The 49,529-nt window shown below is 45.1% G+C and carries 38 protein-coding genes, 1 tRNA gene and 1 pseudogene; 23 read left to right on the top strand and 17 right to left on the bottom strand.

Annotation, left to right across the window (positions count from 1 at the left end; all coding sequences use genetic code 11):
* Positions 1-101: 101 nt before the first annotated feature.
* Both AB1K89_RS16940 and AB1K89_RS16935 read right to left on the bottom strand, forming a co-directional pair.
* Complete coding sequence (locus AB1K89_RS16940; protein ID WP_413055878.1) at positions 102-1,502, bottom strand: purine-cytosine permease family protein; 1,401 nt, start codon at positions 1,500-1,502, stop codon at positions 102-104.
* A gap of 215 nt (positions 1,503-1,717) precedes the next feature.
* The gene (locus AB1K89_RS16935; RefSeq protein ID WP_413055873.1) at positions 1,718-2,206 is read right to left on the bottom strand and encodes a DUF1648 domain-containing protein; all 489 of its coding nucleotides are present in this window, start codon (positions 2,204-2,206) and stop codon (positions 1,718-1,720) included.
* A 165-nt stretch (positions 2,207-2,371) separates the two neighbouring features.
* Here AB1K89_RS16935 and AB1K89_RS16930 point away from each other — a divergent pair, with 165 nt between their 5' ends.
* Positions 2,372-2,683 carry a DUF378 domain-containing protein gene (locus AB1K89_RS16930; RefSeq protein ID WP_413055872.1) on the top strand — a complete coding sequence of 104 codons (312 nt, stop codon included), beginning with the start codon at positions 2,372-2,374 and terminating at the stop codon, positions 2,681-2,683.
* Positions 2,684-2,701: 18 nt separating this feature from the next.
* On the opposite strand, the gene AB1K89_RS16925 is transcribed toward AB1K89_RS16930, so the two are convergent.
* On the bottom strand, positions 2,702-3,298 hold the full coding sequence (locus AB1K89_RS16925) for a hypothetical protein (protein ID WP_413055871.1): 597 nt from the start codon (positions 3,296-3,298) through the stop codon (positions 2,702-2,704).
* Between the two features lie 280 nt (positions 3,299-3,578).
* Between AB1K89_RS16925 and AB1K89_RS16920 the strand changes: the two genes are divergently transcribed.
* Complete coding sequence (locus AB1K89_RS16920) at positions 3,579-4,526, top strand: Gfo/Idh/MocA family protein (RefSeq protein WP_413055870.1); 948 nt, start codon at positions 3,579-3,581, stop codon at positions 4,524-4,526.
* A gap of 111 nt (positions 4,527-4,637) precedes the next feature.
* Here the strand turns inward: AB1K89_RS16920 and AB1K89_RS16915 are convergent, their stop codons facing one another.
* The 3 genes from AB1K89_RS16915 to AB1K89_RS16905 form a co-directional block, all read right to left on the bottom strand.
* Positions 4,638-6,062 (bottom strand): S-layer homology domain-containing protein, encoded by a 1,425-nt coding sequence (locus AB1K89_RS16915; protein WP_413055869.1) that lies wholly within the window; start codon positions 6,060-6,062, stop codon positions 4,638-4,640.
* A gap of 119 nt (positions 6,063-6,181) precedes the next feature.
* Positions 6,182-7,204: a DUF4179 domain-containing protein gene (locus tag AB1K89_RS16910; protein ID WP_413055868.1), complete on the bottom strand. Its 1,023-nt coding sequence runs from the start codon at positions 7,202-7,204 to the stop codon at positions 6,182-6,184.
* Positions 7,179-7,727: a sigma-70 family RNA polymerase sigma factor gene (locus AB1K89_RS16905; protein WP_413055867.1), complete on the bottom strand. Its 549-nt coding sequence runs from the start codon at positions 7,725-7,727 to the stop codon at positions 7,179-7,181. Before AB1K89_RS16905 ends, AB1K89_RS16910 begins: the two co-directional genes overlap by 26 nt.
* 432 nt (positions 7,728-8,159) lie before the next feature.
* Between AB1K89_RS16905 and AB1K89_RS16900 the strand changes: the two genes are divergently transcribed.
* Positions 8,160-8,804 (top strand): HAD family hydrolase, encoded by a 645-nt coding sequence (locus AB1K89_RS16900; protein WP_413055866.1) that lies wholly within the window; start codon positions 8,160-8,162, stop codon positions 8,802-8,804.
* Positions 8,805-8,873: 69 nt separating this feature from the next.
* Here AB1K89_RS16900 and AB1K89_RS16895 read toward each other — a convergent pair whose 3' ends face one another.
* Complete coding sequence (locus tag AB1K89_RS16895) at positions 8,874-10,067, bottom strand: coenzyme F420-0:L-glutamate ligase (protein ID WP_413055865.1); 1,194 nt, start codon at positions 10,065-10,067, stop codon at positions 8,874-8,876.
* A gap of 112 nt (positions 10,068-10,179) precedes the next feature.
* Here AB1K89_RS16895 and AB1K89_RS16890 point away from each other — a divergent pair, with 112 nt between their 5' ends.
* From AB1K89_RS16890 to AB1K89_RS16875, 4 genes are all read left to right on the top strand, one after another.
* Complete coding sequence (locus tag AB1K89_RS16890) at positions 10,180-11,064, top strand: LysR family transcriptional regulator (RefSeq protein WP_413055864.1); 885 nt, start codon at positions 10,180-10,182, stop codon at positions 11,062-11,064.
* A gap of 191 nt (positions 11,065-11,255) precedes the next feature.
* On the top strand, positions 11,256-11,804 hold the full coding sequence (locus AB1K89_RS16885; protein WP_413055863.1) for a GNAT family N-acetyltransferase: 549 nt from the start codon (positions 11,256-11,258) through the stop codon (positions 11,802-11,804).
* A 193-nt stretch (positions 11,805-11,997) separates the two neighbouring features.
* Positions 11,998-12,330 carry a hypothetical protein gene (locus AB1K89_RS16880; RefSeq protein WP_413055862.1) on the top strand — a complete coding sequence of 111 codons (333 nt, stop codon included), beginning with the start codon at positions 11,998-12,000 and terminating at the stop codon, positions 12,328-12,330.
* Between the two features lie 92 nt (positions 12,331-12,422).
* Positions 12,423-14,948, top strand: a complete 2,526-nt coding sequence (locus tag AB1K89_RS16875; RefSeq protein ID WP_413055877.1) for an ABC transporter permease subunit — start codon at positions 12,423-12,425, stop codon at positions 14,946-14,948.
* A 42-nt stretch (positions 14,949-14,990) separates the two neighbouring features.
* On the opposite strand, the gene AB1K89_RS16870 is transcribed toward AB1K89_RS16875, so the two are convergent.
* The 3 genes from AB1K89_RS16870 to AB1K89_RS16860 form a co-directional block, all read right to left on the bottom strand.
* Entirely contained in the window at positions 14,991-16,598 is a 1,608-nt protein-coding gene (locus AB1K89_RS16870; RefSeq protein ID WP_413055876.1) for a ribonuclease J, read from the bottom strand.
* A gap of 127 nt (positions 16,599-16,725) precedes the next feature.
* A tRNA-Asn gene (locus tag AB1K89_RS16865) sits at positions 16,726-16,797 on the bottom strand.
* A gap of 132 nt (positions 16,798-16,929) precedes the next feature.
* Complete coding sequence (locus tag AB1K89_RS16860; protein ID WP_413055861.1) at positions 16,930-18,594, bottom strand: ABC1 kinase family protein; 1,665 nt, start codon at positions 18,592-18,594, stop codon at positions 16,930-16,932.
* 281 nt (positions 18,595-18,875) lie between these two features.
* Here AB1K89_RS16860 and AB1K89_RS16855 point away from each other — a divergent pair, with 281 nt between their 5' ends.
* Positions 18,876-19,586: a sulfite exporter TauE/SafE family protein gene (locus AB1K89_RS16855; RefSeq protein WP_413055860.1), complete on the top strand. Its 711-nt coding sequence runs from the start codon at positions 18,876-18,878 to the stop codon at positions 19,584-19,586.
* Positions 19,587-19,809: 223 nt separating this feature from the next.
* Here the strand turns inward: AB1K89_RS16855 and guaC are convergent, their stop codons facing one another.
* Positions 19,810-20,793, bottom strand: coding sequence for a GMP reductase (gene guaC / locus AB1K89_RS16850; RefSeq protein ID WP_413055859.1), 984 nt, complete (start codon positions 20,791-20,793; stop codon positions 19,810-19,812).
* A 200-nt stretch (positions 20,794-20,993) separates the two neighbouring features.
* Here guaC and AB1K89_RS16845 point away from each other — a divergent pair, with 200 nt between their 5' ends.
* From AB1K89_RS16845 to AB1K89_RS16825, 5 genes are all read left to right on the top strand, one after another.
* Positions 20,994-22,541 carry a sensor domain-containing diguanylate cyclase gene (locus AB1K89_RS16845; protein ID WP_413055858.1) on the top strand — a complete coding sequence of 516 codons (1,548 nt, stop codon included), beginning with the start codon at positions 20,994-20,996 and terminating at the stop codon, positions 22,539-22,541.
* A 21-nt stretch (positions 22,542-22,562) separates the two neighbouring features.
* Entirely contained in the window at positions 22,563-22,739 is a 177-nt protein-coding gene (locus AB1K89_RS16840; protein ID WP_413055857.1) for a hypothetical protein, read from the top strand.
* A 185-nt stretch (positions 22,740-22,924) separates the two neighbouring features.
* A complete protein-coding gene (locus AB1K89_RS16835; RefSeq protein ID WP_413055856.1) occupies positions 22,925-23,110 on the top strand; it encodes a hypothetical protein in 186 nt (61 codons plus the stop codon).
* Between the two features lie 252 nt (positions 23,111-23,362).
* Positions 23,363-26,503, top strand: a complete 3,141-nt coding sequence (locus AB1K89_RS16830; protein WP_413055855.1) for a DEAD/DEAH box helicase — start codon at positions 23,363-23,365, stop codon at positions 26,501-26,503.
* 53 nt (positions 26,504-26,556) lie between these two features.
* Entirely contained in the window at positions 26,557-26,982 is a 426-nt protein-coding gene (locus AB1K89_RS16825) for a hypothetical protein (RefSeq protein WP_413055854.1), read from the top strand.
* Positions 26,983-27,144: 162 nt separating this feature from the next.
* On the opposite strand, the gene AB1K89_RS16820 is transcribed toward AB1K89_RS16825, so the two are convergent.
* Together AB1K89_RS16820 and AB1K89_RS16815 are read right to left on the bottom strand one after the other, a co-directional pair.
* Entirely contained in the window at positions 27,145-28,134 is a 990-nt protein-coding gene (locus AB1K89_RS16820) for a nuclease-related domain-containing protein (protein ID WP_413055875.1), read from the bottom strand.
* A gap of 276 nt (positions 28,135-28,410) precedes the next feature.
* Positions 28,411-28,674, bottom strand: coding sequence for a DUF2188 domain-containing protein (locus tag AB1K89_RS16815; RefSeq protein WP_413055853.1), 264 nt, complete (start codon positions 28,672-28,674; stop codon positions 28,411-28,413).
* Between the two features lie 143 nt (positions 28,675-28,817).
* On the opposite strand from AB1K89_RS16815, the gene AB1K89_RS16810 reads away from it, so the two are divergent.
* The 4 genes from AB1K89_RS16810 (at position 28,818) to AB1K89_RS16795 (ending at position 33,236) form a co-directional block, all read left to right on the top strand.
* Positions 28,818-29,615: an ABC transporter ATP-binding protein gene (locus AB1K89_RS16810; RefSeq protein WP_413055852.1), complete on the top strand. Its 798-nt coding sequence runs from the start codon at positions 28,818-28,820 to the stop codon at positions 29,613-29,615.
* The gene (locus AB1K89_RS16805) at positions 29,608-31,248 is read left to right on the top strand and encodes a hypothetical protein (RefSeq protein ID WP_413055851.1); all 1,641 of its coding nucleotides are present in this window, start codon (positions 29,608-29,610) and stop codon (positions 31,246-31,248) included. The genes AB1K89_RS16810 and AB1K89_RS16805 overlap by 8 nt, the downstream gene beginning before the upstream one ends.
* 404 nt (positions 31,249-31,652) lie before the next feature.
* A complete protein-coding gene (locus AB1K89_RS16800) occupies positions 31,653-32,021 on the top strand; it encodes a MarR family winged helix-turn-helix transcriptional regulator (protein WP_413055850.1) in 369 nt (122 codons plus the stop codon).
* A 12-nt stretch (positions 32,022-32,033) separates the two neighbouring features.
* On the top strand, positions 32,034-33,236 hold the full coding sequence (locus AB1K89_RS16795; protein ID WP_413055849.1) for an MFS transporter: 1,203 nt from the start codon (positions 32,034-32,036) through the stop codon (positions 33,234-33,236).
* 539 nt (positions 33,237-33,775) lie between these two features.
* On the opposite strand, the gene AB1K89_RS16790 is transcribed toward AB1K89_RS16795, so the two are convergent.
* Positions 33,776-34,150 carry a VOC family protein gene (locus AB1K89_RS16790; protein WP_413055848.1) on the bottom strand — a complete coding sequence of 125 codons (375 nt, stop codon included), beginning with the start codon at positions 34,148-34,150 and terminating at the stop codon, positions 33,776-33,778.
* Positions 34,151-34,348: 198 nt separating this feature from the next.
* Between AB1K89_RS16790 and AB1K89_RS16785 the strand changes: the two genes are divergently transcribed.
* Together AB1K89_RS16785 and AB1K89_RS16780 are read left to right on the top strand one after the other, a co-directional pair.
* Complete coding sequence (locus AB1K89_RS16785) at positions 34,349-37,393, top strand: efflux RND transporter permease subunit (protein ID WP_413055847.1); 3,045 nt, start codon at positions 34,349-34,351, stop codon at positions 37,391-37,393.
* A gap of 112 nt (positions 37,394-37,505) precedes the next feature.
* Positions 37,506-38,114, top strand: a complete 609-nt coding sequence (locus AB1K89_RS16780; RefSeq protein ID WP_413055846.1) for a class I SAM-dependent methyltransferase — start codon at positions 37,506-37,508, stop codon at positions 38,112-38,114.
* 250 nt (positions 38,115-38,364) lie between these two features.
* On the opposite strand, the gene AB1K89_RS16775 is transcribed toward AB1K89_RS16780, so the two are convergent.
* Entirely contained in the window at positions 38,365-40,302 is a 1,938-nt protein-coding gene (locus tag AB1K89_RS16775; protein WP_413055845.1) for a GTP-binding protein, read from the bottom strand.
* Between the two features lie 120 nt (positions 40,303-40,422).
* Complete coding sequence (locus AB1K89_RS16770; RefSeq protein ID WP_413055874.1) at positions 40,423-42,807, bottom strand: sensor domain-containing protein; 2,385 nt, start codon at positions 42,805-42,807, stop codon at positions 40,423-40,425.
* Between the two features lie 357 nt (positions 42,808-43,164).
* On the opposite strand from AB1K89_RS16770, the gene AB1K89_RS16765 reads away from it, so the two are divergent.
* Both AB1K89_RS16765 and AB1K89_RS16760 read left to right on the top strand, forming a co-directional pair.
* On the top strand, positions 43,165-44,790 hold the full coding sequence (locus AB1K89_RS16765) for a M20/M25/M40 family metallo-hydrolase (RefSeq protein WP_413055844.1): 1,626 nt from the start codon (positions 43,165-43,167) through the stop codon (positions 44,788-44,790).
* Between the two features lie 138 nt (positions 44,791-44,928).
* Positions 44,929-46,191, top strand: coding sequence for an MFS transporter (locus AB1K89_RS16760; protein WP_413055843.1), 1,263 nt, complete (start codon positions 44,929-44,931; stop codon positions 46,189-46,191).
* A 55-nt stretch (positions 46,192-46,246) separates the two neighbouring features.
* Here the strand turns inward: AB1K89_RS16760 and AB1K89_RS16755 are convergent, their stop codons facing one another.
* Positions 46,247-46,876: a CBS domain-containing protein gene (locus AB1K89_RS16755; RefSeq protein ID WP_413055842.1), complete on the bottom strand. Its 630-nt coding sequence runs from the start codon at positions 46,874-46,876 to the stop codon at positions 46,247-46,249.
* A gap of 140 nt (positions 46,877-47,016) precedes the next feature.
* Between AB1K89_RS16755 and AB1K89_RS16750 the strand changes: the two genes are divergently transcribed.
* Together AB1K89_RS16750 and scpC are read left to right on the top strand one after the other, a co-directional pair.
* On the top strand, positions 47,017-47,655 hold the full coding sequence (locus AB1K89_RS16750) for a LytTR family DNA-binding domain-containing protein (protein ID WP_413055841.1): 639 nt from the start codon (positions 47,017-47,019) through the stop codon (positions 47,653-47,655).
* A 132-nt stretch (positions 47,656-47,787) separates the two neighbouring features.
* Positions 47,788-49,302, top strand: a pseudogene (scpC, locus tag AB1K89_RS16745) (succinyl-CoA:acetate CoA-transferase ScpC).
* The last annotated feature ends 227 nt before the right edge of the window (positions 49,303-49,529 follow it).

Genomic DNA, 49,529 nt, shown 5'->3' with positions numbered 1-49,529 from the left:
TTGTTGTATTAAGGGTCAATACCCGTTTTTCAACGTAAGGTGTTTTTATTTGTCTCAATTTCTTATGTCAGTGCCACTCAAGCGGGCATGGCTTCTATCGTTCATCGTTTCAGTTTGTCCTCTTCAACAATGTGAGGTGGTTCGCTTACCAAATAATACTGGCCTTTCGTTATGATGGCAATGATGACCGTCAAAATAGCGGCGAGCACTGCGGCGAAAAACGCAGCTGTCGATTGGAGGAACAATCCCATATAACCAAGTGCGGCAACTGTGCCGAGTATACTGGAAATAAGAAGGGAAACAACGCCGACAGGATTCCACTTATATAAATATTCTTGTGTCGCAACATAATAGTTCGGTCCAATTTTCAACCATTTTTTTACGACTAGCGCATCCGTCACCAAGATGGACGCCCATGCAAATAGGAAGACGCCTTGGAATGTCATGACCGTAGCGAGGTGGTCTACAATACCGCCGAGCATTAAAGCAATCGCCGTCAATGCGGAGACAACGACCCAAAATCGCCGGCCGGGGGTGAAACGGAAGATATTTTCAAAGAAGTTTGACAAGGAGAGTGAACTACTATAAATATTTGTGACATTAATACGTAATTGCGTCAACATGGTAAATAACGCACCGCCGATTCCTAGCAGCAGTACAATATAAACGCCTGGATCTGACTCTAAATAACGGACGCCGAACCAGATGCCTAATCCTCCCATAACGCCATAACAAAAGATTTGAGGAATGAACCCGATTGCTAAAGATCCGACTTTAATATCTTTAGGGCGTAAAAAGCGGGCATAATCAGAAGCGAGAAGAGCGGTTAAGCCCATAATCCCATTATGCATACCGATACAGAACAGCAGCGCAGTTCCGCCGAGCTGGACTCCTTCTGGCATGTAAGAGAAAACAGGACCTGTGTAAATAGCAGGTTTGATAAAAGAAACGACAATTGCAGTGATCAAAAAGAGGATGAAAATAGGCAATGACCATTTTTGCAGCTTGTCCAGTTGTTGAATTCCAAACCAGTTAAGAGGAATAACAATGAGTCCAAATACGAGGATTAAGATCCATTTCGGAAAGGAAGGTAGGAAATGATGTACAGCCGATATGAGAATCAGACCTTCAAAAGCACAATACATAATAAAATTCGATGCGTAAATGAGTGATGTCAACGATGCTCCAATATAGCCGAAGCCGCCACCCCTAGACAGGAGGTTCACATTCATGCCGGTTTTCGCCGATAAATACACAATGACTGTACCGAGTATTCCTGCCACGATAATCGCGTAGCCAGCGGATAGAAGAGCATTGGGAGCCCCGAATTGCAGAGCCATCACACTTCCCATCTGAAAGTAAAAAATCGCTGTAGCGATACCAAACGTAATGTTCGTAATGCTAAGCCAGCCAGACTTTCGTTCCTCACGAGGGACACGGTCCAAGGAATAATCCCGGACAACCTCTTCCTTCGTTTCATCTTGCAAATTAGTTTGTTCTATTGACAATACATTTCAGCTCCTTAGTTGTAAAGCACCTACTCCTTCTGCCTCAAGGCAAATTATAGTCAAACTTCTTTTATTAATGCGCACCCCTCCATTTTATCAAAAAGTAATAGAAAAACCAAGTGTTTCGATGGGTAAAAGTCTTTGTTAATGTGAAAAAATCAATTGGAAAATGACATGGGCTTTGCTAAAAAACTATAAAAACAAAACAATTATCTAAATGAACGGATGATGAAGAAAGCCATCGACCCAAAAATGAAGACGAGAAAAACAGGCAAGAAGGCGACACTGAGGGAGTCAATTCTTCCTAAAGCCACTTGCTCAGTTTTATACGTGAGAAAAACAAAGAGCAGGACACATTCATTTTTCAGGACATTCATGAGCAACCGCGAATTCTTATATTGGAACTCGATATTGCTGTCATTCAATCTCCTGTAATTATGCAATTCCGGATGCCTCTCCAAAAACGTCATAAAAACAGCTAAAAAGGCGGCGATGACCGGCAATAGGATGAGCTCCCATTTCGATCCCCAACGATTCACTTCACCAAGCGCGTTGTAATGGGCAGGCACTTGGTCGGGAAGTTGGCTCCAAATGACGAATGTGTAGATGATGCCAGCTAAATAAACGATTGCCGTTACGATATCCAGCGATTTTTCAAACAATGTTTTCGGGATGTCCAATATAGGCTTATTGTTCATTTTTCACACTCCTTTATACTTGCATCTACGGTTATTCCGACTAAAAGTTTCAACGATGAAATAGAGCATAAGGATGATTGGTTATTTTTGGAGTCAATTCCCATGTATGAAAAACCTCATTTAGCAAAAGATAATCATAATTGTTTATATGAGGAGGAATATGAAATGGGAGCGCTTCGACGTATTGCATTGGCCTTAGTTATTATTGGAGCATTGAATTGGGGACTAATCGCTTTTTTCCAATTTGACTTGGTCGCATCAATATTTGGTGGGCAGGACGCATTTTTGGCAAGGGTGGTTTATGCACTTGTAGCAATTAGCGGTTTGATTTGCTTAGGACTTTTATTCAAACCGGATGAGGACAGGGAAGTGGTAACAAACCGGCGACGTAATTCCAACCCAGCATTAAATACTGAGTTCGGAGAGGAACCGGATTTCTCGAAGGAACGAAAACTATCTGACAAAGACGAACAATGAAATGAAGTGACAGTCAACCTACGAACGTGGGTGACTGTCACTCTTTTTTTCATCCTCTATAATTTCTTCGATTTTTTCCATTTGCTCCTGAACTTCTTCTTCAACGTCTGTCGTGGCGGGAATGAAAGGTTCATCATTATAATCGGTTCGTTTTCCATAGCGCAACATTTCGTATAAGACCATCCCGTTGTTTGGTTTTCCGTTCACGGTGAACATCGGGACGGAATCCAGAAGTACAAAGTAAAACACATAAAAAATAAAGCGTTCCCAGAAAGTCCTGTAATTTTCCAAAAAACCGTTTGCCAGTAAAACATTTATCGTAAGTGCAAAAACAAGATTTATGAGGATTGGGCCTGCATAAATGCATATATATGCAAACCTGTTTTCTTTTTTTAATGAATCAAAAGAAAACCAACTATACATATGATAATATTTTCGGATGTCAAAAATGCCGATTTTTTTAAATCTCGGACCTGATCCAATCGTCAGCCTTGGATTTTTGACCCCGAACAAGGCACTTATGATGAGGTAGCCGGATTCCCTCAGGAATGAGACAACTGGCAAAATGATAAAGGCGGAGATAATCAGCGAAACTAAATCAGCAAGTCCAAACATAGTAGTCCTTTCTTATAACATTAAATTTGCTCCTCTACTCAACGTACCCGAAGGATGGGGAGTTGAATCTATGAAAAGTAGAAGGAATCTATGTATGTCTTGGCGAAACTTCATAAAGTTGGTAACAGGAGAGAGTGTGAGAGTGATTTTTTTAATAGGATTGAGGAGGAAATGGTTATTGGAAGAGGGCTTTTTGCGCCAAGGTCCATTCTTCATTCAAGCAATGAACAAATGACAGCATGCATCACCTAATGTACGATAGGGAAAAGGGGGAATTTTCATGATACATATCGGAATTATCGGCTTGGGAGCCATTGGTCAACGGTTGATCAAACAGTTCACGGAGCACGAAGGAGCCGCCATCGTTGCTGTTTGTGATCAGCTGGAAACACTTGCAAAGGAAACAGCTGAAAAACTTGGCGGCTTAAAAGCCTACACAGACTATAAGCAGTTGCTAGCTAACGACGAAGTGGATCTCGTTTACGTGGCGGTGCCGCCGAAATTCCATCATTCGATTGTCATGGATGCCATTCGGGCAAATAAGCATGTCTTATGCGAGAAGCCTTTAGCAAATTCATTGGAAGAGGCGAAAGAAATGGCGGACGCCGCGAAGGAAGCAGGAATTGTTCACGCCATGAACTTCCCGCTGAATTATGGCCAGGCAGCAACGAAGTTCGCCAAGTTAATCGACGAAAACTACATAGGAAAATTGAGACGTCTGCAACTGGCGATGCACTTCCCGGAATGGCCGCGTTCTTGGCAGAGAAATGAGTGGGTCAGCGGGCGAGAGCAGGGCGGCTTTGTCCTCGAAGTCGGTGTCCATTTCATCCAACAGACGCTGAAGCTATTTGGCGATATCCATAATATCCAAACCCGGTTGGAATTTCCTGATGATTCGGTGCTATGCGAGACCGGCATTGTCGCCACGGCAGAGCTGGCAGATGGCACGCCTGTATTAATTGAAGGAATAAGCGGGCTTGCTGGCAAAGAGCATATCGGATTTACCGCATACGGATCGGAAGGCGTCCTGACGCTAGAAAACTGGGGCGGTTTAAGAGGAGGGAAAACAGGCGACGATCTGAAACCGATTTCCCTTGAAGAGGTGGCTCCACCGAGGCTTATTGATGAACTGCTAAAAGCAGTAGATGGAGAAGAAGTTGAGCTTTATGATTTTGAAGTTGGCTATCAAGCCCAGAAGGTGTTGGAGGAATTAAGAAAAGAAAGGTAGAGGAATTGCTCCCTCTACCATTTTGTCACTTCTCTATTTCAAACCCTTCACTAAGGAATTTGATAAACCGGAATACCCCTTAACCGGTTTGCATCGGTTAAGGGGTCCCTATTACTGGTATTTATCCGAAGGGATAGCGATTACATAAATAATGGAACCTATTTTGCGGACAAGTATGGTTAATTCCTCAATCGCGCCTTTGCTATCAGGGAATTTATAGTTGACCTTGCCTTCCGAAACCCCTTTAATATGGAACTTGTTGGAGTCCTTCGCTCGTGTCACAATGGCAATCTTTTCGCTGCCTTCGGTAAGGACGTGTTTGCCGAGTTCAGCTGCCGATCCACCGAGGTCGATTGTCAATTCCGGTTGTTCTTCAATCGTTTGAACGTCTAGATAGAAAGAAGTTTTATTAACCGAAGCCGAAATGCCATAGCGAACAACTTTTCCGTTTTCAAAATGTACAGTAGCAATGTATTCACCTGGCTCATCAATGGAGAAGCAGGAGGAAACGGGTTGCGTAACGGTGTAGTTACAAGGATTGAGCTTCACTTCTTCCTCGAGTATTACCCCTTCCATTGTGGCGAGTGAAATTTTCTTTATCTGCCCTGTAAGAAGTGATACTTCAGCCGGAAGAATGTCCTCCGATTGTTCTAATGTTAGTTTCAACTGTTCGTCCTCTTTCGTTACATGGACATAATACTTGCGATAGTTGTTAGATGAACCCTGGTCCCTCGGCCTCTCGATCAGAGAGAGTGTAGCAGTTCCTTCCCGCATTGGGACGAGTTGAATTTGCTTCCAAGTAAATTGGGTACTTCGAACAGCATGAATGATGTCGTCCGGTTCTTCATATGGAGTAAAGGTAAAGGTGTCCCAACCGAAGTCAGCTGCTTTAATAGTAATAATCGTCGCTTTTACTTTCTCAGTCTTGCTAATGAGCACAGCAGCCTGCGCTCTTGAAATCGGGGCATTCGGGCTGAATGTACTCGAAGAAGTCCCCGATGTGATACCCATTTTGTATAGAATGTTGATGTTCGTTTGGTGACTGCCAAGCCGTAGCGTATCCGTAAATGGATTTTCACTGCTGGTGTAAGTGTAGTGCGGAAGTTCAAAAGCTTTTACGAGAATAGAAGCCATCTGTGCCCGCGTTATGGAGTCATTCGGTCCAAACCGGCCATCTCCGTATCCATTGATGACACCTGCATTGGCGAGTGCGGCAATGGCGCCATAACTCCATTGGGACTGCTGCACATCCTTGAATCCAGGGTCCTTCACATTCTTCGTATCAAGGTTCCGCAACTTTGCAATAATGGCAGCAGCTTGTCCACGTGTGATGGAAGCAGCTGGCTTGAACGTCCCGTCTTCATACCCGCTAATAATATTCCGCTCCGCAAGCTCATAAACGGCATTCGCATAAGGCTTTGTCGTCGGTACATCCGTAAAGCTTCGCATACTCGCCGCATTGACCTGCTGGGAAACTAGCAAACTTCCCGCGATGGCAAACGCGCCTATGGACAATTTCAATTTTCGAATGAACATGAGATGCCTCCTTAGAATAGTTATAGAATTGCAAATATAATAACATAGAATGGTAGAAAATTACCAAGTTAACGGTGAAAAGACTGTCGCCCATATGGAGGGGCGACAGCCTATGCTTTTTACAAATCAATTTCAATATCTTCGAAGTAAATTATTTTTGCCCCGTCAATTGTGCTCACTGTCGCAAATGGATGGAAAATGAGTTTTGTCGCCAGCGGATCAATGTTATGGATGGTCGCACTCCATTGCAGATCCTCCCGAGTCCTTGCGCCCCCCTCAGTAAACCCGCCGTTATAAGGAACTTCGTATTCATTCCCTAGGTCATCCGTCGCTTTCAGCTCTGCTTCAACGGCCGTCCAATCATCCAGCAATGCAGGGTCGACCAATTGCTGATAATAAATATTGAAGGTTAACGGTGTCTTTCTCACTTCCTTGAATAGGATAGCAACTCCATCTTTTTCAACTTGCTTATTCAAAGTCACCACTTCGGGTTCGATTAAAGGCAGGGAGAAGTTCAACTTCCAGTCGCCTTTCACCTCTTTTTTATCGCCAAGCAACTTTTTCGGCTCCCAGATGACATCCACCTTGTCGGGAGTGTCTGAAAACCAGGGAGTGATCGTCATAATGCCTACGTAGCCCAATCCTTTCACTTTCTCAAAGGAGGCGCCGGCATTTCCAGCGGACTCGCCCTCAACGGAAGGCCAGCCGTCAAAAAATATGGTTGAGCCATAATTTTTATTTGTTTGTATCGTCACTGCCAAAGTGATGGTCGTCCCATCGAACACTCCTTGGTCGATATTGATTAAAACGCCTTTATCTTCCGCAGTCCGGCCGACGTCGGTCGCAAGCTGTCCAAACTCTTTATAGGCCGGTTTACTCGTTGAACCGAAATAGTCGAATACATTCCCGATGACCGGCAGTTGGCTTATCATATTCGCCATCGCTGGATTCAACATTAACGTCCCGCCTAAAATGCTAATTGCCAGAGTGGCGGCAAGTACATATCCGGCTCGCCTTTTGCCAGTCCTCTTACGGGGCGGTGCATCCCCTTTGAATGAATTCTCAATGATTGAATCCAGCTTCTCACTTGGTACAGGTATGGCTTCCATCGTGTCTTCAATAATTTTCGTTTCGTCTTTCATCCATATAAACTCCCTTCATTTTTGTTTTCAACAGGGCGAGACCCCTATGTAAGTTCGTTTTGACAGTTCCCTCAGGACATTCAAGTACATCAGCAATCTGCTTGATCGTGAAATCATGATAAAAGCGTAAAACGATAACAGATTTGTACTTCTCATCCAATTCATAGAGGACATTGGTCAAATCCAGCTTCTCTTCAATCGAACTGCTGACCTCTTCAATAACGTCGGGATATGAATAGTCCTCTAGTGTAACGACCTTTTTATTTTTGCGAATCTCCTTCAAGGCGGCATTGATGCAAATCCGTATCGCCCATGTGCTGAAATATGATGGATTCCTCAGTTGATGTATGGATTCTATGACTTCCAATACGGTTTGCTGAAATACTTCCACTGCATCATGTTCATTTTTCATGTAAATGAATGCTATTTTATAGAGTTTGTCTTTCTCTTCTTTCAGAAGCAGTTGCAATGCGTTCTGATTACCTTTAATTGCTTGCTTTACAAGTCTTTCCTTTTTCGGCATGGAATCACCACCTTCTATAGATTAGGTGAATGGGATGGATGAAACGTTTCAAGTTTTTGCGAGGAATGATTTATGGAGTAAGTGAAAAAAGATCAAAATAACAAAAAAGACCCACTAAGGAGTTCGCAGAAGGATAGTGGAAACACGATATATTAGATTCCTCTTCGACTCTATGAATTTCTACTGTCTGCTCCTCTACGGTGCAAAAGATTGCGTGGTATTTGACGGGAAATAGTCTTTATATTTATACCCTAATTTCACATCTTATCATAATTATGATAAGCAGTTCCGTACAGATTTTTCGGCTGTAAAAGACCGGATGATAGTAGGAGGACTACCTTGCTCAAAGTGACTGGCTAAACAATAAAAGGGTTATTCACACGCAATGTCGAACTCGTTTAATAGGGAAGAATAGGAAAGGGGTGTTTACATATGAAAGCAATTATTTTTGATTTTGATGGAACATTGGCGAATACATTACCGATTTGTGATTATGCTTTTCAAAGTGTTTTTAAGGAGTTTGACAACAAAGACCTGTCATCGGGGGAAATCAGAGCCATGTTCGGCCCTTGTGAAGTTGGAATTATAAATGGAAATCTTCTGCATGCAAATAAGGAGCAGGCAATTGAGTTGTATTACGAAAAATATTTGGAAAAGCATAATGACCTAGTTGCAGCAAATCAGGAGATTCATGATTTATTGATTGAATTGAAACGGAAGGGCCTAAAATTAGCGATTGTAACCGGGAAGGCTAAGAGAAGTTTGGATATCTCGATGAAAGCCCTCCAAATGCACAACTACTTTGACGTAATCATAACCGGAGATGATGTAGTTCAGCCAAAGCCTCATCCAGAAGGGCTATTGAAGGCGTTATCACAGTTACATGTGGAGCCTCATGAGGCGATGTATGTGGGCGATAGTGATGCGGACATTCAAGCAGGTATGGGAGCTGGTATATATACTGTGGGCGTCCATTGGCTCCCCGATATCCAAACGATGGAGTTTTCAGTAGGGCCTCATGCACTTTACAAGGAAGTGCATGAGTTTATTAATTCATTGTCGGTAAGCCTATCATAGTGAAAGGGAAGCGGGCAATTAGAGTTCATAAAAAATCAGCCCTTAATCAAAATGATTAAGGGCCGCATCTTATTTCGTATAGTTATCAAAATATCCTTGAATGAACACAATCGGAGTACCTTTATCGCCGCTGCCTGACGTCAAATCGGACAAGGAGCCGATCAAGTCAGTAAGTTTCCGCGGCGTTGTCCCTTGGGACTCCATCGAGCCGACGAGGTCATCCTCTTTGTTTTCGATGAATTCATTGATCGCCTTTTTCAGTTCTTCGCCTCGTAGATCAGCGAAGTTGTTGTCTGCAAGGTATTTCAATTTGATTTCATTCGGTGTGCCGTCGAGGCCTGCTGTGTAGGCAGGGGATACGACTGGATCTGCAAGCTCCCAGATTTTGCCTACTGGGTCTTTAAACGCTCCGTCGCCATATACCATGACTTCAACCGTTTTTCCGGTCTTTTCCTTCAGCGAAGCTTGAATCGTATCGACGACTGGCTGGCAATTGCGAGGGAACAGCTTCACGCTGTCTTCCGTCGCCTTGTTGGAGCCGAGCAGTCCGTACGCTTCATTAAAACCGCTGCCATCGACGGATTCGGCAAGGATGTTATCAAGGCTGTAAATCTTCTCGCCGCCGTTCGCTTTCAAAATTCGTTTCGTTCTTTCACGGGAATGGATATCACAAGTGAGAACGTCTTTCGTGTAATCAAGAATCGTCTTTGCATTGTTCGAGAAGATGACTTCGCATTCAACGCCATATTCTTCAACGATTGATTTATAATATTCGATATAATCGATACCAGTAAATGTATGTTTATTGTAGCCGAAATGGCCACGGAATTGTTCTTCAGTCAACACGTCCGTCCATGGATTGACGCCTTTTTCATCTAGCATGTCAATATCTACAAGGTGATTGCCGACTTCATCGGATGGATAGCTGAGCATCAAAACGATTTTCTTCGCAGCACCTTTCGCAATTCCACGGAGACAGATGGCAAATCGGTTGCGGCTTAGAATCGGGAAAATGACGCCGATCGTGCTGTCGCCGAATTTCGCTTTAACGTCTTTCGCAATATGGTCGACTGTCGCGTAATTGTCTTGGGCGCGAGCTACGATGGATTCCGTGATCGTGACAATATCTCTGTCATTGATGGTGAACCCTTCGACTTCTGAGGCTTTCAATACGCTATCGACGACGATTTCTTCGATATTGTCCCCTTTATTGATAATCGGGCAACGAAGACCTCTGACAACCGTTCCTACTACTCTTTCCAATGTTATCGCTCCTTATCGGTATAACTTAACTGACGATCTACTTGTACTATACTACCGATCAGTGATATAAGTAAAATTAATACTTCTAATGATGGGTATAAGGGGTGGTTATATGGTTAGCAAATTAGATTTATACCGTGTTTTTTGTATCGTTGGTAAAAATAAAAGCTTTTCTGGGGCAGCAAAAGAACTTTTCATGACCCAACCCGCGGTCAGTCAATCCATCATGCAATTGGAGCAGGAGCTCGATACGCGTCTTTTCAACCGGACGCCTAAAGGGGTCACGCTGACGAATGAAGGAAGCCTTCTTTTGGAGTATGCTAATTCCGCCATCAATTTAATCGAAATCGGGGAAGAAAAGATTGCCGAGTTCAAAAACCTGACGACCGGCGAATTAAGGATCGGAGTTGGAGATACGATTTCTAAGTATTTTCTCCTCCCCCAATTGGAGGCCTTCCGTGCTCGATACCCGAACATCAAATTAAAAATCGAGAATGGTACGACGGACGAGCTCATTTCATTCCTGAAATCGGGTGAAGTCGATATTGTCGTCTGCAATTTGCCTGTCACAGATCCTTCATTGAATGTGACGCCGTGCATGGATATTCAAGATACGTTCATTTATGGCGATAAATATCGGAAACTGCTCGCAAGACCGGTCGGCTTTCGGGAGCTTGCTAAGCTGCCTCTCATCTTCCTTGAGCCGAGTTCGAACTCGAGGAAATACGTCGAGGACCACTTCTTATCAAAAGGAGTGAAAATCGCCCCCGAATTCGAATTGGGCTCACATGATCTCGTCGTTGAATTTGCGAGGATGAACATGGGGATTGCCTGTGTGACAAGGGAATTCACGAAGGACTATTTGGAAAGCGGTGCACTTCATGAAGTCCAGCTGACCGAGCAGATTCCACATAGAAGCATAGGGGTTTGTTCATTGAAAAGTGTACCTCTTTCACCGGCTTCGACGAGGTTTTGGGAGCTGTTGGTAGGGGAGTGATATGGAAGTATTGAACTCGCCGCTGACTTATGCGCAATTATTTCCGTTTTTGCGCGTTTTGCGAGATTTATGAGTATTTATTTCCATTTATGCGTTTTTCGACAGGATTATGCGTATATAATTGGATTTATGCGTGTTTGTATAAATTTATGCGTTTCTGGCACGGGTGGATCAAAGGGGGAGTCAGTAGAATGTTTGCTTATAAAATTGACGAAAATATCGAGTTGCGTTTATTGGAGCTAAGACATGCCGAGCAACTATTTCAGTTGACCGACCAATCAAGGGAAAGCCTTCGAGAATGGCTGCCGTGGCTCGATTTCACAAAGACGGTCGCCGATTCGAGGAATTTCATCGGTGGGACGTTGCAGCAATTCAGCCGGAATGACGGTTTCCAGGTAGGCATTTGGTATAAAGGGGAACTTGCCGGTGTAATCGGCTTGCATGGTATTAATTGGTCAAATAAATCGACATCAATCGGCTATTGGCTAGGTACTGGCTTCGAAGGCAAGGGCTTGATGACAAAGGCTTGCAAGGTGGTTGTCGATTATTGTTTCAATGAATTAGAACTGAACAGGATTGAGATCCGTACAGCAACTGGAAATGTAAAAAGCGCGGCAATTCCACAACGACTCGGCTTCAAACAGGAAGGTCGTTTGGAACAAGCGGAGTGGCTATATGATAAATTTGTTGATCATTATGTGTATGGATTGGTAAGATCGGTTTGTAATAGTTGGAATTGAAATGATAACTTTTCAACCCAAATATACAAAGTTTGAATAAAGGTGATTTTTTGTACAATAGATCATGTGTAAAATATTGGGTTTGTAAATAGTTGACATTCCATTCTATTAATTGTATGTTTGTTTTAGACTATTCAATAATTACAGAATGTTGTGCGAATAGTCAAATTGATAATATGCGAGAGGTGAGACAATGAAGAAGTTTGGGTCATCTATACTTTCAATAATGGCTGCAATCTTGATTTCACTGACTTTTACTTCAAATATCGCAAGCGCAAATCAAGAGAATGGCGTTGAAATCCAACAAAGTACTAAGTGGATTCCTGAACATGTAGTGTCAACTGGATCAAATATTCCACCTGCTTACTATTATTACTCTGCAGGAGGATACCATGGTTGGTTAAGCCGACAATACGTCGGGGGAACAAAAGGTGACTACTATGGGGTATATGCAGGCACTGTGTATATAAATGATGGAACACCGATTCCAACTCCGTTCAGTGCACCGGATGAAGACGCGGAATGATGAATAAATTACGTTAAAACTTGCTTTCTATGGATAAAAGGCAAGTTTTATATATCTAATGTATTACTACTCAGAAAAAGGAGATGCGCTAACTGAGTATCATCCGTTTTGAAATCAAAAAGTTCCTACGTCAAAAGAAACTGTTCGCACTATTCGTCATAACCCTACTCATGACCGCAGGCCTGTACATCCAAAACGTTAATGAACCATCCAAATTTCAGGAACGAGCGCTTGAGAAAATCGAACCTTATATTGAAGAAGCGGATAACTTGTATCAAATCCTGAACAATATAAACAGGACAGTTGGTTTCGATGAGAAGCAAGAGAAGCAGTTTGAGCATGTGAACTTGATGGCGACAGCCCTTTTTCATTGGGAGAGTGCGATCTATAATGAAAAATGGGAGGCTATTCCATCAATTGAACAGGACTTTCTAATGCATATGCATCTGTTTGAAAGCTATGAGAACAGTTTCGTATCTTTACGTGATACTGAACGAGAGATTACGATGCAGAGGAATGAATGGATGCTTACCCGAAATCTCGCTTACGAGGATGAAGACTTCCCGGTCACTCCGGCTTTGTTTTTAAAGGAGAGCGCGACAGTATTATTTGGCGTTGTTGGAATAGGCCTTGTCATCCTTCTTTTCGGAAATATTGTTGTGACTGAAAAGGAACATCAAACTTGGCTGACCGTCAGGACGCAACCGATTGCGAAATTTCGTTTGATTGCAGGAAAGTATATAAGTGTATGTTTAATGACCATCTTGTTCATCGTCATTGGTATTTCAGCAAGTCTTATCATCTCGATTATCCATAGTGGCCTTCCCGTTCTATTTGAATATCCGACGGTAGTAACACTAGATAATACTGTTTCAATTCTATCAACAGGGCAGTACATTACTAGGACAATCTTATTATTCGTTCTCGCAAGCATATTCGCCCTGAGCCTTACCTTTTTCATGGGAGTATTCGTGAGAAATTCATTCACCCTTTACATGTTAACGGGTTTTGTTTTGCTTATCGGGTCATTTGCCACTTTCAATTACAATATCCTTAATGGAGCGTGGAACCCGCTCCGTCTGCTTCTTTTTTCTCAGTTCCTAGAGAAAATCCCGGAGCCTTCCGATTGGTGGACGCTTCTTTTTGTTGTAGGCTGGAGCCTTCTGTTGTTGGTCGGAGCGATCTTTATGCCTGAAAGAGTATTTACTTTGTTGCAAACCTCCGAAAATAAAAGCCCCTTCGCTTACGGAAATATTAAAATGAGGCTACCTTCTGTGTTGCGAGTGAGTTTGTTTGAGTGGCGGAAGATGAGACGTAATCCGCTATTCACTTCCGTAGCGACTGTGTTGGTACTTCTATTAACCGTGGACTATATTTTTATTACACATCAGACAGGGCTGAAGGAAAAAGAGTATTTGCAGGACAAACAAGAAGTGATAGATGATTTGGAGTTATTTACTGGAAGTTATTTACAGTATCAGGTAGAATCTTTTGAAGATGATAAGAAAAAGGCCGAGGAAAAAGGGGATGAAACTTTGATCGGCTATTATAATGATCCGAAGTCGCTGGAGTTCTTGGAGGGGCGCTTAGAAGATATCCGGAATGAAGTAGCAACTCATGTAGAAGCAATGGCCGATTATCAACAAAAGGAATGGGTCCCGTTCTATAAATACCAGCTTGCCCTCAATGAAAAGTGGCGTGATCGAGGGATTGTCTCCGATTATTTCAGCCCTTTTACATATGCAGTCAGCATAGCGGAAAAGAAATGGCTGTTGGAGCGCAATCTTCGTCCCGTTTTGTCCGCAGAATTTACACCGACGATCTTTGATAATTATGGAGACAAGGAATTCGAAAAATATATTCATGACAAACATAAGAAAGTGGAAAACAGTGGACTGTTTTCACTTTACCTAAACTTTACAGACAAGTTTTATATCATTCCCGGTATTGTCCTTCTCTTTCTAGTAGGGATGGGCTTTGCGAGTGAGAGAGGGAAAAGGCCAACGTTACAATTACTTCTAACACAGCCTGTTAGGAAACGAGACCTTTTTCTAGGGAAGGTGTTCACGAATTCGATTATAGGAATCGTTGGTTGTGTCGCTTTGTTCGGGTTACTAGCACTCATCGGCACGTTGGTAAATCGGTTCGGCGACTGGGCTTACCCTGTCTTACACTACGACCGGAAGTGGAGAGACGACTCCCTTTCCATATTTAAGGAAGACTCGTCTGTCATTGATGGGTTCCACTTTATACCACTTGGAAATTATCTTCTAGAAACGATGGGACTCTTGTTGCTTGTCTTATGGTTTTCCATCGTGTTATCCATCTTCCTCTCCCAATTCATTCGAAGTAAGGCGGGCGTCATCGGTGCCGTGGTTGTAATCGGAGTAGTTGGTTATGTAGGCAGCCATAAGTTGCTTGGTAATTTGCTTCATCTATCGCCTTTCACGTATTTTGACGTAGCTCGCATTACGAACGGGGAGATTGCGGTGCTGGCGGAAAATTATCAAATTACCGGGATGACCGGGAGTCTTGTGCTTTTGGTGTCCATTGCCTTTCTGATCGGTATCGGATGGTTGATTGCGAGTAGAAGAGATCGAACAACAATGGGGTGGTAGTAAATATAAAAAAGCGGAGGACTGATGTCCTCCGCTCCAATCTTATATTTCGATAATGATAGGAAGGATCATCGGCCTTCTTTTCGTTCGGGTATAAAGCAGCTTTTCAACCGCCTTCCGGATGGCATGTTTCAAGTCGTTTCGCCGATATCTCGTGGATGGTTTTGCTTCCTTGATTGTTGAGATGACCAAGTCATTCACTTCTTTGTAAAGGTCTTCCGCATCTCGTTCGTAGACGAACCCCCGTGAAATTGTGTCCGGATCTGAAATGATTCGGCCATCCGATTTGCTCATCGAAACGACGATGATCAGCATCCCTTCTTCTGAAAGCAGCTTGCGGTCGCGTAAGACGACCCTTCCGACATCCCCAATTCCAAGCCCGTCCACAAAGACATTCCCGGCTTCTACATTTCTCGTTTGGCGAGCGACCCCATTTTGGATATCCACTACATCGCCGTTGTTCAAGATGAAAATATTTTCACTTTCCACACCGACTGATTCCGCCATTGAGCGATGCAGCTGCAGCATGCGATATTCTCCGTGGATTGGGATAAAATAGGTCGGTTTCATTAACGTAAGCATCAGCTTCAACTCTTCGCGATACGCATGTCCGGAAACATGCATACCAGTTGCGCCGCCTGTTCCATAAATGACGTTAGCTCCTAGGCGGTATAGGTTGTCGATAATGCGCGACACACTTTTTTCATTCCCCGGTATCGGACTGGAGGCGAAAATGACTGTATCTCCCGGCAAGACGGATACTTGGCGGTAATTATTGCTCGAGAGACGCGACAATGCCGCCATTGGTTCACCTTGACTGCCTGTACAAATGATGACGACATGTTCAGGTTTCATCCGATCGACATCCTGCGGCTCAATCAACATTCCTTCAGGTACATTCAAATAGCCGAGGTCTGCGGCGACCGATACGACATTCACCATGCTTCTACCGAGCAAGGCGATCTTCCGATTCGTCATTTGTGCAGCTTCAATGATTTGCTGAACACGATGGACATTTGAAGCGAACGTCGAAATGAAGATCTTTTGGTCGGCTTCACGGAAGGCGTCCACGATATGCTTGCCGACAACCCGCTCAGATTGCGAAAATCCTAGACGTTCTGCATTCGTGCTTTCAGATAATAAAAGCAGGACACCCTTTTTCCCGATTTCGGCCATCTTATGAAGGTCTGCGTATTCATCATTCACAGGCGTCAGGTCAAACTTGAAATCGCCCGTATGCACGACCGTCCCTTCAGGCGTTTCAAAGGCGATTCCTAGACAATCCGGAATGCTGTGATTCGTTTTGAAGAAGGTGGCGGACATCGAGCCGAGATCGACAGTCGAATCGCCATCGATTAACACAAGCTTAGTGTCCCGGAGAAGTCCATGCTCTTTTAATCGTAATTCGATCAGTCCGAGTGTCAGCCTTGTCGCATAGACAGGCACATTCATCTGTTTCAGGAAATAAGGAATGCCGCCAATATGATCCTCATGCCCGTGGGTGACGATGAGTGCCCGGACATTTTCCCGGTGTTCCTTCAAGTAGGAAATGTCCTGGATGATCAAATCAACGCCTAATAAATTCTCGTCTGGAAATTTAGAGCCGCAATCGATTACAACGATATCGTCCGCGTATTGGATGACGTACATATTTTTCCCGATTTCATTGATGCCGCCTAAAGCGAAAACCGCTAATTTTGTGTCCACATCGATGTCCTCCCAAATTGGTAATGAAAAAGGGCTGTCTCGTCAGTCGTTACGACAGAGACAGCCTTTACTCCGAAAGTAGGATTCGAACCTACGGCCTATCGGTTAACAGCCGATTGCTCCACCGCTGAGCTATTTCGGAAGGATATTATTAAGTACTCCTATAATGTGCAGAATGCGGGGAATTATTCATGTTGAATATAAAAAAAGGATGGCGGCGACTGCGTTTATTATGGAACGCAAATACACCTCCAGTTGTTTGGAGGTGCACTCTTCACATCCGTCCAGATCGGATAATTGTGTAGATCATGAACAGAAACATTAGCGAGGCAATGATGGAACCGGCTTCGATGATAGGGAACTGCCAAAGCACATTCCTCTGCCCGGCAATTGCCGAGCCGATGATCAAGCCGACCATGAGGATGCTGAAAGACAGCAGGATGATGCTGAATGAAAGACGGTTGCTGATCCGGTCAAGCCTGCTAAGAAATACTTGCACTTGCTGGACATTGATGTCGAGCTGTAATTTCCCTTTTCGGATGGTCGTTGCAACAGCTTTCAAGTCTTTCGGCAGATTCGTCAGGATTTCGATGTTTTCAACAAAGTCCTTCCATGAATTTTCTATTAAATTCTTTGGATGATAGCGTTCCCGCATCATTTTCCTTCCGAAAGGTTCGACGGCTTCCATGATGCTTAACTCGGGATCCAGCTTTGCAATGAGCCCTTCCAGCGTAAGGATCGTTTTGCCTAGGATCGAAATTTCCGAAGGAACGATAATATGGTGGCGGTAGGCAACTTGGAACAGCTCGACAAAAATGGCACCAAGGCTCACCTCATTCAGTGAAACATCGTAATACTTCGTTTGCAGATCATCCACATCTCTCGCAAATGCCCGCATGTCTGTCTCTTCCGATAGGATGCCCATGTCGGCAAATATCTCAATCATCCCTTCCGTGTCGCCTTCACGTAAATTGAGGATAAGCGACGCGAAATGGTATTTCAGTTCATTATCAAGCCGCCCGACCATCCCGAAATCCAAATAGGAGATGACGTTATCGGGCAGGATATAAATATTCCCCGGATGCGGGTCGCCGTGGAAAAAGCCTTCATCGAGAATTTGATGGAACATCGAATCGACAATCCGTCGGGCAATCAGCTTTCGGTCATACCCGCTGGCGTCCAATTTCTTCAAATCATTCGCTTTGACACCGTGGAACATTTCCATCGTCAAAACTTTATCGGTAGACAGATCCCAATAGATTTTCGGAATATGGACGTACAGAATCTCTTCAAATTGTTTCGCGATGCGCTCCCCATTTCGGCCTTCGACACGATAATCGAGCTCATCGAGCAATGACCTCGAGAATTCAGCAATCATATCGCGAAGGTGATAGGTCCTCGCCCAAGCCGTATTCTCTTCGAGGAAACGGGCCAAGTCACTTAATATTGAGAGGTCCGTTTCCACATTAGGCCTGATGTCGGGCCTCTGGACTTTGACAGCCACTTCTTCTCCGCTTGGCAAGTGGGCGATATGGACTTGGCCAATCGAGGCTGTCGCTAATGGCTTTTCGTCAAATCGGCTGAAAAAGCTTTCGAGATGCCCCTCGAGTTCAAACTCGACGATTTCACGGATACGATCGAACGGCACCGGCGTAACGTGATCCTGCAGTTTTTCGAGCTCCAATGCGATTTCCAGCGGAACAAGATCCCGACGCGAACTCGCAATCTGCCCAAGTTTAATGAACGTCGGTCCCAACTCCTGCAGCGCATGACGAAGCTTGACCCCGACATCCTGCATCTTCATTTCGTTTCCGCTGTCATTGGACGAACCGCGATCGGTCAGGCCCAACCGGAAAAGAAAATGACTGAATCCATTACGTAAAAAAGCATTAGTGATCTCTTGAAATCGTTTTGTATGCCGGATGCGTATCTTCAACAAGTTAATTCCTCCAAATCTATCGCAGCAGTTTACCTTTTCATATACCCCGTTAGAGCTGAGGTTAGCCATGGGATTCCTACTGTTGAAGTGGGGGTCAAAAGTACCGAAGTGAGCATAACTGACGGAGATTGCGCCATAACTACCGCAAACTCGCGCAAAACACATCCTCCAATAGACGCGGCTCCGCAATTAAGGGCAGACTCTCTCAAACGTCGCGATTCCAAAGAAAGCAAGACTCAATCCGTGTTACACTTAACAAAAACCAAAAGAGGGTCATTCAATTGGACATTCTTTTATTCATCGCAATCATACTGCTGGCATCCATCCTCCAGACGGGGACGGGGTTCGGCTTCTCCATCGTCGCGACGCCGTTTCTTCTGCTACTATTCGATGCGCGGGATGCCATCCAAATCAATTTGCTCCTCTCATTAGTCATTTCCTTGGCGATGTATCGCAAAGTGAGGACGGATATTGATAGGGGAGTGATGAAGCGGTTCATAATGGGCAGTTTCATAGGGTTGCCGCTTGGCATCATCGTATTCCTTCTCGTTGATATTCCGAAATTGAAGCTTGTCATCGGGATCGTAATCCTTCTATTAACAGTCCTCTTGTTACTTAAGTTGAGGATGAAGCAATCAACGAACAGGGATGTTGCCATCGGTGGGCTTTCTGGTTCGTTGACGACGAGCATCGGTATGCCAGGGCCTCCATTGCTGCTTTATTTTTCAGGGGCGGACACGGCAAAAGAGACGCTACGCGGAACGACGCTCGTTTATTATTTGTTCATCTATTCCTTCAGCCTGCTCATCCAGATTGTCTTCGCGGGCACTAGCACAACAGTATGGAAATCGAGCCTGTTCGCGTTGCCGCTCGTTTGGCTTGGCCTATACGCAGGGGAGTATTTATTCCTGAAGGTCAATCAAGCAGGTTTCCGTATTTTCATGTATGTCATTTTGTTTTTTACCGGGATTTATTTACTGGTGAGCAGCTAGAAGGAGAGGGGAAGGCTGAATGATTAGGCGGTTTGTACATGTTTATAGGCGGATAGCACGCAATATCAGGCGGTTTCCGCATACTAACAGGCGGTCTTTGTTTAACTTCAGGCGGTTGTAGCACGATTCCAGGCGGTTCGTGTGTTTTATCAGGCGGTCTGATACCGATGCCGAACTCCAAGCAATTAAAAAAGGGCTGGCATATTGCCAACCCTTCCGCTTATTAATAAACCTTATCCCCATTGAAAATGGAGTTCTTCACAATTACATAATCGACTGTCCGGATGGCATCCAGCTTCGTTCCGCCTGCATAGGAGATGGACGACTGGAGATCCTGTTGCATTTCATTCAACGTATCTTGCAAATTGCCTTTGTATTCCACATGCATTTTTTTGCCTTCGACATTTTTCTTCTCGCCTTTTTGGTATTCCGAAGCAGATCCGAAATACTCTTTGTACAGCTTGCCGTCAATTTCGATTGTCTTGCCTGGCGATTCTTCGTGCCCCGCGAAAAGCGAACCAATCATGACCATGGACGCGCCAAATCGAACCGATTTCGCGATATCTCCGTGTGTACGGATGCCGCCGTCAGCAATGATTGGCTTTGAAGCAGCTTTTGCGCACCAGCGAAGTGCGGCTAACTGCCACCCACCCGTTCCGAAACCAGTTTTAATCTTTGTGATGCAAACTTTCCCTGGTCCGATGCCTACTTTTGTCGCATCTGCTCCTGCATTTTCAAGCTCGCGCACCGCTTCCGGTGTACCAACATTTCCTGCGATGACGAATGTTTCAGGAAGGTGCTTTTTCAGGTGTTTGATCATGCTGATAACTGCATTGGAATGACCATGTGCAATATCAATCGTCACGTAATCAGGAATGAGCTGGTCCGCAGCCAATTGCTCGACAAAGCCGTACTCTTCCTCTTTGACACCGACGCTGATTGAAGCAATCAAACCACGGGTATGCATATCTTTAATGAATTCGGCACGTGTCTCTGGATTGAAACGGTGCATGATGTAGAAATAACCGCCTTCAGCCAATTGAATGGCAACCTTTTCATCAATGATTGTCTGCATATTGGCAGGGACGACCGGCAATTTAAATTTATGTTTACCTAACGTGACGGACGTGTCACATTCTGAGCGACTATTCACAATACATTTAGCGGGAATCAATTGAATATCTTCATAATCGAATACTGTATCCATACATTACACTCCTAAAGGCGAATGATATTTTTTATTTAGATATAAACGTTCGTACTTTTGTAATTTACATTATTTTTCCCCATTCGTCAATTACTATTCACACTTTTACTTAAAAGGTATTCCAAAATAAGGGTGTTCAAAGGAAATCTAGATGATATGATGGATTAAGGTTTGAAAATCTACAGAGGAGATCGGTCGCTATGAGACTATCTTTAAAGTATTTAATAGGGATGGTTGTGTTCTTATCGATTATGCTGACGTTGGCGGCCAGCATCATTTCGGGTTATCGGGTGGAACAGCAATCGTTAATTGGGAGTGCTTTGGAAACAAACCGTGCATACGCGGTGAAAATGGCGCAGTCGACAGAGTCGTATCTATCGATGACACTGCAATCCATGGAGACAAGTGCTCATTATATTGCACCGTATTTCGGTCAAGAGAACGCTGAAGAAACATTACTTTCTGAAGCAGATCGGATGAGGAAACAGACAAATACATTCAATTCATTTACAATTGTCGATAAAAATGGGGAAATATTAGCCGTCTCCCCAGAGACATTGGGTCTAAAAGGGAAAAAGCTGAACTCGGAAGGCGGTCGCGAGGCGCTAAAGAAGCGCGAAGCTTTCATATCACAACCTTATATCGGATTAACTGGCCGCTTGATCATTTTCCTGTCCTACCCGATTTTCGACAGTGAAGGCGATTATCTCGGCCTTGTCGGGGGAACGGTTTATTTGAAGGAGGAAAACATTCTTCAGGAAGTATTGGGTGAGCATTTTTACGAGGACGGCTCCTATGTCTTCGTTGTCGATAATAGCGGACGCGTCATCTACCATCAAAACCCATGGCGAGTGAATGATATTGTGCTGGAAAACCCAGTTGTCCAACAATTGATAGCCGGGAAGAGCGGTGCAATGGAAGTTGTGAATACGGAGGGAGTCGAAATGTTGGCGGGCTATGCGACGATTCCGACCGCTGACTGGGGAGTCGTGACCCAAAGGCCGAAGGATGTCGCCTTAGCACCGTCCGTCACGATGATAAAAGAAATGATTTTGAAAACGGCTCCCATCCTACTCATCTCCTTCCTCGTCATTTTATTATTGTCTAATAAAATTGCTCAGCCTTTGACAACGCTCGCAACATATGCTGAATCCAGTACTGAAAACAATCAAGGCGGAAAAATAAATGATGTACATGCTTGGTATTACGAAGCGATTCAATTGAAAAAGGCATTGAATTACAGCCTGAATTTCTTTATTCAACAATCAACAGTCGATCCGTTGACAAAGCTGATGAATCGCCGAATCATGGATGCCCATTTGGAACAGTGGACAAAGCAGGAGCGCCCTTTTGCATTACTTATCTTTGACATCGATAAATTCAAGCGGGTCAATGACACATATGGACATGCTATGGGTGATGATGTGCTGAAATATTTGGCGGCGGCAATGCTTGAAGTCGCTCGGAAAGATGATGTGTGCTGCCGTTTCGGCGGGGAGGAGTTTGTCATGCTGTTGCCTGAGACGGACCGGCATGTTGCATTTCAAGTAGCGGAACGGTTGCGCAAGAAGTTGGAGAGCACAATCAGTCCATGCGGGGAGATCGTGACGATTTCGATAGGAATTGCAATGCATCCCGAAGATCGTAAGGACTCGACGGAACTGTTGGAGTTGGCGGACCAATGCCTCTACGAAGCGAAGCGGTCAGGACGTAACCGGACGATTGATTATGCTACACTGAAAATATGAAAGTACAAGGAGGACACAATCATGCAATATTCGAAAACGAAAATGGAACTGCTCGTGAAAAACAATGCGGAATTGACGCAGCGGTTGAAGCAGATCATGAAGGAACATGAATTGGAAAAGAGTTTTGCATTGAAGGCACTGTATCACTCCGAAGTGAAAGAAAGCGGCAGGTTCATGAAGGATTATCAAGAACTTTGAACCTTGGAATACCCGATTAAGTAACAGGTACACGTATCGACGTGTACCTGTTTTTTCTGTTCATAGTAAGATTGGTTTCATTGATTAATAAGAACATTTGTTTTATATTGTTGGAAGGAGGTGGAAAGAGAGATAACTGTTTAGAAGAAAAAGGAGATATCCTATAGTTGAAAGGAGGGAGTCAAATGCAAAATTGGAAAGAGGAATTGGAGGAGGCGCGCTTGAAAGGGTTAAATCAAGGCATCCGACAAGAGAAGGTTTCCACAGTGCTGACAATGCATGGCTTGGCTTTCTCCACTGAAAAAATCGCCTTGGTGACGAGGCTTACTACGGAAGAGATTGAAGCCATTATTTTGGAAAACTGGAATTGAAGGCTTTGGCTTATAAATAGTTATTCAAGTATAGAACTGCTGCAGTCAAACGCGACTGCAGCGGTTCTGTTATTCAGGCCAAAAAAGGGGCCACACGATATATCGACCATTCCCCAAGACTTATCATTATTTTGGCACCATTGAAGGCATCAAATAGCCATAATAAACACGAAAATACCACCTCTGAGTGATAAGATAGTATATGCAAAGCGCCTGTACAGGTGAGTGATCCCCGAAAGGAGACAAACAGATTTGAGCAACCATTTAACACAAAATATGATCATGGATCTGTGCGGCTCCGTTTCATTCAAACGGGGCGAAATGTTTTACCGTGCAGGGAAATTGACGATTGAACAATATAGCGATACGTATTGCGATGCGATTGTGGAAGGGAAGGAAAACTTCCGCGTCATAATCGATCTCTCTGATAAGGAGCTTCGGTCGGAGTGCAGCTGTCCGATCCTCCCTTTCTATAAATATAAGTGCCAGCATGTCGCGGCTGTTTTGATTGAGATGATGGAGAGAAGGAGTGGCGAGGAGCCAAATTTGACTGAGGGACTGCTTTCCCTTTTCAACGAAAAACCTAGATCGAGCGGGCACCAGCTTCATTTCGAAAACAGGGAAGTGCTGGATCTGCAATTTACGTTGAAGCCCGTTGCTACTGGAAAAAAGCATATGCTCGGCATAGAAGTAGCGGTCTCAGGGATTCGTGTGGAGGACATCCGACAGTTTTTGAAGGATGTCAATGAAGGACAGGCGAGTCCGCTTACATCCACATTCTCCTTTGATTCTCAACTGCAATGCTTCAAACGGGAAGCCGATGCAGTTCTACAGCAGCTGATCGGCATTAATAATGAAGATAGGGCATTCCGCCACGGTTCCATCAGCCCGGATACATTACTCATCCCGCCTTCCTCGTGGGAAAGACTTTTGCCGCTTTTGAAAGATACACGCAGTGTGAATTTGGAATTTAGGGGAAAGTTGACGGGCTTTCACATATCAGAAGCGACATTGCCCGTTCAGTTTTATTTCGAAAAAAAGCCGGAAACGGGGCACGTCCTTACAATTGACGGATTGAATCATTTGCACGTATTGGAGGATTACGAGCTCATCCTTTGCGATGGGCAAATATTTCAGCTGAGCAATGAGGATAGTAAGCGGCTTGCTGATCTGCAACGAATGATTGAAGCGTCAGGCACTCGACATCTGCCGATTTCTAATGAGCAAATCGGCTTTTTTATCGAAAAAGTAGTTCCCGGCTTACGGAGGATCGGCGAAGTCCAACTCGATGAAACGGTGATGGATCAGCTCGTGAAATCTCCGTTGAAGGCAAAGCTTTACATCGACCGGGTGAACAATCGATTGCTGGCGAGCCTTGAGTTTCAATATGACCAGATTGTCATGAATCCTGTGACGGAGAGGGACTTGCCTGCAGGTTCCTTACTAGTCCGCGACTTGGAAAAGGAAGAGACTATCCTCCGGTTAATGGAGGAAAGTTCCTTCGCCACAACGGACGAGGGGTATTTATTGCACAATGAAGAATTGGAATATGAATTTCTCCACCATATCCTCCCGAAGCTTCAAAAACTTGTCCAAGTGTATGCGACGACAGCAATTCGAAACCGGATTTTCAGGGGGCATGCCAAACCGCGCATCCGTGTGAAAGCTCATGAGGACCGGACGAATTGGCTTGAATTCAAATTCGAAATGGATGGCATACCCGATAAGCAAATACGTGAAATTCTTGAAGCGTTGGAGGAAAAACGGAAGTATTACCGGTTGCAGAGCGGCGCCCTTCTTTCATTGGAAACGAAGGAATTTGAAGAAATCCAACGGTTTCTGAATGAAATTCCGGAAGATCTCGAGACCCTCGAAAAGGGATTGAACGTTCCGATGGTTCGCGGGATGCGCTTTCTGGACGCGGTCGGTGACGATGGAATGTTTTCCGTCGAGGAATCAGCTCGCCAGTTTTTTGAACGTCTGTTGCATCCCGGCAATTCCGCGGAAGTGCCACCGTCATTGGGAACGGTATTGCGCGATTATCAAAAAACAGGTTTCCAATGGATGAAAACAATCGCTGAATTCGGAGTCGGAGGGGTGCTTGCAGACGATATGGGACTCGGAAAAACATTGCAGAGCATTGCGTTCATCTTGTCCGTGCTTCCCGAAATCCGAGAGAAAAAACGCCAAGTGTTAATCGTCTGCCCCTCCTCTTTAACATATAACTGGCTTAGTGAATTTCGGAAATTTGCGCCTGACGTTAAGGCGGTCGTCATGGATGGGTCAAAAAAGGAGAGGGTGGAGCGGCAAAGTAACGTGGAGGGAATGGATGTGTTAATAACGTCGTATCCGTTGATCCGCCGGGATATCCAATGGTTTGAGAAGCAAAACTTCCTGACGATCTTTTTCGACGAGGCGCAAGCATTCAAAAATCCGTTTACGCAAACGGCACGGGCGGTGAATAGATTGCAGGCCGACACCCGTTTCGCGCTCACCGGAACGCCAATCGAAAATTCAGAGGAGGAACTTTGGTCAATCTTTCACGTCGTATTTCCTGAGCTGTTCATGGGGCTGCGGGAATATAGTGAACTTGCTCCAAAAGCGATCTCCCGTCGCATCCGCCCATTTTTGCTGAGACGAATGAAAGAGGACGTCCTCGGAGAGTTGCCTGCAAAAATCGAAACGATGGAATCCGCGGAGCTGCTACCCGAACAGAAAAAGCTGTATGCAGCCTATTTGGCAAAGTTGCGCCACGATACATTAAAGCATTTGGATAAGAACACGATCCGAAAAAATAAAATCAGAATCCTCGCTGGACTGACCCGGCTGCGGCAAATCTGTTGCCATCCGGCATTGTTCGTCGACGGCTACAAAGGCGGTTCAGCGAAATTTGAGCAGTTGAAGCAACTGATTGAAGAATCGAAGCTGGCGGGGAGAAGAGTGTTGATCTTTTCGCAGTTTACGAAGATGCTTGGCATCATCGGCAAGGAGCTTGCAATGAACGGGACACCATTCTTCTATTTGGACGGCCAAACGCCTTCCGAAGAACGGCTGGAACTGTGCAATCGTTTTAATGATGGAGAGCGTGACGTGTTCCTCATTTCCTTGAAAGCGGGCGGAGCTGGCCTCAATTTGACCGGGGCTGACACGGTCATCTTGTATGATCTTTGGTGGAATCCTGCGGTGGAGGAGCAAGCCGCGGATCGCGCCCACCGCATCGGTCAACAGCAAACCGTCCACGTCATCAAACTCGTCGCGCGCGGCACGATTGAGGATAAAATGAATGAATTGCAGGAGAAGAAAAGGAATCTGATCGAAGAGATCATTGATTCAAAGGATGCGGCAAACACAACACTCACCGAGGATGATATCCGGGAGCTGTTGGAAATATAGGAGTATAGCTGTTGCAAGGGCAGTGGATACTAAATGGAAAAGGAGCGGATCAATTGAGAGCAATAAAGATACTTCTCAGTGTTGCCATCGTCATTGCCATTATCGGCTTCGGTGTGTACCATTTCGGAACAAAATTCATCGCCGACGAAGTGATGGGCCAAGTGGCGTCGGAACTTGAGTCGAGCGGGCAGATGGATGCGATTCGACAGGAAGTCCAAAATGACCCTGAACTACGTGCGTTCATTGAAGAAGGTAAAAATGTCGACAGCTCGAAGCTGCCTTTCCAAACGAAAGAGGAAGCAACCCGAGTCTTGATGAAAAAGTTTGATCTTAATGAGCTCAACGAACTGCAAATTCAAGCACGACAAGGCATGTCCGCCCAAGAACAGCAAGCGCTTTTCAATAAAATCCAAAGCAGGCTGACGGAAGAAGAGATGTTAGCATTGAAAGCTTTGGCTTATAAAGAGTTGTTCAAGTGAGAAACCGCTTCAGTCAGGTGTGACTGGAGCGGTTTTTTAGGTTCTAGAAACTTATCGATCATTTCCCGGCGGATATCGAACATTTCCCAAGTTATATCAGTCAATTGGGAGATAAAATGGATTATTTCCCGCATTATATCGATCATTTCCCTAAATATATGGTCATTTTGTTACCTTTGACCTAGTTAATTCGTGAAGCTTCCGGATTAACTTCAAATCCGCCACATAGAATCTGCCCTTATTTTCTCCTTCGGAGGGAACTCCCAGCTGCATTAATATCCGTTTTACCTTCTGCCGGCATTCTAGCCGTAAAAATTGCCTACATTCTTTATTAGAAATACGTTTGCCTATTAACATAAAATAATCCAACACAGTTTGGATATGGGCTTTCGCCTCGACATTTCCACATTGCGGGCAACCCCATCCGTTGTAGATCGACTGCATACCAAATCGGCCGCATTGATTGCAGCGTACGCCGGTTGACAACTCGGACGGATGAATCCCGTATGTAGCCGTAAGTGGAAACGGATCGTACTCACGATGAGCATTCGTTAATTTATTTGCAATGTCTGTTAGTTGAGGTACTTCAATCATAGGGGGAAATGAACTCATTCTACGGAGGAAAATAGGAATTTCAAGAGGAAAGACCAGGGTCAGATCCTTACGCAAGTTTTCGAATTGCTGATGCGGTCTGGGGAAAACCGCTGCCTGATAAATGGGGATAGGCATGTGGTGTGCATGAAACCAATCATCCAACAGCATTTTATTCCGCTCGAGTTGGACAGAGGGACATTCAAATGCATCAACTTGTCCGTTCTCAAGGGTTCGGGTGAGTTGATTTTGTGTTTCAGGGAAACTGATTTTGCCGGCGATGTTTTTCATTTCGAAGATCACCGCTCCTTGTTGAAAAAGAAAAAGTGTATCGATTTGGAACTTGCCGGTGGATTGTAAGTTCAAATCATGGAAAATGTAATGCTTGAAAGGGAACTCGTATTGCTGAAAGACATTCGCCAGTATTCTTTCACCATTTTCACCAGCCCGAGTCTTTCTCAACTCGTTCTCGATGTCCGCATAGCGCGGATGATTCTCCGGCAACCTTCGCAGCAACGCCTCCAGTCCAATTGCCTTTAGAGAAATCGATTTTTCCTTCATGATCAATGAAACATCGCCTCCAATAGAATATTTTTGCTTTTATTCTACCATAAAAGTCTGATAACTTGGCAAGGTTTTAGTCGGGGAGAAGATATCGATCATTTTCTATGAGTTATCGGTCAAATGCGTTATGTTATCGGTCATTTCTTGGGAATTATCGGTCACTTGCCGCGAGTTATCGGTCACTTACTGAAAGTTATCGTCATTTCAGGACTTTTAACCTATCTGATGCGTATTGAAAAACGGCAACGCGCATTGCATTGCCGTCGGTCGTTTCTATTTATCTCCATACTCCAACTGCTCCTCAATTTTTCCATCGTCTCCATGAATATAAACCATCGTCCCGGCTTCCTCCGCCAACCGTTTAGCTTCATCGACTGCGTCATTACGGGAGTCAGCCGTATAAGCCGGTTCATCGTCGCCTTCCTTTTTTACGGCCCAGCCTTCTTCATCATGGGGAACGACGTGGAATCTCGCATCGTCTGTTCCTGCACGATCCTCGAAATATTCGTCCTGGTCCCTTTTCTTGTCATTTGCCATACAATAACCTCCTTCATTGTAAGCTGTAAATCTTGTACCCTTCCATTACCCGGTTGGGTGGAATCAAAACAGCGGAAAATCATAGAATGGTATGCCTTCTCTGGTTAAAAAATGGTAAACTTAAACAAACGGGGGTGTTTGATATGGAGTCATCCAATAAAGTGCTATCTTTGCGGAACGTCACGATGACCTACGGAAATCATCGCGTGTTGAATGGCATAAATTTGGAAGTGGAACGGGGGCAGATCATCGGGTATATCGGTCCGAATGGAGCGGGGAAGAGCACGACTGTGAAAATCATGCTCGGCTTGATTCAAAATTATGAGGGGCAGGTTGTAATCTTCGGCGAGGACATCGCTTCGGGAGACCCGTCCTATAAGAAGAGAATCGGTTATGTGCCGGAACAAGCGGAGCTGTACGATAACTTGACGGCGATGGAATATTTGGCGTTCACGGGGGAATTGTATGGGCTTGACCGTGCATTTGCAGAAGAAAAAGCGCAGAAGCTATTGAAGGAATTTGAACTTGGCGACGTCATGCACACGCGACTTTCTTCATTCTCAAAAGGGATGAGGCAAAAAGTGCTCATTATTTCGAGCTTGCTGCATAATCCGGATTTGTTATTTTTCGATGAACCGCTAAGCGGTTTAGACGCAAATAGCATGATGGTCATCCGCGAAATGCTCGCGCAACTGGCGGCGCAAGGAAAAACGATTTTTTATTCCTCGCATATTATGGATGTCGTCGAAAAGATCAGCAACCGGATTGTGTTACTCGTCAAAGGGACCGTTGTAGCGGATGGCAGTTTTGAAGAGTTGCAGGAACTGAGTGAAGAGGGGTCGCTTTCGGGAATTTTCAACCAGCTGACTGGATTCACAGACCATGCAAGTCGGGCGGAGAGGTTCATCTCGATTGTAGAGGATGGGACTGCCAATGCATGAATTCAGGACACTGGCGCTCCTCTCTAAATTCAAGCGACTTTTTATAAAAGCAGGAATCGATTACGACGCAATGGAGACGATTTTGCGCATGAAATTGACGATGGATGGCAGACGAACGCCGACCATTTTCAATGCGCAGAAGAAAAAAGAAGGGAATCAGTTCCTGAAGTCCTTGTGGATCTATGGATTGTATGGGCTCATGGTTATCCCGTTCCTTCTCTTTGGGGATGGCCATTACATCTTTCAAATGAGCATCGTCTTCGGCATTATCATGTTCATTTTGACGACGACGATGGTGTCCGATTTCTCTTCGGTCTTATTGGATGTGAGGGATAAAACGATTCTGCAGACGAAACCGATGAGCAGTAAGACGCTTGGCACTGCGAAAACAATCCACATTCTGATCTATATGTTTTTCATAGCAGGAGCCTTCATTGCGATACCGCTCGTCGTCGGTCTGTTTGCTAAAGGAATTATGTTCACATTGGTTTTTCTTGTCGCACTAATGCTCACGATGCTTTTTATTGTTGTTGTCACGTCACTCGTGTATTTTGCTGTCCTACGGTTCTTTGATGGCGAGAAACTGAAGGACATTATTAATTATGTGCAAATCCTGCTGTCCGTCGGAGTCATCGTTGGTTATCAGATTGTCATCCGCGCCTTCGATTTTGTCGATATAAATTTAACGTACACATTCAGTTGGTGGCACGTGTTTTTGCCGCCGATTTGGTTCGGCTCCGCATTCGAGATATTGTTGAATCAAGACTTTTCAAATGTACTGATCCTGTTGTCCGCACTCGCCTTGCTCGTTCCGATCGTCTCCATGTATGTCTACGTTAGGCTTATGCCTTCGTTTGAACGCAATATGGATAAGTTGATGAGCGAGTCTAAAAACAAGAGGAAGAAGTCCAATTGGTGGGTGGATTTATGGGCAAAGCTTTGCTGCAGGAGCAGGGATGAGAAGGCGTTCTTCCGTTTTGGAGCCTTGATGATGCAACAGGAACGGGAATTCAAGCTTAAAGTCTATCCTGCACTTGGCTTTTCACTCGTATTTCCTTTCATTTTCATTTTTACGGAACTGCAAATGAGGACGTTAGCGGATATCTCCACAGGAAAAATGTTTCTGCTTATCTATTTCGGTAATATGATGATCCCGAGCATTATTCATACGATGCAGTTTTCCATAAATCATAAAGGGAGTTGGCTTTTCAAGGCAGCGCCGATCCAGCAGCCCGGCGCTGCATACAGTGGGACGCTGAAGGCATTTTTGGTGAAGTTGTATTTGCCGATCTTCGTATTGCTGTCGATTGCGTTCATCGCGATTTTTTCGTGGCGCATTGTGCCCGATCTCTTTGCTGTGTTATTAGGGGCTATCCTTCATACATTGCTTACGTATAAATGGCTTAATTCAGGCGCATTTCCGTTCACCCAATCCTTCGAGTTTGCACAAGCGGAAGGCTCGGCTAAAATGTTTTTGCTCACTTTCTCGGCAGGAATTTTTGTCATTGGCCATCTGATTGCAAGTGCGATAACGGGTGGAGTTTACGCATATATCGCTGTGCTGCTCATTGCGATATTCATCGGCTGGCGCAAGGTGTTTCCGATGAAGGGGGACGTGCCAGTTTGGGGATGAATTGGGTGTAACTTGCATTTATTCGTGCTTCGGTGAAATAAAGAATACTCCTTCATGTCTAATACGGCAGAAGGAGTATTTTATTTGCATACGGCTTCTCATTGCCGATTTTTTATGCCTGCCAAGCACCTCTAGGAAATTTATCGATCATTTCCCGAGGGATATGGTTCATTTCCCAACATATATCAATCAATTCGAAGGATATATCAATCATTTCCCAACTCATTTGGTCATTCTGGGACTTTAGCCTCAATAAAACTCACCCCGGCACTTTACAAATTCCCATTTATATGTCATAATAATATAGTTAATTAACCTAACTAACTATTATTCGCAAGGGGGCGGGACCCATCGAATCCATACAACAAGACTTCTTCGGGCATTATTACAAACTTTATCGCCCGTTGCTTAATCAAATCAATGCAAAGCTGGCCCATTACGGGTTGTTTAGTTCACAATGGCAAATCATGAAGATTCTCATGCAGGAAGGTGCGATGACGCCAGCGGAAATTGCACAGCGGCAGCAAGTGGAAAAGCCGAGCATCACGAAGATTCTCCAGCGTCTTGGGGAAATGGAGTATGTGGAATCCACGCCAGGACAAGATAAGAGAGAAAAATGGATTCGGCTCACAAGTTCAGGGGAGGCTGTTTGCCGAGACGTCATGGAGCAACTTGCATCCCTTTACGAAGACCTTCTGAAAGGTTCATCGAAAGAAGAAGTAGAAATGGCCATAAGCGTATTGGCGCGCGCCCACCAAAATCTAACATCATGAAAGAGTGAAAATATGCAAGAGCAAAAGCTATGGACAAAGGACTTCATTACGATATCAATTATCAATTTCATCCTCATGCTTGCGATGTATTTGTTGTTAGTCACCATTGCGCCGTTCGCGGTTGAACAATATGGGGCTTCGCCGAGCATGGCCGGACTTGTTTCGGGAATATTCATCATCGGAACGCTCATTGCACGGATTTTTTCAGGAAGCTTGATTGGAAAAGTCGGTGGCAAGAAGATGCTGTTCATCGGTCTTCTCGTTTCCACAATTGCGACCGCCTTTTATTTCGGATCAGCGAATATGCCGTTGCTACTCGCAAACCGGCTGTTTCATGGAATCGGGCTAGGCATCGCATCCACCGCGACCGGCACGATGATTGCACAAGCGATCCCGGCGTCGAGGAGAGGGGAAGGGATCGGATATTTCAGCATGAGCACCGTGATGGCAACAGCAATTGGACCGTTTTTCGGCATCTTCATAAGCCAGCACTATCCATTCCATATGCTGTTCGTCCTCTGCCTTGCATTAAGCATTGTGACGCTAATCATGTTCTTCTTCGTCAATGAAACAGTGAAGGCGTCTGCTCCAAACAAGCAGGAAGCGGGGAGAAAGCAAATTGGTTTATCCAATTTCATTGAAGTGAAAGCATTGCCGATCTCCATTATTACTTTATTCGTAGCGCTTGCCTATTCGGGAGTGCTGTCATTCATCTCGTTTTACGCGAAGGAGATCAACCTCGTTCAAACTGCGAGCTTCTTTTTCCTCGTTTATGCCATCGTCGTATTGCTGTCCCGTCCATTCTCAGGGAAGCTATTGGACGTAAAAGGCGCGAAGTTTGTCGTCGTCCCTTCGCTCGTACTCTTTGCCCTCGGTATGATTGTATTGAGCCAGGCGAATAGCAGCATCATGCTGCTTGCGGCAGGTGCCATCTTCGGACTTGGCTACGGGAATTTCCAATCATGCGCCCAAGCGGTTGCCTTAAAAGGAATTTCCGTTGAACGGCTCGGCATCGCCACCTCTACTTTCTATATCTTCTTGGACTCCGGACTCGGTTTTGGTCCTTACTTTTTAGGTGTTGTCGTTCCTAACCTTGGCTATCGGGGCATGTATGAAGCATTGACGATTGTCATTCTGCTATCCCTCGTGGCGTTTGTCTACTTGTTCCGTAAGAGACGTAAAGACCCTATATACGATATAGATGAAAAGATGTAAGACAAGCAGCACGAGTAGCTGTAATGTTGACATCAACGCAATAAATAGTACATCTGCAAATAATATGATTTCGCCAGGCGGAAGCTCTTTAGAGGGGTCTATACTCATAAGTAAAGAAACAACACTGGATACTAAGAAAGCTAAATAAGCAGCGGGTGAATGCTGAAAAAACGCTACCTTGTATTTGCTGATCCCAAGAAGAATATTGGTGAACCCAATCGCTAAAGGGAAGATCACTAATTGGAACAGTAACAAATCAATTGTTCCTACAGGTAGTGACCAATAAAAAACTTGAGCTGAACAAGCAATAATGATGTTTGTTATCGATACAATGATGAGACTTTTATTCATTTTGCACCCCTATCTTAGTTCCATATGAATATCAGGTGAAGGAGCGTAAAACGCTTATCTTCACCTTTTTTGTATGGGCGAGAATTATTGATGTACTAACTAAGTGGAGTATATGCAATCTATTTTAGGTATTATCTTCATAATAAAAGAAGGCGACTACTGGGTAAGTAGCCGTCCGATTATTTATTTTATCCCACCACAACTTCACTCATTACAGCATGTGTATTATCCTCTGTATCCTTAAAGAACGCCATCCACGTTTCCGTTTGCCCCATTTTTGCGACAATATGCGGTTCATCGATGAAAACAATGCCTTTTTCCTTGTATTCCTCATAGGCCTGATGAATGTTTTCTACATGAAAATAAAGGACGGAGCTTGAATGGGCGAATTCCTCATTTTCAGGAAGGCTTATGAAAAGGCGAACGCCGTCGCAATCGAAAAATGCCATCGTCTCCGTTGTGAATAAAAGCTGCAAGCCTAATTGGTCCTTATAAAAAGCTGTTGCCCGTTCGATATTTTTTGCCGGTACCCCAATTTGTCCGATTTTCTTGATTTCCCCCATTTTAGAAATCCTCCTTATTAATAAACTTCTTTCATTATACCATTTTCTAAGTAGTCAAACACTTCTTCGCTATTAATTGGGGAAATCGCTTTGCTCATCTACATCCAAGGTCCGAGCCGAAATCCGGCTGGAGCACGTTATAGGAAGTGGAAAAACTTGTTAAGCTAATGAACAATGAGGCCGGAAAGGGGAATGTTTATGAAGGTATTGGAGTTTATTGTGAAAAAGAAGGTATTGGTCGGTTTATTGACCGTGTTGATTGTAGCTTTGGGGAGCTTTGCGGTTGTCAAACTGGATAAGGAAATCATGCCGTCGGTCGGGATGGATGGCGCAATCGTCTACATCGACGCGGGGGATATGGCGGCAATTGACGTGGAGCGGCTCATAACCTCGCCGCTCGAACAGAAGCTTGCAGGGATCGAAGGCGTTGAGGAAGTACGGTCGAGAACGACTGTGGGGGGCAGTTCCCTCGATATAACGATTGCCCGCGGGCAGAGCGAAAAGGTCATGAAAGAAGTCGACAAAGCTGTGAATGAAACCAAAGCGGAGCGCCCTGAAATACGGGAAGCCGTGGCGAGTCAATATGGCGTCCAGCAAGGCTACGAGTTTTTCATGGATCTATCGGGCGATGATCTTCAAGCGATGACTACATTCGCCAAAGATGTGCTTGAACCGAGGCTTGAAAGCTTAAAGGAAGTTCGAGACGTCCATCTGTCCGGCGTTTCGGAGCAGGAAGTGTCCATCAAGTTTAAACGGGATGAAATGAATAAACACGGGTTGGATATTTCGCAAGTTGCTGGATTCATTGCGGAAGCGAACTCGGAAGCGACACTTGGAGAGCTACAAGAAGGAATTATCCGTTGGAATTCGAAGCTTGTGGATGTTGACGGTGTGAAGCGTATTGAAGTTCCGACAGCGGAAGGTAGTATTCAACTGAAGGAGCTTGCTGATGTAACGCTAGTACCACGTGATAGTTCATCATTCGTATGGAAGAACGGAACGAAGGAATTGGTGTTCATCCAGGTAGGCAGAGTTGCGAATGTGACGCAGATCGACATGGCGAAAGTGGTTCGTGTAGAAATTCAAAAAATGCGTGATGAAGGCCTTGTGAAAGGCTTTACGTTAAATGAAATGGTGGCGCAGGCGGATATTGTACAGGAATCAATCGATAGTGTTGTCGTCAATATTCTGATTGGCAGTATAGTGGCGATTGCGATTTTGCTTTTATTCCTCAGAAATGTCCGTGCGACGCTTATCATCGCGGTCTCGATTCCGACATCGGTGCTGCTGACTTTCTTGACAGTTTATATGCTCGGATACAGCCTCAATATGCTGACGCTCATCGGTCTAGGGCTTGGGATTGGGATGATGGTCGATTCGTCGATTGTCATTTTGGAATCGATTTATCGTCAGCGGGAGCTCGGCCACGCAAAGTTGGAGGCGGTTCTTGTGGGGACGAAGGAAGTGGCGGGTGCAGTTTTCGCGTCCATGCTGACGACGATCGTGGTATTTCTTCCAATCGGTTTTATCGGTGGGGGATTGGGTGAGTTCATGATCATCCTTGCGATTGTCATTGCGATTACATTGATCAGCTCGGTGCTCGTCGCATTCACGCTCATCCCTGTGCTATCGGAAAATTTCCTGCGTTACCGGGGCGTCCGTGATTCTCGGAAGGAGAGCCGTCTCGTAAAAGGATACAACGCGATTGTAATTTGGATCGTCGGCGCTAAGCGTCGGTGTGTCCTCGTAATTACCCTCTTTTTCGGACTCTTTGCCGGTTCGCTTTTCCTTGTGAATAAAATTCCGATGACCGTCATGCCGGACGTCTTTAATCGATATAGTGAAATCGTCGTTGCACTCGAAACAGGGGTGGAGCCTGCCGAAAAGGAGCGGCTTGCACATCTGATGAACGACAAGATTGCCGGCCTTGAGGATGTCGAGTCCAGCTATGTATTGGAAGGTAGTGGGAATGAACTGTTTGTCATCGTTAATATGACAAAAGGTGATGACGTCATTCATGAGCAGAAAGAAGTGAATGAACAGCTTTTACGAGCGTTGCGTGAATTCCAAGACTCGGAACCGATCCGAACTGTGCAACCGGCAATGTCCGAAATTAGCGGAGCACCTGTCCAAGTGATGGTCAAAGGGGAAGACTTTGGTCAGATGCAGGCAATTGCAGAGGACATTATAGGTCGACTTGGAAAAGTTGATGGAATTGTCGGCGTGACAAATTCGATGGAACGCACCACAGAGGAAAAGAGGATTGTCCTAAACGAAAAGGCGATTGCGGATGCAGACTTAGCGCAAATGCAGGTGAAGCAGTTCATCGAGCAAGCCTTCATTGAAATGCCTGTAGGCCAATTGGTGCTCGATGGAGAAAATGTGCCTCTCATCGTCAGCTGGGACCAAAAAACAAATTCTCGCCAAACGCTATTTGACTTGGAAATACCGACAATGGAAGGCAATAAGAAATTATCGGATTTTCTTGACTTGGAAAGTGTCCGAACGCCCAATGAAATCACGCACATCGGAGGGGAACGATTCATTTCTGTTTCGGCAGATATAGAAGGTAGAGATTTAGGCGCAATCAATCGCGACGTGCAGAAGATTATCAAGGAATTCAAAACGCCAATGGGCTATACAATTAATGTGGCCGGTGATATCGAGCAACAACAAAAGTTGATGATGGAAATGCTTTTTGTGTTAGGCATAGCGCTTTTCCTCGTTTACTTTGTGATGGCTGTTCAGTTCAATCATTTAGGGCATCCGCTTATTGTCATGTCCGTCATTCCAATGGCAATTATCGGCGTCATTATCGGATTGTTCGTCACACAGATGGAGCTCAATCTGTTGTCCGGGATGGGCATCATCATGCTAATTGGTATTGTTTTGAATAATGCGATCCTCTTGATTGACCGTACGAATCAGCTTCGCAGGGAAGGGATGTCCATGGAGGAGGCTTTGGTTGAAGCGGGCAGGAACCGAATTCGTCCGATCTTCATGACGACGTTGACGACGGTCGGCGGAATGCTGCCCCTTGCGCTCGCTTCAGGTGCATCGGGTAATTATCAGGCGCCGCTCGCAACGGTGTTGATTTCCGGATTGCTGTTTGCGACGTTCATCACATTGCTGTTAATTCCATCGGTGTATCATTTGTTTACGAAGACGGAGAAGGTGGCGAGAGAGGTGTCCTCCAAACGCAAGAAAGGGGTGGCGACACGATTGGCAGAACCTGTTAAATGAATATTGCTAGTGCGAGCACGATCTTCATGGAAAATGGAGATCGTGTTTTTCCGCTTGTCATTAGATAAGAAAGACGGCTACAATGAGGCGATGAAGGAAGGGAGTGAGTTCGTTGAACGAAAAGGAGTACGACAACCTTCTTCGGATCAAAACAGGTGGAACGCTTGAGCTATTGAGCCAGTCTGCCCATTATAACCGCTATGAAGCGACGCCTTACGAAGCGCTGGATGAACTGTTCGAAACGTATAAACTGCATCAGTCGGACGGCTTTGTCGATTTTGGGTGCGGCAAGGCGCGCGTGTCATTTTACGTCCATCATCACTTCGGTGCATCAGTGACGGGTATTGAAATGAATGGCCAGCTCTATGAGGACGCAATTGAAAACTTGGTAAAATACCGCCGGAAAGCGAAGTTCCGCGGTGGAGCGATCCGTTTTGAACGCTGTTTCGCGGAAACGTATGAAATCGATCCATCGGAGAATAAATTTTACTTCTTTAATCCGTTTTCTATCCAAATATTTATGACAGTCATCAGAAATATCCTCCTGTCCGCGGAACGGGTTGCCCGCCCAGTCGACATCATCCTTTATTATCCGACTGCGGAATATGTGCAATTTATGGACAATCAGACGCCTTTTGAGCTTTGGAAAGAAGTTAAAGTTGACCGGCTTTACGATAAAAATGAAAATGAGCGATTCTTAATCTATCGATTGGGTGGGTAGGAAAGATATCGATTATTTCCTGAAGGATATCGTTCATTTCCCAGCAGATATCGATCAATTCAGCGGAGATATCGATTATTTCCCGGTATATATCAATCATTTCCCAAGATATATGGTCGTTTTGTGACCTTGGACCTAATTGGTCAAAGGCATTCGGCGCGACAGATTTGGTCATCTGCGATGAAAATGACCGCGGAAGAGAAAAAGTAGTAGCCCTTGCCCGTCGCGCCCCATGCACTTAACAAATCAATCACAACAAATGCATCGCCGCCTCCGCTTCATACCACGGAACAGGGTAGCCTTTGCCTTTCGCGCAAAAGATCGACGTGGATGTGTATTCCGGGTCGGCGTCTTTATTGTAGCCGATCGCCTCGATTACTTCCTCCGGATTATGGCATTCGTCATAGCCGCCAAACTGCAAAGTAAGTGCACCTTTTCCGTTCGTGAACGATGCGAATACGGTGCTGTAATTCATGAAAGTCGCAACCGGAACTCGGCCTTTCACGACTGTGTTTTCGCCAATCGTTTCAGGCGGCTCGAAGCTGCCAGATGCTTGTTGAATATCGGAAAGGACGCGCCCGATATGATTCAAGCCGACTTTTATCTTAAAATCGTAAACCGGTTCGAGCAGGACGTTTTCGGCTTTCTCCAACCCTTGCCGCAATGCGCGGAATGTCGCTTCCCTGAAATCGCCGCCGGACGTATGCTCATTATGCCCTCTGCCTGTCAGCAAGGTGATTTTCACGTCGGTCAACGCCGATCCTGTCAATAAACCGTGATGAGAACGCTCGAAAATATGGGTTCGCACCAAGTTTTGATTGCCGACCGATAAATCATTTGCATGGCATGCATTATCAAATGAAATGCCGCAGTTCCGTTCCGCAGGCTCAATCTTCAAATGAACTTCCGCATAATGTTTCAACGGCTCGAAATGGCCATAGCCGTTGACGGTGGAACGGATCGTCTCTTTATACAAGATTTTCGGATTCCCGAACGACACGTCGAAATGGAACCGATCCCGCACGATTTGTTTCAACACCTCAAGCTGGATGACCCCCATCACATGGACGTGGACTTCTTGGACATGCTCGTCCCAGACGACGCGCAACGAAGGGTCTTCAGCGTCTAACATTTTAAAACATCGCAGCACTTCCTTCACATGGATGGAGGAGTCAAAAATGACTTTCGACTTCAAGGTTGGAATTAAATCGAACTCCGCCTTTTCAACGAGCGCGCCGAGCGGATCACCCGCAGCAGCCTCAGAAAGCCCTGTCACCGCGACAATTTCTCCTGCAAATGCAGCTTCTACCGTTTGAAATTTGCTTCCGTTATATCGCCGAATCTGCGTTACCTTCTCAAGCTTGCTTGCATACTGTACTTCATCCCTAACGTGCAGACTACCTTGCAACACTTTTAGGAACGTCACCCGGTTCCCATTTTCATCATGCCGGACCTTGTAGACGCGTGCCTCGAATTCTCCTTCATCCACATAATTCGTCTCAGTTAGCAATTCCAACTTCTCTAAGAAATCAAGAACACCAATATCCTTCAGGGCGGAGCCATGCCCATAAGCGAAAACATCACGGTTCCGAATCATATGCTTCAATGCATCCAGCCACATCGATTCATCATAGCCGGCGTCCATATAGTTCTCTAGCAATGTCTCGTCTCGTTCCGCAATGAATTCAATGAGGCTTTCCGTCATGACCCCATTGTCCAATTCGGTTAAATCAAAGATGTCTTTTGACAGGTTGCTGCGAATTTCATCCACGACGTCCTGTAGATCAACGCCTTCGCGATCGGTTTTATTCAAAAAGAAGAAGGTCGGGACTTGATGCTTTCTCAGCAATTGCCAAACCGTTTCGGTATGTCCTTCTACTCCGTCCGCTGCACTGATGATGACAACAGCTGCATCCATCACCTGAATGGCCCTTTCCATTTCAGGTGAGAAGTCGACGTGCCCTGGCGTGTCGATGAGCGTGTAATGCGAGTCGTTGAATGTAAAGGCGCCTTGGTCCGCAAAGACGGTAATGCCTCGGTTCCTCTCAATTTCATGGTTATCGAGGAACGTGTCTTGATGGTCGACGCGGCCCCGTTGGCGAATGCTATGTGTATGAAATAGCAGCTGTTCGGAAAATGTCGTCTTGCCCGCATCGACATGGGCGACGATTCCAATCGTTTTATGCATAGGTGCACCTCGATTTCATTTCTGGATTATATCTTCTATTTTAGACGTAAACAGGGGTTAATAGGAAGGTATGGTTGGAATTGAACCGTAAAAAACGCACCCCAAACTGGAGTGCGAATCTTATCGACTGAACAGCAATTGCTCGATTTCCTTTCGAGGAAGCGGCTCGGAATAAAGATAACCTTGCACTTCATTGCAACCGAGCTGATTCAGGAAGTTTCCTTGCTCTTCCGTTTCAACACCTTCCGCGATGACATTCAGTCCCAAGTTCTTCGCAAGGTCGATGATCGCTTTTACGATTGCCGTGTTGTTGTTGCTCAGCTCACTGATAAACGCCTGGTCGATTTTCAGATGGGACAGCGGGAACTTGCTCAAATAGAGGAGGGATGAGTACCCTGTCCCAAAATCATCGACACTTACGGTGATGCCTGCGTCATGAAGCTCCTGCAAAACAGTTTCGCATCGCTTGACGTCTGACATCATGCTTTCAGTGATTTCTAAATTCAAAGACGAAGGTTGGAGCCCGGTTTCGTTCAGGATTCTGAGTACATCTTCCACGAAGGAAGGCTGATTGAATTGCCTCATCGATACATTGACGCTCATCCGTAACGGAGGAAGCCCTTGTTCCTGCCATGCTTTCGCCTGCGTACATGCTGTTTTCAACACCCATTCGCCTAGCGGGAGGATGAACCCGTTCTCCTCCGCAATCTCAATGAATTTCAGCGGCGGGATAAACCCCCGGTCAGGATGATTCCATCTGGCTAACGCTTCCATCCCTTTCACCTTTCCGGTTTTCAAATCGAATTGGGGCTGATAATGAAGGAGGAATTGTCCTTTTTCCAACGACTGCCGAAGTTCCATTTCGAAGAATGTCTTCTCCATCAGTTCTTCGTGGAGCTCCTCCGTGAAAAATCGGAATGTGCCTCTGCCTGCCGCCTTTGCCAAATACATGGCCGTGTCCGCACTGCGGATGAGTGTACTATAATCCTCTCCGTCGTTTGGATACAATGCGATTCCAATGCTTGGTGCAACGAAAATCTCTTGTTTTTCGAAAAAGTATGGCAGTGAAATGTCGTCAATGATTTTTGATGCAAGGGCGGTCAGTTCATCTGTATCGCCGGAGTCAACAAGGACGACAAATTCATCTCCGCTCAGTCTGGCTGCGGCATTTTCACTTTGAACACAATCACGCAGCCTTTCTCCAACAGCAATGAGCAATTGATCACCGACATGGTGACCTAACGTGTCATTAACATTTTTAAAACGGTCCAAATCTAGAAACAGGACGGCAAACTGCGTGTTTTCACCGGAGTTAGCAATTTTCTGCTTCACATTCTCTTGAAGATTTCTCCGGTTTGGCAGGCGGGTCAAGGAGTCGAAATAAGCCATGTGCTCAATGATTTTTTCCGCTTCGATCCGTTGTGTAATGTCAATGGCGGTGCCGACAACCTCTACGATTACTCCATCTTTCGCAATCGGTGAAAGGTAAACGAGGAAGAAAAGGCCATCGTGGGCTAACTCGAATTGGACAACCTCTCCCGCCATCCCCGCCAGCAAATGTTTCCTGAATGATTCGAGCTCCTCTTCGGTGAATGAATGGACGACTTCCTGTGCATTTAATTTGTCAGCAGAAATTCCGATCCGTTCTTTTATTTGTCCTTCGAATAGGGTGAATTCAATTTCCCCGTCCTCTGTAGCAGTGTATTTAAATATGGCATTTTGTAAGTTTTTCACGGTTGTACGGAAGTCATTCTGCAAAGCGATTTCAAGGGATTCTTCGGCCTGTTTACGGGCTGTAATATCATGGCGGATCGCAATATATTGTTCGGGCTTCCCTCCCGCGTCAAGGAACGGGACGATTGTCGTACTGACCCAATAGAGCGAGCCGTCCTTTGCCCGGTTGCAAACATCGCCTTGCCATATATCCCCGCTTTGAATGGTGTTCCACATTTCCTGAAAGAAGCTTTTCGGATGAACTTTAGAATTTACAATGCGGTGTGTTTTTCCGATCAATTCTTCATTTGAGTATTGGGACAATGCACAAAACTTGTCATTGACATACGTAATGACGCCCTTGGCATCGGTAATAACGACAACTGAAGAGCGGTCAAGCGCATTTTCGATATTATGCAGATTTAGCAGTGTTTCTTTATATTTTTCCTTCGTCGTTTCGCGTGCCGTAATATCACTGTCTATGGAAAGGAATTGGATACTTTCCCCGGACTCATCCAATATCGGGATAATGTTGGCATTCACCCAATAGGGAGAGCCATCTTTTGCAATGGACTTGACGTTTTTCTGCCAAGCTTCTCCGCTCGCAAAAAACTGTTCTATTTCCTCCATGAAGAGATTCAGTGCAAAGTCGGGGTTGACAACAGAGTAACTTTTTCCAATCAACTCCTCCTCGGAGTAACCGGAAAGCGCGCAAAAATTCCTGTTTACATATAGAAATCGGCCATTTCTATCAGCAATTGAAACGCAGAACTTTTTATCAAAGAAAGACATTAGGGAAGCGAAGCTTAGTTTCGATAACACTTTTTCCAATTCCTTTCTATATACAAAAACAACGCAAGAATGCGAAGAAAGATTTCTGTGTAATCCACAGGATGAAGGGACAGAAATATAATTAGCCTAAAAAATAAATTTTTTAACAGGAAATATTTATATGTTAATTATACCATCCGCCAGAGCGGCATTCCACATGATGTAGCCCTGTAGTCAGTTTGTTAGTAGTGTGAACTATTAATATATCTAATTAATTAAGCAAAAATGAATTGACTTTCAATTGATGTCGTCGTACGTTTAGAACAATAGATGAAAACGTTACTATTACATAGGTTCACACACAGAGGGGGTAGCAAAATGGGAGTAGGGAATCTGAAATGGAGTCGGCCGGAGCAACTGGAAGATCTATTATGTGAGCTGGTCAGTTGGGATAGCCGAACGGGAACAATAGGGGAAATCGAGTTTTCGACAAAAATATTAAAAAAGCTATTGGAATTGCAATATTTCCAGGAAAACAGCTCGCAAATCCATTTCCACGACGCGGGCAAAGGAAGAAATGCGGTGACCGCTCTTTATAGCAGTGGGGTGACGAATAAAACAATTGTGCTGATGAGCCACTTTGACACCGTTCATACAGAGGAATTTGGCGGCAGTTTGGAAGATCTCGCTTTCCAACCTAGACTTCTGACGGAAGAATTTAAGAGGCGGATTGCCGATTTGCCGGATGACGTGCAAGTGGACGTCGCTTCGAATGAATACTTATTTGGCCGAGGAACGATGGATATGAAGATGGGGATTGTGTTGCATCTTCATTTATTGGAAAGGGCATGTGTAGAACAGTGGCCGATTAATATCCTTTTCTTGACGGTGCCTGACGAAGAAGTGAATTCTTCCGGAATGAGGGTAGCCGTGAAAGGACTTGTGGAATTAAGGGAACTTTATCAGTTGGAATATGAGCTATTCTTAAATAGCGAACCGTCATTTTCACAAAAACCGCAAGACGACAACTATTATATATACTCGGGAACAATCGGGAAGATTATGCCTTCCGCACTGTTTTACGGGAGAGAGACGCATGCAGGTGAGCCTTTAAGCGGCATGACGAGCCACTACATGGCGTCTTATTTGACGAGGTCGATGGAGTTCAATTCCGATTTTGTGGAAGAAGTGTATGGGGAAAGGACCCCGTTGCCGGTGTGTTTACAGCAGGTGGATTTGAAGGAAGATTATTCGACCCAGACATCCCATCATAGTGCGGCTTTGTACAATGTCTTTTTGATGCGGCAAAATGCTGATGACATTATGAAAATATTCAAAGACACGGCCGTCCGGGCGATGGCGGATTGCGCAAAGGATTATAAGGCGGTTTGTGAACGGGAAGGCGTTCAGCCCCTCGGAGATATTAACGTACTGGAGTACAAGGAATTGCTTAGCTATGCTAAGGGAAAAATCGGCGACTTGAAAGTTCAAGCAATCCTTGACGATATCATGTCGAATGAGTCGTTGGATGAACGGCAAATGTCCATGCTTATCAGCGATCGGTTACTGTTGCATTGTCAGGACTTGGCGCCTGCCGTCATTTTGTTTTATGCTCCTCCGTATTATCCGGCCGTCAATTCATCTGAAAATGAACTCGTTCGAGAAAAGATTGCCCTTGCACAAAAGGTTTTACGCGAAGAATGCCAAGTGGAAGCGAAGCAAGTGCATTATTTCAATGGAATTTCGGATCTCAGCTATGTGAATTATGATACGGCAGATTCGGGCTGGCAGACTTATCAAAACAACACTCCCGTCTGGGGAGAGACATATAGCATCCCCTTCAAAGAAATGCAGCAACTTCAGGCACCGGTTCTAAACATCGGGCCGTTTGGCAAAGACGCGCATAAGTTAACGGAGCGTTTACACAAAAAGAGCGCATTCCTTTATACTCCTCGTGTTTTGGAGAAAGTCATTGAGAGTATGTTTGCTGTCATAATGTCATGAATTCCTAAGGTCAACCCATTTCATCGGGGTTGGCTTTTTTTGTTAATAAAAAGTGAATCTTTACTACTGTTTGCCGTCTATTAGTTGTACACTATTTGTATAGATATAGTTTTGAAGATTAAGAAAGGGGTGGAACGGATGGGAAAGGGGAAGTATTCAAAGACAGAGAAGAGTTGGATGTTTTATGATTGGGCAAACTCTGCCTACTCAATTATCATTACGACAGCAGTATTTCCGATTTTTTACAAGTCGGTGGCAACCGACGCGGGTGTCAGTTTGACGCAATCAACGGCGTATTTGGGGTATACGGTGGCGATTGCGACGTTCATTTTAGCGATGATCGGTCCGATTTTGGGGACGATAGCCGATTATAGGGGATTGAAGAAAAAGTTTTTCTTCGCATTCTTCCTGATCGGTTCCCTGTCGACGGTTTCGTTGGCGTTTGTCCCTGAGGGAACATGGCTGCCGCTATTGGTCATTTATACGATCACCGCCATCGGATTCCATGGGGCGAACATTTTCTATGATGCATTTCTCGTTGACGTTACACCAGAGGAGAAGATGGATGAAGTTTCAGCACGGGGCTTCGGATTAGGGTATATCGGCAGCACAATTCCGTTCATTATTAGCATCGCCATCATCTTATTGGCATCAAAAGATGTGATACCTCTTTCAGCAACCGTCGCAAGTAAGATAGCTTTTGTCATTACGGGAATTTGGTGGTTCACCTTTACGATACCGATGCTGAAAAATGTTGTTCAAGTTCACGCAATTGAACGGGAGCCGAAGATTTTAGCAAGCAGTTTCCGACGGCTCGGTGAAACGTTCAAGGAAATAAAGAAATACAGAACGGTCTTTATCTTCTTGTTAGCGTACTTCTTTTATATCGATGGGGTCGGTACTATCATTTCGATGTCGACGGCATATGGAACTGATCTAGGCATCGAAGCGACAGACCTTCTCATTGTCCTGTTTGTCACCCAAGTCGTAGCCGCGCCGTTTTCGATTTTGTATGGACGACTAGCAAAACGGTTTTCGGTGAAGACGATGTTATACGTAGGAATTTTCGTGTATATTATCGTTTGTATTTATGCATTCTTCTTATCGACGACATTGGACTTTTGGATTTTGGCTATGCTTGTCGCAACATCGCAAGGAGGCCTTCAGGCACTAAGCCGCTCTTATTTCGCGCAGCTTGTGCCGAAAGAGAAGTCCAACGAGTTTTTCGGCTTCTATAATATATTCGGTAAGTTCGCGTCCGTCATGGGACCTTTATTGCTCGCAGTAACCGCTACATTGACAGGCAGCTCTGCGTACGGTGTATTCAGCCTTGTCATCTTGTTTATCATCGGTGGTATTCTGTTGCGGATGGTGCCAAAACCGGAAAGCGAGATCGCATAAAAAAAGCTGTTTTCGAAGTCGATTGCGACGTGGAAACAGCCTTTTTCCATCTAACTCATTTCGGTTCAATCCGATGCATTTGCAAAATCCGGAATCCGTGTTTTTCAAGTCTATCACGCAATTTGGCCATTTCTTCATCGGATTTTCCGTCTTCGAGGGTGAGTACGACTCTCCGTGCGAGGGCGGAGCCGTTGTCGAGTGTGAGCATGCCTTCGATGTTTTCGTCCTTCAGCGTTGTCGTCAACTTTCTGATCATGCCCCGCGCTTCGGTCGAGGCAAGTGTGATGTTGATTCCGCCGGTCTTTAATCCGAAGGCGTCTTCCAGGACGCTTTCGACTTTGTTATGCGTCAAAATTCCGAGCAGCTTGCCATTTTTTACGACGCTGATGAAAGGCAATGATTTAATTTTAAGCAAAGCGCTTAAAAATGAAGCGTCCTCATATAAGTAGATGTCTTGGTGTTCTAGCAAGAAGTCGATCGGCTTATTACCATCCCCCTGATCTTCATAAAGATAGGACAGCAGATCGACTTTGTAGATCATCCCTTTGTAGGCGTCGTCGTTGTCTACGACAGGGATGCAGCGGTATCCTGTCTCGTTGATTTTTGCTAGTGTTTCAGATACGCTTTGGTCCACCTTTACGGTAGCGACACCTAGTCTCTCTACAATCAAATCCCGAATATGCATACTTTCTCCCCCTTATTTATAGTTTCAGTCAAGTCTAAATTTTTAGTTTAGATTGCCTTCCATTATAATTGAAATTTTGAATGTTGTACATGAAAACTTATAATAGTAGTATGTAAAGCAAGAAAGGGGCTTGGAACTACTTGTTGAACTTGGACTCACTCCTCGACGTTGTTGGCGAGTTATTTGCGGATGAAATTTCAATTGTCGTATCAAATACGAAAGAATATATTTACTACCGGCCGAGCAAGCGGATCGATTTGAAAATCCGGCCTGGTGACCCTGTACGGGAAGGGACGATTGCCTATAAGGCACTTACGGAAGGGCAGAAGGTTTCCGAATTCATCAACCGGGATGTGTTCGGTGTGCCATATCATGGCATGGCAGTTCCGTTCCATGATAATGGCGTTTTGGACGGATGCGTCGTTGCCATCTATCCGGCTTACACGGAAGGGAAGTCGGTCGTCACTGTGAAAACGCAAGATGGTTGGGTTCCTGTCCCGTTTTCCGAAGTGAAGTATATCGAAGTGCGGGAACGGAAAACAGTCGTTGTCGCCGATCATATTACTGGTACCCACCGGAATTCATTGCAAAACTTTGAATTCGTCCTTCCTCATGAGATGTTCGTCCGCTGTCATCGGTCATTCATCGTCAACGTTACACAAATCAAGGCTATATACCCGGATACCCATTCGACGTTCATGCTTTCCATGAAAGATGGCTCGCAAATTCCGGTCAGTCAATCATATTCCAGCTATTTCCGGAAGCTTTTAGGCTTCTGAGACGGAAAAATGCTGCTTTAGACAAAGGATATGAGCGTTTGTTCGTAAATACCGTCTTTCATTCAAGAAACCCCTATCATTCCGTAAGATACGATACGATTATCTAAAAGTTATGAAAAGGGGCGCTAGTTAATGGATAACCATATGAATCGTATCAGAATTGAAAAATTGAGAGATTTAGTCGTTACGCCTGAAGAGGCCGCTTCTTGGATTAAGGACGGAATGACATTAGGACTGAGCGGATTCACTCGAGCGGGTGACGCGAAAGCGGTTCCAATGGCATTAGTGAAACGTGCTGAAACAGAAAAGTTCAAAGTGAACGTATTTACAGGAGCATCCCTTGGTTCGGATATCGATAAATTATTCGCTGAAGCGGGCATTGTGAAAAAGAGACTGCCATTCCAAGCGGAAAAGGCGATGCGCAACGGCATTAACAACGGGGAACTCCTTTTTGTCGACCATCATCTGTCCCATACGGCGGAATGGATTCGCACAAATGTGACGGAACCAATCGACTTCGCAATTTTGGAAGCGATTTCAGTGACGGAGGACGGAATGATCATCCCGTCGACTTCCGTCGGCAACTCGTTATCGTTTGCGAAGCATGCAAAATCGATCATTATTGAAATCAACACGGCGCAGTCGACTTAATGGGAAGGCATCCATGATTTGTATGACCCGGGCAAACAAGGTGAACGGAATCCAATTCCATTGACGAAAGTCGATGACCGAATCGGAACGATCGGCATTCCGATCGATGTTGATCGCGTGAAAGGAATCGTGTTCACACATCAATTGGATTCGCCGTCAACAATCACTCAGCCTGACCACGATACGGAGATTATGGCGGAACATTTGCTGTCATTCCTGCGTTCGGAAGTGGAGGCTGGCAGATTGACGAACAGTCTTGCTCCTCTTCAATCAGGAATCGGTTCCCAGGCGAATGCCGTGCTGCATGGTTTACTGAACTCGGAATTCGAAGACCTTGAAGTGTATTCCGAAGTGTTGCAAGATGCGGTATTTGATTTGATGGACGCGTGCAAGGTCCGTAAGGCTTCGTGCGCATCGATCACGCTGTCGCAGGAGAAGATGGACAAGGTCTTCAACAATTTGGATCAATACCGGGACAAGCTGATCATGCGTCCACAGGAAATTTCGAATCATCCGGAGATCATCCGCCGTCTCGGTTTGATTTCCATCAACACGGCGCTTGAACTCGACATTTACGGCAACGTCAATTCGACGCATGTGACAGGGACGAAGATGATGAATGGCATCGGCGGCTCCGGCGATTTCGCCCGAAATGCAAGACTTGCCATCTTCGTTACGAAATCGATTGCCAAAAACGGCGACATTTCGAGCATCGTGCCATTCGTTTCACATGTGGATCATACGGAGCATGACGTCGATGTTATCGTCACAGAGCATGGGTACGCGGATTTGCGTGGACTTGCTCCGAGGGAACGCGTCGGTCTCATCATTGCGAATTGTGCACATCCGATGTACCGCAGTCAGCTATGGGAATATTACTATGAAGCACTTGAAAGAGGCGGCCACACACCGCATGTGCTCGAAAAGGCGTTTTCATGGCATATGAATCTCATGCAACACGGAACGATGCGCCCCCTTACTGAGAAACGCATCTGACGTCAACCAACCAATCGAACTTTAACGATATACCCGCCAATGAAAAAAGCTGTCCAGAAAGTCGAGAAATTGACTATCTGTGACAGCTTTTTTGTACTTGAAATGGTTCCGCGCCCAAAGCGAGAGGTCCCGCGCCCAAAGCGAGAGGTCCCGCGCCCAAAGCGAGAGGTTCCGCGCCCAAAGCGAGAGGTTCCGCGCCCAAAGCGAGAGGTTCCGCGCCCAAAGCG

The sequence above is a fragment of the Sporosarcina pasadenensis genome, assembly GCF_047228845.1.
Classification (GTDB): Bacteria; Bacillota; Bacilli; order Bacillales_A; family Planococcaceae; genus Sporosarcina.
The sequence above is the reverse complement of the archived record's forward strand: the minus strand, read 5'-3'. Positions and strand labels throughout refer to the sequence as shown.

Excerpts from the sequence above, each read along its gene's own strand:
- AB1K89_RS16935 (WP_413055873.1), bottom strand. The coding sequence starts at position 2,206 with ATGAACAATAAGCCTATATTGGACATCCCGAAAACATTGTTTGAAAAA.
- AB1K89_RS16930 (WP_413055872.1), top strand. The coding sequence starts at position 2,372 with ATGGGAGCGCTTCGACGTATTGCATTGGCCTTAGTTATTATTGGAGCA.
- AB1K89_RS16925 (WP_413055871.1), bottom strand. The coding sequence starts at position 3,298 with ATGTTTGGACTTGCTGATTTAGTTTCGCTGATTATCTCCGCCTTTATC.
- AB1K89_RS16920 (WP_413055870.1), top strand. The coding sequence starts at position 3,579 with ATGATACATATCGGAATTATCGGCTTGGGAGCCATTGGTCAACGGTTG.
- AB1K89_RS16915 (WP_413055869.1), bottom strand. The coding sequence starts at position 6,062 with ATGTTCATTCGAAAATTGAAATTGTCCATAGGCGCGTTTGCCATCGCG.
- AB1K89_RS16910 (WP_413055868.1), bottom strand. The coding sequence starts at position 7,204 with ATGAAAGACGAAACGAAAATTATTGAAGACACGATGGAAGCCATACCT.
- AB1K89_RS16905 (WP_413055867.1), bottom strand. The coding sequence starts at position 7,727 with ATGCCGAAAAAGGAAAGACTTGTAAAGCAAGCAATTAAAGGTAATCAG.
- AB1K89_RS16900 (WP_413055866.1), top strand. The coding sequence starts at position 8,160 with ATGAAAGCAATTATTTTTGATTTTGATGGAACATTGGCGAATACATTA.
- AB1K89_RS16890 (WP_413055864.1), top strand. The coding sequence starts at position 10,180 with ATGGTTAGCAAATTAGATTTATACCGTGTTTTTTGTATCGTTGGTAAA.
- AB1K89_RS16885 (WP_413055863.1), top strand. The coding sequence starts at position 11,256 with ATGTTTGCTTATAAAATTGACGAAAATATCGAGTTGCGTTTATTGGAG.
- AB1K89_RS16880 (WP_413055862.1), top strand. The coding sequence starts at position 11,998 with ATGAAGAAGTTTGGGTCATCTATACTTTCAATAATGGCTGCAATCTTG.
- AB1K89_RS16870 (WP_413055876.1), bottom strand. The coding sequence starts at position 16,598 with ATGTACGTCATCCAATACGCGGACGATATCGTTGTAATCGATTGCGGC.
- guaC (WP_413055859.1), bottom strand. The coding sequence starts at position 20,793 with ATGGATACAGTATTCGATTATGAAGATATTCAATTGATTCCCGCTAAA.
- AB1K89_RS16845 (WP_413055858.1), top strand. The coding sequence starts at position 20,994 with ATGAGACTATCTTTAAAGTATTTAATAGGGATGGTTGTGTTCTTATCG.
- AB1K89_RS16840 (WP_413055857.1), top strand. The coding sequence starts at position 22,563 with ATGCAATATTCGAAAACGAAAATGGAACTGCTCGTGAAAAACAATGCG.
- AB1K89_RS16835 (WP_413055856.1), top strand. The coding sequence starts at position 22,925 with ATGCAAAATTGGAAAGAGGAATTGGAGGAGGCGCGCTTGAAAGGGTTA.
- AB1K89_RS16820 (WP_413055875.1), bottom strand. The coding sequence starts at position 28,134 with ATGAAGGAAAAATCGATTTCTCTAAAGGCAATTGGACTGGAGGCGTTG.
- AB1K89_RS16815 (WP_413055853.1), bottom strand. The coding sequence starts at position 28,674 with ATGGCAAATGACAAGAAAAGGGACCAGGACGAATATTTCGAGGATCGT.
- AB1K89_RS16810 (WP_413055852.1), top strand. The coding sequence starts at position 28,818 with ATGGAGTCATCCAATAAAGTGCTATCTTTGCGGAACGTCACGATGACC.
- AB1K89_RS16805 (WP_413055851.1), top strand. The coding sequence starts at position 29,608 with ATGCATGAATTCAGGACACTGGCGCTCCTCTCTAAATTCAAGCGACTT.
- AB1K89_RS16795 (WP_413055849.1), top strand. The coding sequence starts at position 32,034 with ATGCAAGAGCAAAAGCTATGGACAAAGGACTTCATTACGATATCAATT.
- AB1K89_RS16790 (WP_413055848.1), bottom strand. The coding sequence starts at position 34,150 with ATGGGGGAAATCAAGAAAATCGGACAAATTGGGGTACCGGCAAAAAAT.
- AB1K89_RS16785 (WP_413055847.1), top strand. The coding sequence starts at position 34,349 with ATGAAGGTATTGGAGTTTATTGTGAAAAAGAAGGTATTGGTCGGTTTA.
- AB1K89_RS16775 (WP_413055845.1), bottom strand. The coding sequence starts at position 40,302 with ATGCATAAAACGATTGGAATCGTCGCCCATGTCGATGCGGGCAAGACG.
- AB1K89_RS16770 (WP_413055874.1), bottom strand. The coding sequence starts at position 42,807 with ATGTCTTTCTTTGATAAAAAGTTCTGCGTTTCAATTGCTGATAGAAAT.
- AB1K89_RS16765 (WP_413055844.1), top strand. The coding sequence starts at position 43,165 with ATGGGAGTAGGGAATCTGAAATGGAGTCGGCCGGAGCAACTGGAAGAT.
- AB1K89_RS16760 (WP_413055843.1), top strand. The coding sequence starts at position 44,929 with ATGGGAAAGGGGAAGTATTCAAAGACAGAGAAGAGTTGGATGTTTTAT.
- AB1K89_RS16755 (WP_413055842.1), bottom strand. The coding sequence starts at position 46,876 with ATGCATATTCGGGATTTGATTGTAGAGAGACTAGGTGTCGCTACCGTA.